This is a genomic window from Nostoc sp. UHCC 0252 (assembly GCF_034931145.1).
Lineage (GTDB): Bacteria > Cyanobacteriota > Cyanobacteriia > Cyanobacteriales > Nostocaceae > Nostoc.
This window is the reverse complement of sequence record NZ_JAYGHE010000066.1, coordinates 1-41073: the sequence shown is the minus strand read 5'-3', so window position 1 is coordinate 41073 and position 41073 is coordinate 1. Positions and strand designations below refer to the sequence as shown.

The window sequence follows — 41073 nt, the reverse complement described above, 5'->3', positions numbered from 1 at the left end:
ATGTTATTAAGGTTGTTACCAGTAGCAGTAATTGCCCTAGTTCCAATCAGGGTCAAATTCTCCAAATGATCTCCCAACACCCAACTCACTGAAGAATTGACTAAATCTGTGCCAGCATTTAAGCTTTCGACAATAATATCGCCGAGGTTGTCAACAGTGTAAATGTCATTGCCTGCTCCACCAACAAGACTGTCAATCCCTGCACCTCCATCCAAGATATCATTACCTGCACCGCTCAACAAAGTGTCATTGCCTGAGCCACCAAAGAGGCTATCATTGCCACCTTCTCCGCTCAAGATGTTAGCGCCACCATTTCCTGTAAGGATATTATCAAGGCTGTTACCAGTACCATTGATTACCTTGCTTCCAGTCAAGGTTAAATTCTCCAGGTTATCTCCCAAAACCCAACTCACAGCAGACTTGACTAAATCTGTGCCTGCATTTAAGCCTTCGGCAATAATAATATCGCCAAGATTATCTACAGTATAGATGTCATTGCCGGCTCCACCATTGAGAGTATCAATTCCTACACCTCCATCCAAAGTATCATCGCCTGCACCGCCTGACAAGCTGTCATTACCTGAACTACCAAAGAGGCTATCGTCACCATCTCCTCCAATCAACTTGTTAGCACCAGTATTTCCAATCAGGATGTTATTAAGGCTGTTACCAGTACCATCTATTGCCCCGGTTCCAGTCAGGGTCAACTTTTCCACGTTATCTGTCAACACAAAACTTACCGAAGACTTAACTAAATCTATGCCTGGATCTAAGCCTTCGACAATAATATCGTTCACGTTATCTACAGTGTAAATGTCATTGCCTGCTCCACCATTGAAACTATCAGCTCCTAAACCTCCATCCAAGGTGTCGTTGCCTGCACCACCTAACAAGGTGTCATTACCTCCACCACCAACGAGGCTATCATTGCCATCTTCCCCGCTCAACAAGTTAGCGGTAGTATTACCAATCAGGATATTCTTAAGGCTGTTACCAGTACCATTGATTGCGTCGGTTCCAGTCAGAGTCAAGTTCTCCAGGTTATCTGTCAAAACAAAACTCACTGAAGACCTAACTATATCTGTACCTGCATTTAAGCCTTCGACAACAATATCGCTGAGGTTGTCTACGATGTAAGTGTCATTACCGATTCCACCAACAAGACTATCAGATCCTAAACCTCCATCCAAGGTGTCATTACCTACACCGCCCAACAAGGTGTCATTACCCGCACCACCAACGAGGCTATCATTGCCAGCTTCTCCACTCAAGCTATTAGCACCATTATTACCAATCAAGATATTCTTAAGGCTGTTACCAGTACCATTGATTGCGTCGGTTCCAGTCAGAGTCAAGTTCTCCAGGTTATTTCCCAATACCCAACTCACTGAAGATTGGACTAAATCTGTGCCTGCACTAGCGGCTTCAATAATAGTGTCGCCGATGCTGTCCACAATATAAGTGTCATTGCCTTTACCACCAATGAGTAAATCATTTCCTGTACCACCATCTAAGAAATCATTTCCATCGCCGCCATCGAGTGTGTCGTTATCACCTAGTCCGTTAAGCGTGTCATTGCCCAGCAATCCTGAGATGATATCCATGATCTCCGTACCATTCAGGCTGTTTGCACCTGAAGTACCATTAACCAGATTGAATTGATTAATAGTCAAGTTTACGGTGGCAGTACTGCTGCCCTGCTCATCACTTATGGTATAAGTGAAGCTGTCGGAGCCATAATAGTCTGGGTCAGGGGTATAAGTGTAAGTACTATCACCATTGTTAATCAAGCTTCCTTCGCTAGGTTGGGTAAAGCTAGTAATGCTCAATATGTCATTGTCCGCATCTGTATCATTATTCAACAGAGTCGCAGCGTTAATGATAATAGGTGTGTTTTTGTTTGTGGTGATGCTGTCATTAACAGCGACAGGAACATCATTCACCGCCGTAATATTAATATTGCGGGTAACGGCCTCACTACTAACAGTCCCATCATTAACTATAAAGCTGACAGTACGAGGTGTGAGACTGGGATTATCACTGCTGTTGGTATAAGTAATAGAACGTAGTGCAGTTTGATAATTAGCAACACTAGAACTGCCAGTTAAAGTTAGGACACCCGTGCTGCTGTTATAGTTGCCCGTAATCCCATTTTGATTGATAAAGGCGAGGGTATCTTGAGCAGAGACAAAACCACTGGTAATTCTGATAGTGGCGCTAACCAGGTTGGGGGAGTCTACATCACTGACAATGATGCCTGAGTCGATGGCTGTAGTGGCGTTCTCTGTATATTCCAGGGCGGAGTTAGTGGCAGTGGCAATGGGCGCATCATTCACTGCCGTAAAATTAATAGTGCGGGTAATAGCTGTACTATTATCAATCCCATCATTGAGCGTAAAGCTGACAGTACGAGCTGTGAGACTGGGGTTACTACTACTGTTGTTATAAGTAATAGAACGCAGTGCAATTTGATAATTAGCAACACTAGAATCGCCAGTTAAAGTTAAGACACCTGTGCTGCTGTTATAACTGCCTGTAATGCCATTTTGGTCAGTGAAGGCAAGTATATCTTCGGCAGGAACAAAGCCACCGCTAATGCTGACAATGGCACTATCTAGGTTAGATGAGTCTACATCGCTGACGATGATGCCTGAGTCAATCACTGTAGTGGCGTTCTCGGTGTATGCCAGGGCAGAGTTGGTGGCAGTAGCAACAGGTGCATCATTTACTGCCGTAATATTAATATTGCGGCTAACGGCAGTACTATTAGCAGCCCCATCATTAACTATAAAGCTGATGGTACGAGGTGTAAGAGTGGGGTTGTCACTGTTGTTGGTATAAGTAATAGAACGTAGTGCGGCTTGATAATTAGCAACGGTGGAACTGCCAGTTAAGGTTAAAACACCTGTGGTGCTGTTGTAGCTGCCCGTAATCCCATTTTGGCTAGTGAAGGCGAGGATGTCTTCAGCAGAGACAAAACCACTGGTAATCCTGACGGTGGCACTAGCCAGGTTGGGGGAGTCTGTGTCGCTGACGGTGATGCCTGAGTCGATAGCTGTAGTGGCGTTTTCAGTGTATGTCAGGGCAGAGGCAGAACCAGAGGTGACTGTGGGAGGAACCCCACTGTTGTTGTTTAGTTGAGCATATATGCCCTCCCCAGATTCGTCCTGACCATCGCTTTGCCAAGAAATTACAAAATCTCCAGTGGCATCCATTGCTACTGCGGGGTTAGCTTGACTGTTGTTGGTGTAGGTATTGACCAGAAATTCGCCTCCAATAGCTACCCCAGAACTGTTATAGCGTTGGGCATATATGCCATCGCTAGACCCGTCCTGACCATTGCTAGTCCAGGAAATGATAAAGTCCCCATCTGCATCCATCGCTACTGTGGGGTTATATTGATTGCCGTCAGTGTGGGTATTGACTTTGAATTCAACCCCAATAGCTACCCCAGCGCTGGTGTAGCGTTGGGCATATATTCCATAGCCAGATCCGTCCTGACCATCGCTTTGCCAAGAAATTACAAAGTCCCCAGTACCATCCATTGCTACTGTAGGGTTACTTTGATAGCCTTGAGTATGGGTATTGACCAGAAATTCACTTCCTTGAGCCACTCCAGCACTGTTATAGCGTTGGGCATATATGCCCAAGTAAGACCCGTCCTGATAATAGCTTTGCCAGGAAATAACAAAGTCCCCATCGGCATCTATCGCTACTGTGGGGTTATATTGAGAGTTCCTTGTGTGGGTATTGACCAGAAATTCACCCCCAACAGCCGCTCCAGAACTGTTGTAGCGTTGAGCATATACCCCATAGCCAGACCCGTCCTGACCACTGCTTTGCCAGGAAATGACAAAATTACCATTGGTATCCATCGCTACTGTAGGGTTAACCTGATCGTTGTTAGTGGAGGTATTGACCAGAAATTCACCCCCAACAGCCGCTCCAGAACTGTTGTAGCGTTGGGCATATATGCCAGAGCCAGACACGTCTTGGCTTTGCCAGGAAATAACAAAGTCGCCATCGGCATCGATCGCTACTGTAGAGTTACGTTGATTGCCGTTGGTATTGGTATTGACTTGGAATTCGCCCCCAACAGCCACGCCAGTACTGTTGTAGCGTTGAGCATACACCCCATTGCCAGTCCAGGAAATGATGAAGTCCCCATCAGCATCCATTGCGACTGCGGGGTTAATTTGATTGCCGTCAGTGTAAGTATTGACTTTGAATTCATTCATGAAAAAACCTCTGAAAAAACTAAAAATTTGATTTCAACAATTACGGTCTGATTAAACAGATTTCTTAGTCATTAGGAATCACTGCACTCGGTCGCAGCCAGTAGTTGATCTCTGGTGCAGTAAATGCTTGGCGGATTTCTTTTCGTTCTTGATTCAAAACCATCGGACGCTGTACACCAGCAAGAAACTGTACATCATAAAGTTCTTGACAGCCTGCGGTGAACTTCAGCATTCCCACCTGTTGCCCATTTCGCAAATCCACGACTACCACACCACAAAGCAATTGCTCAAATCGTTGAGTTATAGGCAACCCTCCGAAAATATGCCGTTCTCGAATCTGGCATAGTCCGACTAGGGCGTAATATCCTACGCAGCACAACCCCCGCAGAAATCCAGGGAGTACACAGACTACTTGTTTGTCTCCTGATTCTGGATGAATGCGCCATATTTCCCCTGCACCAGAGTTGAGTAACCACAAAAACCCGTCATGCCAGATTGGGGAATGAGGCATTGATAATCCATCTACAATAATTTTATTGCTCTCGACTTCCACCACAACCCCACCGTTGGCTTTACCCGGTCGCCATCCTCCGACGGTATCTGTCGCACCGAGGGCAGTCACATACTTGGGTTTGCCATCCACCATTGCTAACCCATTCAGATGGCAGCGATCTTCTGGCACTACTTCGGAAATAAATTTGGGATGCCAGCGCGGTACAAAGCTGAAGTCTGGACTCAAGGTAGAAAGACAGGAAAAACGGGTGTTGACAATCCACAGCCCTTCTCTGCCAAATTCCAGATCGTGAATGTTCAGGTCGCCTGTAAAATATGTCATCCGTGGCAGATAAAGGGCATCGTACCGTCCGGGCTGGTCTTCTAAAAACTCATAAGCTAAGGCGGGGGCATTGGCTAATAAACAGACTTCATGATGGCTAGCTAGTGCCAATCGTGAACCATTCACTGCCAATCCCATAGGTTTGGAAAATTGGCGTAACAGCATGGTTATCTGTTCCCCATTCCAGCCTACTAGTGCTAGTTTTCCGGCTTGGTAGGTAGTGATGGCAACTGACCCTCCAGCCTGACTTAGCCAAGAAATAAATCCCTGATCGGCATCACATTGAATTAAGTTATTTTCTTCTGGGATAGTAGTGGGAAAGGTGGTTAACATAAATCAGTTGAATTAAATTTCAAATTTTGTTGGGGAATTTTGGACTTTGTTAAGTACAAAAATAGTCGGTGGCTCTAACCCTTAAAATTGAGCGATAAATCGCTAACTACAAATCCCAAAAATTACTGAAACAAACCACTAGTACAGCACAGCGTAAATCTAGCTACCACCTCAATTAACTAGACAAGTTGTTCTGAGCAACTGGCTAAAGGTGTGCAAATTTATGCCAAAGTGTACTAGTGGCTGATATCATTAGTTTTGATCAGTTGTGAAAGTTTGTAGTCATGACTAAAACCCTTAAAATTGAGTGATAAATCGCTCACTACTCTAATAGCCTACTGTTATAATAAAGACTATTCTCTTTAAAAATGAACTGTATATATACTGAATACAAAACTTAAGTAAAACTTCAATAATTTGAAACCTGAATCGGCAAGTTTTTCTACTATAGCTGCGAATTCCGTTGTTAGGCTTGAGAAAATGCGTAGTTGCAGCTTGTTGTAGATATCGCCAGTCAATGTATTAAATGTTGATATAAAATACGTATAATTATGCGATTCCTTCGCTCGAAATCAGTAGAGGTAATAATAGCAAGGCTAGTACGGACTGCCTTGCAACTCCTGAAATTTCTGCTAATATCATGTCCGGTTAAATAATTGTCATTGCGTACCGCCCTTGGCGTTCCCGCAGGGTACGAAGAGAAGCAATCCCAAAAGCCTTGCGATTGCTATCTCTACGAGACGCTACGCGAACGTTTCACTTCGTTGCACTCGCAATGAATGACATATCACAGGTAATTTGCCGGACATGATATAAAAAAGGATTAGAAAAATAAAATTACTATTTTAGTGGAAATTACTTAAAAAAGCTTTTTCTGGTGTGCCATTTTAAATATACTGCGGAGGTAGGATGAGACAACAACAGCGTGGCGTGACAGTGTGGTTCACCGGTTTAAGTGGTGCAGGAAAAACTACTATCTGTCAATTCGTGGAGAAGGAACTACGGATACAAGGATACAGAGTTGAAGTTCTGGATGGTGATGCAGTACGTCAAAATCTATGCAAAGGGTTGGGTTTCAGTAAAGAAGATAGAGAAGAAAATATTCGGCGCATTGGATTTGTAGCTCATCTTCTTGCGAGAAATAATGTAATTGTATTGGTTTCGGCTATTTCACCTTACCGCGAAATTCGGGAAGAAGTACGCAAAAATATTCCATGTTTTATTGAAGTTTACGTCAATGCATCATTAGAAGTTTGTGAACGGCGAGACGTAAAAGGGTTATATAAAAAAGTAAGAGCCGGGGAGATTAAGCACTTCACTGGTATTGATGATCCTTATGAAATACCACTCCTTCCTGAAGTCGAATGTAAGACTAACCAAGAAAGCATTGTCCAAAGTGCAAGCAAGGTTTTAAAGAAGTTGGAAGAGTTGGGTTATATACTTCCTAATGTGAATGAGTTATGAGTTAAAGAAAGTTTTTAACTCATAACTTTAACTAAGAAGCCAATAATTGCCTAATCAACCTAGCTACAGTTTTTTGCGTAAAGCGGCTAGCAATTTGTTGACCTAAACGTTGTACATCTGAATTTACCAGTAATTGAGCCATTTGAGGCGCAAATTGGATGGGATCAAAGCCTCGTGTTTCTTGGAGGATACCTAATATACGTTTGATATGCTCTAAAGTTTGTTGTTGCTCAATGGGTGCTGCTGGAGTTTCATTAACTGCTGTCAATCCTACCCGTTCGCGTAACAATGAGGTAAAGTTATGCAAAACATTTTTACCTAAAGCATCGAGTCCATTAACAGATTCATCTACTAGCTTGTCACGAATAAAAGCGCCGCGTTCAGATGACAGAAATTCTATTCCTTGATTCAGCACTAAGTTGAAGTCATAGTCTTGACTATTACGTGCATTTTTTAACAAGTTTTCTAACCGATTCCAGCGAAATCTGCCATCTTTAAATAGCAAATCTTGTAGTGATGCTCTTAATTGCGGCGCTGGATCGGTTAACAGGCGTTTGGAAACGTAAGGATAAGCTTCGCTGAGAACTTTAAAGTTGGGATCTATAAATATTGCAATCCCTTCGAGGGTAACGAGGGAACGAATAATTAAGGCGTAGTAAGGGGGTACGCGGAAAGGATACTCGTACATCAAAGCCGATAGTTCATCGGTGATGCTTTTAATATTAAGGTCGGCAACGCTGGCTCCTTGAGCATCCGCAAAGACTCTGGCAAAAGCTGGGATAATTGGTGTTAAATCGGTTTCTGGTGATAAAAAGTCTAATTTAACGTAGTCTTTTGCTAACCCTTCAAAGTCGCGGTTGACGACGTGGACGATCGCTTCAATTAAACCATAACGCTGTGGTGGCTTAATCTCGCTCATCATTCCGAAGTCAAGATAAGCTAATTTACCATCTGGTGTTGCTAATAAATTACCAGGGTGGGGATCGGCGTGGAAAAATCCATGTTCTAGTAGCTGGCGTAGAGAACACTGGACACCCACTTCAATTAGATAACGAGCATCTATGCCTTGGGCGCTAATTTCTGCTGTCTGGGTTAATTTAATACCGTTAATCCATTCCATCGTCAAGACGCGACGATTGGTATATTCCCAGTAAATTTTCGGTACATATATGTCTTTTATGTGGCCATATAACTCGAAAAATCGCTCCGCATTTTCACCCTCATGGATGTAGTCCATTTCTTCAAAGATGCGATCGCCTAATTCATCGAGAATCCCAACTAAGTCACTTCTTACCCGTTTGACTTTTTTCTGCACCCAAGCAGCGAGGTTACGCAAGATATACAAATCAATAGCGATCCGCTCTCTTAAGTCAGGGCGTTGAACTTTTACGGCAACTTCTTCACCTGTTTTTAGCTTACCTTTATATACTTGTCCCAGGGAAGCCGCAGCAATTGGTTGGGCGGAGAGTTCGGCATAAACTTCTTCTGGAGGTGCGCCTAGTTCTTCTTGGATAAACTGGTAAGCAAGTTCGTTGGGAAAAGGTGGTAATTGGTCTTGTAGCTTAGTTAATTCTTCTAGGTATACGGTAGGAACTAAATCCGGTCTGGTGGACAAGGCTTGGCCAATTTTGATGTAAGCAGGCCCCAGTTGGGTCAGCAATACTCGTAGCTGAGTGGCTCGGCGGCGGTCATTTTTGACGACAATTCCCCGTTTACTATCCGACCATAATCCAAAAACAAAGGATAAAGTCGGCCCCAACACGGCGAAAATCCGCCGTAAAACTTGCAGGGGTCTATTTTGGTAGTGTGCCGCTATGTTTACAGGATCGTAAAGCGTCTCAGGTTCGGCTGTTGTCCTTACCTTTTGGGCTGCTAAAAGTCTTGGCGATCGCACAACTAAGTTTGATGTACCATTTTCTTCTGGCACTATATCTATAACGTCCAGTTCGCCTCGGCTATCTGTGCCGTTGCGACTGTCCTCCTGAATCGGTCGGGAACTAGGGGGAAGTGTCTTAACAATCATGAAAAAGGCCACCAGTCAGAACGATCACATTAAGTATTGTAACAATATCTTTACGAATTGGGAATTGGGTATTGAAAAGTGGCATACGGGAAAACTAATCTCCCTGCCCCCTTGCTTGTTCCCCACTCCCTACCCCCCATTAGTCTGCTACACTTAAACGGGCATACTAGTTCAATAGTATTAGGTATTGCTAATTGCTAAAAAACCATATTTATTGTCCTGTAAATTAGAAGTATTCGGCATCTGCCCTTATGGAGAATTTGGCTTGATGTTGCTTTGCCTGCGAATTGAAAACTTTGCCTTAATTGACCAACTGGAATTGGAATTTGGCGCGGGACTAAATGTACTGACAGGTGAAACCGGCGCTGGAAAATCGATTATCTTGGATGCCATTGATGCGGCTTTAGGCGGTAAAGTCTCTAGTCGAGTCATTCGCACGGGGACAAGTCGAGCAATGGTAGAAGCTACTTTCACCTCGAACGCCCCCCTAGCCGCTTGGTTGACTGAACAAGAAATAGATTTGCTTGATGAAAATTCTGTAGTTATTAGCCGAGAAATCACAGCCACTGGTAGTAATATCCGCAGTCGATCGCGGGTGAATGGCGTGTTGGTAAATCGGCAGATTATGGGAGGAATGCGCGATCGCTTAGTGGAAATCACAGCCCAAGGCCAAACGGTACAAGTGGGACAATCTGCCCAAGTCCGGGACTGGTTGGATTTATACGGCGGCGACTCTCTAATGCAGCAGCGTCATAAAGTTGCCACTAGCTTCAGTGCTTACCAACAGGCGCATTTAGCGCTAGAAAAACGCCGGACATCGGAACGGGAAAGATTACAACAACTCGATTTGCTTGCTTATCAAGTGCAGGAATTGGGAGCAGCTAATCTGGGCGAACCTAATGAATTGGAACAGTTGGGACAAGAACGGGAACGCCTAAATCATGTCGTCGATTTACAACAGATGAGTTATAAGGTTTATCAGGCTTTGTATCAAAACGATCATGAAACCCCAGCCGCAGGAGATTTGCTGGGAGATAGTGAGGCAATATTAAATGACATGGTGGAGTACGATACCCAACTGCAACACCTGTTGGAATTGGTTAGGGACGCGCAAGCTGCGGTAATGGAAGTGGGAAGACAGATTAATGCTTATGGGGATGCTTTGGAAGCCGATCCGCAGCGATTGGAAGAGGTGGAAGAACGGATTCAGGAATTAAAGCAAATTTGCCGGAAGTATGGGCCGACACTTACAGAAGCGATCGCTTATTACCAACGTATCCAAGGGGAATTAGCCCAGCTTAACGACAGCGAACAATCTATTGAAAAGTTAGAACAGCAAGAAAAGGTGTGTTTTGAAAAACTCACCCAAGCAAGTAATCAGTTAACTCAACTGCGGAGTAAGGCGGCTGCTAATTTAGAATCACGTTTGATAGCTGAACTCAAGCCCCTAGCAATGGAAAAGGTGAAATTTCTGGTTGAAATATTACCAGCTTTCCCAACTGCTATGGGAGCAGATAAAATTACCTTTACATTTAGTTCTAACCCTGGAGAACCACTGCAACCTTTAACGGAAGTTGCTTCTGGTGGGGAAATGAGCCGCTTTTTACTGGCGCTGAAAGCTTGTTTTTCTCAGGTTGATGCGGCTGGGACAATGGTTTTTGATGAAATTGATGTCGGGGTTTCGGGAAGAGTCGCCCAAGCGATCGCAGAAAAATTACATCAGCTAAGTCAACGCAACCAAGTATTATGTGTTACCCACCAGCCTTTAGTTGCAGCAATGGCCGATCGCCATTTCCGCGTAGATAAGCAAACTATCAATCAAGGCAAAGGTAAAAAATCTAACAATGGCAACGCTGAACAACGTACCGTAGTCAGAGTTACTAGCTTGGATAATTTAACTACTCGCCGGGAAGAATTAGCGCAGTTAGCTGGTGGTAAATCTGCAAGTGATGCGATCGCATTTGCCGAATCTTTGTTATTACAAGCTGCTAACCACCGTCAAACCAATTAAAAATTAAAAATGCAAAATTAAAAATTGCAATTCTTTTGGGGCTTGAACTCGCTACTGATTGTAGACCACTAAATATGCAGATTTAGTGGTAGCTCAGTACCCAAAATTAATTAAAAATTATTATTTCTTTCAATTTTTAATTAAAACTGGTCATAGGGAGCAAAATTGACAATCTATTACTATAGTTTATGATTTTAGTCTTTAACATCTTGATTTATTTATCTCAATTGCAAGCCCTTACATTTATGTATGGTATGGGGTTTTTTCCCCAGCAAGAACTGCAAGAACTGCCCCTTGTCCTCTTCTTTGACACCATAACGCACAGATAGAAGCGGCAAAGAAAGTATTTAGAAAGTATTCAATAATTTATTTGCGTCCACGCAGTTTATCTTAGTTTGTCCCATACTCAACGCCCAAACTCTTTTTATCTACATACCAGCATTTGGTAAGTTAGTACATAATCTGAAACAATAACATTAAAAGCAGAGAGGGGATTACATTGAGTCAAAATCCAGATGCCATAGCCCCCCACGGTGGACAATTGGTTAACCGTATCGCCACACCAGAACAAAGAGCAGAGTTTCTCTCAAAAGCTGACTTTTTGCCGCGAGTGCAACTTGACGATCGCGCCGTTTCCGATGTAGAAATGATTGCGATCGGTGCTTTTAGTCCACTCACGGGTTTTATGAACCAAGAAGACTACGATCGCACCGTAACAGAAATGCGATTAGCTAACGGTCTTGTATGGTCAATCCCGATTACACTATCGGTAAGCGAAGAAGTAGCTTCCCCATTGCAAGAAGGCGGTTTAATTCGTCTTGATAACTCCAGAGGTGAATTTATTGGGGTTTTGCAACTCACGCAAAAATATCACTACGACAAAACCCGCGAAGCCATTAATGTCTACCGCACTGATGATGTCAAACATCCAGGCGTACAAGTACTCTATAACCAAGGTACTGTACATCTGGCGGGTGATATTTGGCTATTGCAGCGCGAACCTCATCCCCAGTTTCCCACTTATCAAATTGATCCAGCTGCCTCACGGCAAATGTTTAAAGATAAGGGTTGGAAAACCATCGTTGGCTTCCAAACTCGCAATCCCATTCACCGCGCCCATGAATATATTCAAAAGTGCGCTTTAGAAACTGTTGATGGTCTATTTTTGCACCCATTAGTCGGGGCGACAAAAGAAGATGATATTGCCGCCGATGTGCGGATGCGCTGCTATGAAATTTTGCTAGAACACTACTACCCCTTAGACCGGGTAACTTTGGCAATAAATCCAGCAGCAATGCGCTATGCTGGGCCTCGTGAGGCAATATTCCACGCTTTAGTCCGCAAAAACTACGGCTGTACTCACTTTATCGTCGGACGGGATCACGCTGGCGTTGGTGACTATTATGGTACTTACGATGCTCAATACATCTTTGATGAATTTGCCCCAGGTGAATTAGGCATTGTGCCGATGAAATTTGAACACGCTTTCTACTGCACCCGCACTAAGCAGATGGCAACATCTAAAACCAGTCCCAGCAGGCCAGAAGAACGCATTCATTTATCGGGGACAAAAGTCCGAGAAATGCTGCGACGTGGTGAACTACCTCCACCAGAATTTTCTCGTCCTGAAGTAGCGGCAGAGTTGGCGCGGGCAATGCGGATAGAAGTACCTGTTTAGGGAATTGGGAATTGGGGATTGGGAATTGGGAATTGGGAAAAGACTTGTTTCAAGTTCTCACCCCTTGTCCCCTTGTCCCCTTGTCCCCTTATCCCCTTGTCCCCTGCTCCCTCCCCACTGCCCACCTTTGCAAACAGTATTCACTGTAACTTTACAATACAGAGTTCAGCCCTGTAAGCTGCTAGCTAATGGGCTTATGGCTGATAGCTAATTATGAAACGCCGCACGTTTTTACATAAAATTGGCTCAATACTCGCGGTATTGGGGCTAACTGAAGCTGAGTGGTTGACTTTAGGAAGTCGCTATTATCAGGCTTTAGCACAACCCAACCCGCGCAAGTTGGCATTGTTGATAGGTATTAATCAATACTCAAGAATTCCAAATCTCAGTGGTTGTCTCACAGATGTGGAACTGCAAAGAGAACTTTTGATTAACCGCTTTGGTTTTCAAGGGTCAGATATTTTAACCTTAACTGAGGAACAAGCTAGTAGGGAATTCGTTGAGGCGGCTTTTTTAGATCACCTGGGCAAACAAGCTAAACCGGGTGATGTGGTTGTTTTCCACTTTAGCGGTTATGGCAGTCGTGTCAAATTGGGAACATCGCCCGATAGAATCCAAAATGCTCTTGTACCAGCAAACATGACTTCTGTTTCACAAGATGATAAAATAGTCGACTACATATTAGAAGAAACTCTACTGCTATTATTGCGATCGCTCTCCACAGACAGAGTAACAGCAGTATTGGATACTAGCTATGATGCTCCTAGCACAGTCATAGGATTAAAAATTCGCGCCCTTCAGGAGTCGGTAGCAAAGCTAGCAACAGAAGAACTTAACTTTCTCAAACAACTTAAAACTCAAAAATCCAACACTCCGATTGTTTTAGCAGCTACCTCAGAACCAAAGCAGCCAGCCAGGGAAGGACTATTTTCTGGTTTTAGTGCGGGGTTATTTACCTACGCCTTAACACAGTATTTGTGGGAATTCACCCCAGCCACCAAAATTCAAATCGCCCTCTCTCAGGTAGAAAATTCTCTATCCAAATTGGGTAGTAAACAGCAACCAGCGTTATTGAAGAGTGAGAAAAATTCAGATGTAGCGTCTCTACAGCCAGATACTATCATTGGTGCAGAAGGTGTGGTGAGTGCTATTGAAGAAGACGGTAAAACAGTCCATTTATGGTTAGCAGGATTACCGCCACAAGTGCTGCTATACTACGGAGTTAATTCTAGATTTACTTTAGCAACAACAGAAGAATTAGTATTGCGATCGCGCACTGGGTTAACAGCAAAAGCGCAAATTTCCAAAATTGAAGGTGCAAACCCCCTACAAGTTGGCCAACTCATCCAAGAAGCAGTCCGAGTTTTACCCAGGAATATTAATTTAATAATAGCTTTGGATACTGGATTAGAAAGAATTGAGCGGGTAGACGCTACAAGTGCCTTTGCTGGATTTTCCCATGTATCCACCATAGTCGCAGGAGAAAAACCTGCCGATTATATATTTGCCAAGCTACAGGAAACTCCTAGTCGTTATGGTCTATTTTCTCTTGGTGGCGAATTAATTTCCAATACCACAGGGGAAGTCGGAGAAGCAGTAAAATCAGCAGTCCAAAGGTTAGCGCCAAAATTATCAACTTTGCTAGCAGCCAAGTTATGGCGACTCACAGAAAATCAAGGTTCTTCCCGCTTACCTCTCAAGGCAACCTTAGAAATAATTAGCGGCATATCACCACGGGTGGTGATGCAGCGTGAAACAATACGAACTTTCAAACCCGAAGCTTCGATAAAAAAATCACTCTCCACTGCGATTGTACCTATTGGTAGTCGAATGCAATATCGAGTGGAAAATCAGAGCGATCGCCCAGTATATTTAATCTTGTTGGGATTAAACAATAATCATACAGCAGTTGCCTTCTACTCTTGGGAGACTCCCCAAGAACCAAACACTACCGATACCAAACCCATCCTCCAAGAAGTTGTCATTGCCCCAGGTGAAACCCTCACCCTACCCCAAACTTCAGGGACAGCTTCTGAGTGCGAACAACAACTTATTTTTAGTCCTGTCCCCTTTAGTGGAACTCTCGCCGCCTTGAGTACTGCTAAGTATTCTACAGCCGAACAACAGCCGACTAGCCCATTATTGAATCCCTTAGACGTTGCACAAGCCTTGTTACAAGACTTGCATAACGCCAGCGCCCTCAAAACCGAGATGAACAACACAGCCTCTGACTCATATATTTGGGATGTGAATAATTGGGCAAGTCTTAGCTTTAGTTTTCAAGTAATGTAACTGGGAAAAAATTTTATCAAAATAGAATTCTTCAAAGCAACATAAACTAAAGTTTTTTATGACTTTAGTTATACTCCTATTGACTACCTGAACGTTAAAACTGACTATTCCACTCAAAAAGTATGAATTATAAACCATAAAATATCTCAACCATCTCAACTGAATTCAGTCGCCAGCAGGATGAGATTCAGCACAATATTTTTTATACTAATAGAACTTAATAAACAACCCGGAAACAGCGTATGCCTCTTCACAAACTTGAAAATTTTGATCCAAACTATCGAGAAACTTTTGGTGGAGACGACGTTAGAGCATTGGAACTTTATACTGGGGGAGGAGACAGAGTTGGCTCAGTAGCTGATGTTATAGTTGATGATGATGGTCATTTTCGATATCTAGTTATTGACACAAACGTAGATTTTTTTGGTAAGAAAATCTTACTGCCAATTGGTCTATCTCGGATTGATTATGCCGCAAGACGTGTCTATGTTGATGGGTTAAGCAAACAACAAGTCGAAGGTTTAGTTGAGTATAAAGAAGATACAATCTTTGACCACCATTATGAAGAAAAGGTACGTAGTGGATTTCGTACTCCAACTAGCAATGTAACTTACGATAGCGATACATATAATTATCAGACAGAACCAGCTTTATACGGATTGAATGAGCAATCTCATCAAACTTTCAAACTCTATGAAGAACGATTGATTGCCAACAAACAGCGCGTCAAAACCGGAGAAGTCACAGTTGGTAAACACATTGAAACAGATACTGCAAGTGTTACAGTACCTATCCAAAAAGAACGAGTTCTAATTGAGCGAGTTGCGCCAACAGAAGCAGGAAACGTCATAGACCCCAGTGAACTTAAGTTTGAAGAAGGCGAGGTTGCACGCATAGAACTGTACGAAGAAACGCCTGATATACGTAAAGAAGCCTTTGTACGTGAAGAAGTCAGGGTTAAAAAAGTAGTAGAACGGGACACTGTGGAAACACAAGAAACCATTCGTCGAGAAGAGTTAGATGTTGATACTGAGGGTAATTTACAAGTGCAAGAACATGGTACTAATACACATGGAGCTATTTAAGTAGATAGCTGATTGGTAAATTTCTTTGGTAGATTTCTCTGAAATAATCATGCAGGCAAAGTTAATTTTTATCTCTGCCTGTGTTTTTTTATAAAACAAAATTCACAAGTTAGGAGCAAAGCTGCTCCGCCTCCGGTCAGGATTCATGCTAAATTTTGACCGAAAAAGTGGATAAATTATGGTTTTAAATTAAGCCAAGTATTTTCAAGAATCCGGTTTGATTCCTAATATATACTAATACGGTTCAGTTAGTGCCAAAAACCTTGAAATGTGTAGGTTGGGTTGAGGAACGAAACCCAACATTTTCGTGGCTTTGTTGGGTTGTGCTTTGCTTAACCCAACCTACAATTTTCCTTAACTGAACCGTATTTTGTAATATATACACTTAATTATTAACTCTGAAATTAGAAAACTTAAATTATGTAAAACTATATGCTGCAAGGGCAATTCATGAATTGCCCCTACTTTGCTCATTGGTTATTATTTATGTAGGATTTGTATCTATAACTTTTGATTATTTAACTTTTGAAATAGTTCATTCGTCGGAAAGAGGTAAACAAGTCATTAAACGGTTAGCTTAGTTATTAAGAGATGGAATTTTTTGGAGGATAATATAATGGTTCTTTACAAATTAGAAGATTTTGAGCCTAATTATCGGGATACCTTTGAAGGACAGGACATCAAGGGCGTTGGGGTTTATACACAAGGAACTGATGAAAAGATTGGTACTGTAAGTGATGCTTTAGTTGATGAAGAAGGTCATTTCCGCTATCTAATTGTTGACTTGGGCTTCTGGATTTTTGGTAAAAAAGTATTATTACCAATTGCTCGTGCCCGTGTTGATCATAATGTTGATCGTGTCTATACAATTGGCTTAACTAGAGAGCAAGCAGAAGATTTACCTGAATTTAATGAGCGTCTAGCGCTTGATTACGACTATGAAGAACGGGTGCGTGGCGTATATCGTCAACCCATAACCTCTACCCTTCCTTTAGAAGCATCAGCACCTGTAGAAGGAACAATACCTGTAGATACAACCTATCAACAACCGACGACTACGCCAGCTTATAATCGTGATAGCTACACTTACGAGCATGAGCCTTCTTTATACGGGTTAAATGAGCAAGATCATCAAACTCTGAGACTGTATGAAGAACGGTTGGTTGCCAGTAAACGCCGCCAAAAAACTGGAGAAGTATCGATTGGTAAGCACGTTGAGACTGAGACTGCACGGGTTGCAGTGCCAGTAGAAAGAGAGCGAGTTGTAATTGAACGTGTAACTCCAGCAGATGCAGGTGCCGCGATTTCTGGGCGCGAAGCGGATTTCCGTGAAGGCGAAGTTGCTCGCGTAGAAATCCATGAAGAAACTCCTGATGTTCGCAAAGAAGCCTTTTTGCGTGAAGAAGTCAGAGTGAGAAAAGTGGTTGATCAAGACACAGTTGAAACGCAAGAAACTGTGCGTCGTGAAGAGTTAGATGTGAATTCTGGTAATCTTCCGATTGAAGAACGCTAATTAACAGAGTCATTAGTTAGCAACTAACGACTAATAATTAATTCGATACAGTACAGGTGAGGCTGTAGAATTAGCTTTGCCTGTGCTTGGAATATCTGATGCCATTTAAAATTGCGAATATTACTCTGATATATCTAATAATAATGAGTTGGATAAATATATCAATAAAATCTGTCGCAAAGATTTTTAAATGGTATTAAGATGATTAATACATTTAATTTAGCTAAGTAGAAAACATTTCATAACTTTAAGTTTGCACTATGAATAGCCAACCGATGACAAAAAACATTGGACAGGCAAGCTCTGACTCTCGCATTAGCACCTCACTGGCAGATTTAAGAAAAAAGGTAAACAATTTTACGGTGTTCGATCTGCAAGGTCAGCTAGTAGGAGTAGTTCATGATTTGGTTGTGGATACCAATCGCCGATTAAACCTAGTTATATCTAATCCGGCGAGTCAAGAAACTCTAGGAAATAGTCAGCAGCTAGCCGATAGACATCCCTCTTTATTTAGATTGCAGAGCCAGAGGGTAAAAAAAATCGACAAGCCAACTAAATCAGTTTTCATAGACTTAAATAAATCACAAATAGAATATATGCCTGAATATTTAGAAACAGAAAGACCAGGCGATTCCTATCAACAACCTGCTCCGTTACGCACAATATCAGAAAGCCCAACTGAGCAACTGGCCGATTATCAAACGACAAATAGCTCAGTTGAGGCAATAAATTTAGAAGAGGTCAGCGAAGAACAGATTATCCGTCTACTAGAAGAACGCTTATTTGTTGAAAGCAGTAAGCGAAAAGTTGGTGAGGTGATTGTTCGTAAAGTAATCGAAACTCAGATGATCCAAGTTCCTGTCCGGCGTGAAAAGCTGATTGTGGAACAAATTAGTCCAGAACACCAACAACTTGCAGAAATTGATTTAGGACAAGGGGAAATTTCTGGCGTTGACTTGACCGGAGTCGAAGGGTTTGAAGTTACACATTTTGACAGTGGTTTAACGGTAAGTGGGGAATTTAGCTCACCTAAAACTGCTAGTCTATTGTTGAATGCGATCGCACTAGAGCAAAATCACGGCTGCAATCAGGTGCGTGTTACCATAGCTGTTCAAAATGAGTCATACCAGCAAAAATACCAGGAGTGGTTTGATCGCTGTTCTAAGGATCAATCACCAAAGCCTGAAAAATAAATAAGAAGGAGTCAGAAGACAGAATTCAGAATACCCCAGCAGTCAAGTCAGGGGTAACAGCTACGGAAAGAGTTTTTTCTTCTCCCAAGGGGAGACGCTAAGAGCGAACACACGCGTTTATCCAGTCGCACAAAATCCATTCTGGATTCTGGCTCCTGAATTCTGAATTCTTCTTCGATAAGTTTCTAGCAGATAAATTAGTAGGGTGGGCATTGCCTACCCTATTTTTTTGTTGATTTAATAACTTCAGCCCGGAGAATGTCAAAATACTAAGCAGTTGCCGTTCTTTTGGCTACTTGCAATGAAATTTCGACTGAAGAGACTTTCGCAAAAGAAACAACAGCGTCAGAATCTGATCCCACCTATTCAGATTCAAATTCAAAATGGAAAATTGGAAATTATTGGTATGGGTGCATGGCATTCCTACTGGCGCGATCCCTACCATTTGCTGCTAACGATTCCCTGGGCAGGCTTTCTGATTCTAATTTGTATTTTCTATGTAACTATTAATGCTCTATTTGCCCTAGCTTACTTGATAGGAGGAGATTGTATTGCTAACGCTCGACCAGGCTCTTTTTTAGATGTCTTTTTCTTTAGCGTGCAAACTCTAGCATCCATCGGCTATGGGGCAATGTATCCTAAAACAACTTATGCCAATATTATTGTCACCATTGAAGCAATGATCGGTTTGGTGGGAATTGCTGTGATGACGGGACTAGCATTTGCCCGATTTTCCCGACCTACAGCCCGTGTGCTTTTTAGCCGTGTTGCTGTAATTACACCTCATAATGCAATGCCGACTCTCATATTTCGCACCGCTAATCAACGTCGCAACATGATTCTAGAGGCGCAGATGCGAGTCTACTTAATGCGCGACGACGTAACTCTAGAAGGACAATTCATACGTCGGTTGTACGATCTCAAGCTGCTGAGGAACCAAACACCTAGCTTTACCTTAAGCTGGTCAGTAATGCATGTTATTGATGAGTTTAGTCCTTTATATGGGATGACACCAGAATCGCTAACTCAGACAAATACTATGGTGATTATCTCTTTAAGTGGCATTGATGAAACGGTTGCACAGGTCGTTCATGCTCGTCATAGCTATAGTGCTAATGAGATTTTGTGGAACAATCAATTTGTTGATATCTTCCACCACACACCCGACGGGCATCGCTACATTGATTACAACCGTTTCCACGATGTTTTACCCTTAGATGAAATGCTTTAAATAGCCGATGGGGAATTGGGAATGCTTTAAATACCTGAAAATTAGTTGGAAGTCTGATTATATGAGGGTTGTAGGGTTTTAACGATAACTCGACCATTTTCAACTACAGTGCAATTTTTAACCACACTCTTGCTGTGGTTAACTGGTACATCCTGGCACTGGTTTTGGTGTGAGATATTTTGCTCCTGTTGTTGGTTGAGGACAACAACACAACAGGCGCAGGAGGAAAGGGACATATAAAATATTTTGATCTCTATATCTATCTATTATCGCGCTACTGATGCTGTTTTGCTGAAAAATTTGCTACTGGTATGTTTTGATAATTCAGGACAGTCAGCAAAGTAGAGGATCGCATTTGTGCGCCCCTAACATTCCGAAATTTAGTTCAGGTGTATGTGCCAAACTATGGATGGATGTTAGTATTTGCTTTCTTCTGCTTGTAGCTTGTTTGATATAAAACCAATTAAATAGGAAAGCGGTTATAAATACCGCCCCGTCCTCTCTATTCAAAATTGTTTGCAGGGCTAGACAGTAGGCTTTTCTAATGAAAAAATTTTTGAGATACCTGGGCTTAGGTTTGCTATCTACCTTTTTGACTTCCACTCCCGGATTGGCGGCTGAACGCATTAGCTTTTTTTATCCTCCCTTTGGCGAATTCTCGTTGTCGGTAGACTCGCTGGAAACTTTTGCGAAAGAAGGGAAAATAGATCAAGATTTTTCATTTTATGCTAGCCGCGCTACTCCTGAACAACTCGCTCAACTGCGGGATTTGCTCCAGCAACGGTTCAATCTCACTCCTACTTTGGTGTCTCAGGTAACTTACTCACCGATAGGCGAGCAGCTGGTACAACAACTGGGAAAATTACTCCTCACTGAGTCTCGACAGAATGGCTTCTATGCCATACGCGCCTCTTTGATTTTGGCTGCTGCCGACAATCAAGAGGGTTTAACGGTTGTGAATTTGCTGCGGAAATTTCCTAGCAATACTGTGCGGGTGAATTTCACAGAGGGGTTAAGGATAGTCGATGACTTGTCACAATTGCTTAAGAAAAAGGATGAAGTTGTAGCTTCCCTTCAAAAAAAAGCGATCGCTCAAGCAGCCAATTCAACCGTTGACTTCTCAAAACAACCAGATTTGCGATCGCCAGGAAAATTCCTCTGGCAGAAAAAAAGCCTGGAGCTAAATGACTTTTCTCGCGCTCGCCGTCTGCCAATAGATATCTATTTACCTACAACTCAAAACTCAGAACTTACAGATCAAAATTCTCCCTCTCCTCCCTTTCCCCTGATTGTCATTTCTCATGGTCTCGCCTCAGACCGCTCTACCTTTGTCTATCTGGCTGAACATCTAGCATCTTACGGTTTTGCTGTTGCTGTACTAGAACACCCCGGTAGTAATGCCAAACGCTTTCAGCAATACTTTGCAGGTTTGGCAAGACCACCAGAACCAGCAGAATTTATCAACCGTTCTTTGGATATCAAGTATCTACTCAATGAACTCCAGCGTCTAGACAAATCTGATCCCAGCCTCCAGGGAAAACTCAATCTTCAGCAAGTTGGGGCGATTGGTCAGTCTTTTGGTGGTTATACTGTTTTGACTCTAGCAGGAGCAAATATTAACTTTGAGCAACTGCGCGAAGATTGTAATCCCAATTATTCATCCTTTAATTTGTCGCTCTTGTTGCAGTGTGAGGCAACTAAGTTACCCCAAAAAAATTATGAACTCAAAGACGATCGCATCAAGGCAGTTATGGCGATTAATCCGATTAATAGTTCGGTTTTGGGTCAGAGCAGTTTGAGTCAAATTAAAATGCCTGTAATGCTGGTAGCAGGTAGTCAAGATATTTTTGCCCCGCCCGTATTTGAGCAAATTCGCCCCTTTACCTGGCTTTCTGAACCCAATAAGTACCTGGCTTTGATTGAAAACGCCACCCACTTTTCAGCGATCGCCGAACCTACTCCTGAAAACGATGTCTTACCTGTGCCACCTGCTTTACTAGGCCCCGATCGTGATGCTGTTTATTCCTATCTCAACGCCCTCAGCGTCGCTTTTATGGAAACCCATCTCCTCAATCGCCTTGAATATCGTTCCTACTTGCAGCCATCTTATGCCACTTTTATTAGTAAAGAGCCACTTAATCTCAGTCTTTTACAGTCGTTATCAGTAGAGCAATTTAATCAAATCTGGAATAAGTCAATTCCTCAGTCAGCTAAACTATCAAATCCTCAACCTATCCCTACACGGCGTTAGTTATAAGCGCAGAATTAAAAGACCTCTCACCGGATATAGGGACTGACAAAAAATAAATTATCCAAAATTCTTTGTAGGGTAGCTACCCTACTCAGGTTAACCGTGGAGTCATAATTGAGGCTTACGTAAATATACGGGGTGCGGCGAAAGGCAGAATATTATAACTTACAAACAGATTCCAAACTTCTTAGAGAGGTTGGGGATCTTGCTATTCAGGAATGATTTAAATTTGCAATGCTATAAGTCTCAAAGATTTCTCTGATAGACTCAAAGCTAAACCCAAACAAATTACTATTTACACTAAAGCTTCAGCAGATAAAACATTATTGTAATTTGCATTGATCATGATGCCCTAGTCCTCTACTATTTTAAAAAATCAAAACTCAGAACTCTTTGTTAACGTGAGTTCGACGGGTTATATCGTGTCCGTGCAAAAGACCTCTCCCTGGTTTTACTACGCAAAACCTGTCCCTCTCCGACTCGGAGAGGGACAGACTTGAACTTTAACTTTAGTTCAAGGCAGGGAGAGGTCTGTCGAACTCAGGTTTTATTATCAAAAAATCAGTAAATATGCTGATAGAAATCTGCCGTAAAATCAGTAAGTTTAACTATTGCAACCATCAACCAAAATGCTTAATCTCTTTTTGTTCCTAAAGGATGAATTAGATATAACAATTGTCCGAAACAGAGCTATTTGTCAGGAAAATGAGATATTCGTACTTAGGGATTTATAAAAACTTATTTAATAAAATCTTTTATATATATATGCTTGTCGTTAAGAAGTATTAAGAAATCCTTATTAAAGAATATTGCAATACCTTGATTTAATTGCTACCGTGTGTATGACGACAACGATGCTGATGAACGCTCTGATCTAGGAGAAAGAAAATCTATGAGCTATACCCATTCAGCCAAGTGCGTTGGGCTTTGACGGGTTAAAAACGAGGATCTCTGCCTTATATAGACAATTATGAGGGATTGCAGATTAACCAAGAAATATCTCGTTGCTATTAGTTTCAGTTTGATTTTAATTACGATTAATTATTTGTCTTACCTTGTGCCGACAAGCGAGTAGCTCAAGATTTATGTGTATCGGCAATAACGAAGAGGTTGGTAAGACTTAGATTTTGGAGGATAAAACCAATGGAGATTCAAGGTAAAGTTGCCCTAATTACAGGGGCTTCGCGTGGGATTGGGCGAGCGATCGCTCTTGAATTAGCGCAACAAGGCATCAAGCGACTGATACTGGTAGCACGCGATCGCCAAAAGTTAGTCGAGGTAGCTAACGAAATCGAGGCAATGGGAACAGAAACTGCGATCGTCGCTTTAGATTTGACTCAAACAATTGAAGTAAATATCGCTATTGCCCAACTGTGGCGGAACTTTGGACAGATTCACCTGCTGGTTAATTGTGCAGGTGTCGCATACCAAACTTCATTTTTGCAATCTAAAATGCCCCAAGTTCAAGAAGAAATTTCTGTGAACTTGTTAGGGATGTACAACCTCACTAGTCTGGTAGCTAGACGCATGGTCAGCCAAAGGCAAGGAACAATCGTCAATGTATCAAGTCTGATGGGAAAGGTGGCTGCACCAACAATGGCAACTTATTCAGCTACTAAGTTTGCCATCTTAGGATTTACCCAAGCCTTGCGCCAGGAACTCGCTGAACACAATATCCGAGTGATTGCATTACTACCTTCTCTCACAGACACAGATATGGTACGCGACTTAAAATTATTTCGTTGGGTGATCCCTATGACTCCCCAGGAAGTGGCTAAAGCACTCGTTACCGGAATGCAAAATGATTCACCAGAAATTTTAGTCGGATGGCAAAGTCATTTGGCTGTGTTGTGCCAACGCCTTGCCCCTTGGTTGTTAGAGCTAATTTTACGAATCGCAACTCCATCAGCACGGCAAAGACAACAGCCTACTGAAAGGCTGAACAAGTTGATCCCGAAACTGAGCTTTTTGACGAGAATCCATCGTTTCAGTGATTTGTTCTTGTCAAGAACATGATTTTTTGTATCATGTCCGGCAAATTACTTGTGATATGTCATTGCGAGTGCAACGAAGTGGAATGAAGCAATCGCAGGGCTTTTGGGATTGCTTCTCTTCGTACCCTCCGGGTTCCGCCAAGGGCGGAACGCAATGACAACTATTTAACCGGACATGATATTACATCTACATTCTTAGAGGCGATCGCCTCCTTATACCATTTCTTTGTGAGGCTGCGCTAAATTCTCTTTCTTCTTTGTGCCCTTTGCGACGGCAGTCGCTCATGGGGGATACCCCCAAGACCGCGCTGCCTCCCCTTTGCGGTTCGTTCCTCATATAGTTGGCGCATCTTCATACAGAATTGGTATTAATCTGCGGTCAATTGCTTTTATCTCTACGCGAACGCTCAGTACAAGTGACAAAGGACAGCCTTAGCCAGTTAGCTTTTATTGCGCCGACCTACTTGTATCAACAGATGCTAAACAAACTTCCTTAATAAATATGTTATTAGATACTCATGTAGAAGATATAACTTATTTCGGAGCAACCAGAAATGCTTTCCTTCCCCACAACTCTTACTCCTTTGCCCGAAATCATTGATGGCTTACCGAATATTTCTGGTTGGGAAACAGAGGTTCTCTCTGTAGTCAACCACGATCGACCAGTATTTTTACCAACAACAAATATCCGCTTAGAAGATGTAAATGCTGTATTTGCGATCGCCTTACACATGCACCAGCCAACTATACCTGCTGGAAATGGCGGTACACTCATCAGCAATCTGCAATATATGTTTGAACATCCCAACGAGGGGGATAATCACAATGCAAATCCTTTTGCCTATTGTTATAGCCGCATGGGAGACATGATCCCCGAACTCGTTAGTCAAGGTTGCAATCCCCGCGTGATGTTGGATTACTCAGGTAATCTTCTGTGGGGATTGCGGCAAATGGGACGTGGTGATGTTATCGATAATCTTAAACGGATTACTTGCGACTCAACCTATCAACCTTATGTAGAATGGCTGGGTACAATGTGGGGTCATGCAGTTATTCCTTCTACACCCATAGCAGATATTAAATTGCATATCGTTGCATGGCAACATCACTTTGCAGCAATTTTTGGTTGGGAAGCACTAGCGCGAGTCAAAGGATTTTCACCTCCAGAAATGCACCTTCCAAATCACCCCGACGCTCTCTTTGAATTTGTAAAAGCTCTGAAAGAATGTGGATATCGCTGGTTACTCGTTCAAGAACATTCCGTAGAAACTCTTACTGGTCAATCTCTGACTCATAAACATTTACCGCATCGTCTAATTGCCCGTAATTCTCAAGGCGAAACAATTAGTATTACAGCCTTAATTAAAACCCAAGGTTCGGATACTAAATTAGTTGCACAAATGCAGCCTTATTATGAAGCTAAAACATTATCTAAACAACAAATCGGCAGTGTATTTGTGCCTCCAATAGTTAGCCAAATTGGAGATGGTGAAAATGGCGGTGTGATGATGAATGAATTCCCAAGCGCGTTTAAACAAGCTTGGGGGGATATGGTAAATAATGGCGGAGGAAAATCAGGTGTAGTTGGAATGTGTGGTACAGAATATTTAGAATTTATCGAAGCTGCTGGATGCAAGCCTGAAGATTATCCAACTTGTCAACCAGTGGGACAACATCAAATTTGGGAGCGTGTTTCACCAGAAAATACTCAACCGGAAGCTGTAGAAAATGCGATTCAAGAATTGAAGCAAACAAACTCTAATTTTCATCTGGATGGAGCCTCCTGGACAAATCATATCAGTTGGGTAAAAGGATATGAAAATGTCTTGTCTCCCATGTATCAATTAAGCAGTTTATTCCATCAAAAGTTTGATCCATTACAGCAAACTAATTCAGCAGAACCTATTACCAGACAATCTCACTACCGCAACGTCCTTCTACATAACCTTTTGCTGCAAACTAGTTGTTTTCGTTATTGGGGACAGGGTGCTTGGACTGATCACGCACGGGAAATTCACCAACGTGGCGAAAATTTATTGCAGATGAATTGAACTCAAGATTAGGGGCTGGGGAGTTAATTTTTTAGAATTCGTCTCTAATCATGGAGTAACATCCACAAGATGTCTGTTGCAATTTCTGATGATTAAGGATATTTATCACTCCTCGCTTGTAGCTAATAATTCCTGCTTGGCTGAGTCTGGCTGCCGCCTCTGTAATACCAGAGCGGCGACAGCCCAGCATTTTAGCAATATATTCTTGAGTTAGCGAGAATGTATCTAATTGTATACCAGCAGCGATGAACAGCAAGCAACGGGCAAGCCGTTGTTCTATAGTGTGGAAGCTGTTACAAGCAAGTGTTTGTGTAACCTGAGCAAATAGCCGATGAGTGTAACGCAACAGTAAATTTTGAAGCTCTGGACTGCATTTGAACTCAGCTTGAAGCAGTTCTGTTTTCATCATTAGGGAAGTGCCTGCAATCTGCACTAATGCAGTTGTATTTGTAGTGTTGCTACCCCAAATTACAGAAAGACCTACCATGCCATCATTGCCTACCATACCAGCTTCGACCATCGAACCATTTTTTTGGGTACAGACTAAAGAAACTATGGCTTGATGGGGAAAATAAACGTGTGTTATTGGTTTGTTCGCCTGATAAAGAACTTGCTTCACTTCAAGATTTACTTGTTCTAGATTAGGAACTAGGCGTTGATATTCAGTTTCTGACAGAGCGGTGAGTAAGCGGTTTTCTGTTGGAAGATAAAAATCTCTAGACGCTGACATTGATAATCTTAGCTAAGGCTAATTGTGTTGTGATAAATCAACTGTTGGTAGTTTGATCAAAGCTAATAACTAATTTTACTTTCTCAATCTAAAGCTGGAAAAATTTGATGTTTTTCATTTGCCAAATTTTGGAAATACAAGCAGATAAAATTTGCCATTTATTAAACTTTTTGCAGATAAGCTGCTTCCTAATTACATCATCTTTATTTTAAATAACTAAGTTTATACCTAGTTCTATTGCAAGCTAATTTCGACTACTTGTGTCAAATTGCCAGTATTTTTCAACAAATTTTTCATATAATACAAGAAGCTGTATAAAAGAGTTAGAAGCATTTACGTGTGTCTTTAAAGCTTGTGTGTATAAGTCAAAGGCTTGAGGATTTTTAGACTCTATTAAAGTTTTAGTTGCTATAAGCAACTCTGAAGTTTGAATTCTGTATTTTTGAAATTTATGGTACTCTTGAAGCAAATCACCACACTCTCTAGAAACGGAAGATATGTCTTGACAGTCACAACACATAAGTAATTTAAAAAAAATTTAAAATCGGCGCTAGCTACATAGTAGCTAGCGCCGATTTTTAAATAATCTTTCTAAGGAAAGATTAAAACTTTACTATTTTTTGTATACGAGAATACATTTAGGCTAGAAGCTGAACGATATTTATTATAACGCCTTTACGAAAACGTAGGTGTAAAAGCTATCTGTATTATTTCTGAAATAAGCCAATCTTGCATTTCTAAAATACATTAATTTTATAGCAAATTTAAATAATTCCCATTTCCATTAATTCAACGTCTAGATGAAAGTGAGTTTAAATCGGTGGATATTCATGAAAGCATCGATAATACTTTGATGATTTTACAGCATCGTCTCAAAGCTACTGACAAAATCCCAGCAATTCTGTTCATCAGAAACTACGGCAATTTATTTCATATTCAAATTCCTATCCAGCACCAATTTCAGAAAATAATCTAACGTAATATTATCAAAGTAAAGGTAATAAAATTTCAAATTTTGTACCTATCCCAATCTGAGAATGGAAATTTAATTTACCACCATGTTTTACGGTAATAATTCTATAACTTACTGCTAAACTAGTATTTTTACTATTCTTTGTTTCCAGAGAAAAAGAATCCATAATTTGCTGTTGCAATTCTTGAGACATGCCAGGGCCATTGTCAGCAATGCGAATTAATACCCAACGATAATCTGGTGCATTTGGGTTGTTTGCTTCTTGGGAAATTACTTGTGTAGTAATCTCAATTCGAGGTTTTTGAATAGTCTTCGTCTCTTCTAAATGCAACTGTTGTCGCACTGCTTCATTGAGCAAAGTATCTACCACTTCGCTAAAAATATTCATCAAAACCTGATTTACTTGCCCCATAAAGCAATAAACTGGGGGTAATTGACCATAGTATTTGACTATCTCAATTTCTCCTTGAAGACGACTATTTATTAATAAAATAATACTATCTATGCAAGCGTGTAAATCTACTGGTTTGGGATAAAGTTCATCAATATGACAGAAGTTTTGTAGACTAGTGACAAGTTTTTTTAGTCTTTCTGCTCCCGTGCGAATACTAGCAAGCGATCGCGACAAATCTTGTTCCAAAAAATCAAATTCGATCTCTTCTTTAATCTGATTAATCGCCTGAGAATCTGATGTTAACTCTTGGTCGTAGACCGCTATCAGCTTGAGCAAATCTTGACTGTAGTTTGAAACATAAGTTATATTCCCCCAAATAAAACCCACTGGGTCTAAAATTTCGTGCGCTACGCCGTCTACTAAACGTCCCAGATTTGCCATTTTATCATTTTGGATCATTTGAGCTTGACTGCGTTCATACCGCACCAGATTGTCAATTCCTCGAATTTGCCAGGAAATAACATTCAACTCTTGGACATCTAACAATTTATAAGCACCAGATTCTGTCTCGACTACAATTGGTTCTGCTAATAATTCTGGCGATCGCTTTAAGCTAAGTTGCATCGCAGTTAAAATCGATGTTGTATCAGCGAGTAGCAATATCGGTATTCGCGCATAGCTGTAGAGAACAGCTAATGGTTGCTGAACAAATAACTCTTGTCCAAATGGGCGAATCAAAAATTCTAGCAGTCGCCGCCGCGAAATCATCCCAATGAATTTTCCCTGTTCTACCAAAATTACTCCTGGTAGCAGGGGGTATCTTTCTAAAAAACTAGCCACTTCCATACCAGTGTGGTTAATTTCCACTGGAAAGTCGTACATCGGTAGTTCTTGGAGGGTTGAATCTAAACTGAGTTCGAGATCGCTACCAAAAGACAAAAATGGCGGTGAGATTTGGCTACTGAATTCTTCTGACACTAGACACCCTGATTTTTACAAATATTGGCTAAACAATAAGTTAATATTTTACATTCTGCCACCTGAGAAACTCGGTTTCGGTTTAGGTATCTAATAAAACTATTGGGATCTCAGCGTGAAAATCGTTCTCAGGTAACTGGAAGTAATTGGCGTGCGATTTATCAATGAAGGCAATTTAGAGAAAAACGACCTTCTGCCCCCTCCAAAATCTGTGTAGAGAATATTTAGAGAGCGATGTCTACGACGGGCTACGCCTACGCAAGCTAAACTTAAAAATAACCTTTACAAAGAGTGCAAAGGTAGTGTTATGACCTCTGTAACCAATCCACCCAGCGCCCTCACTCCTTTCCCTGACCATACGCAGCTTCCTGAGTCTGATGGAACGTTCGTGAAAAATTGGCAAGAACATCCCCAAAGTCTCCTACTAACTGACTCGATTACACCTCTTCTCAAGGAATTAAATCCTGACAGTCAATATTGCATTGGCCAGGACTTAGGCATTTACTGGCGGTTGACCGATCCCCTTGAAAAAGGTGCAGAAGCACCGGATTGGTTTTATGTACCAAATGTACCGCCTACACTGAATGGACAAACACGACGTTCTTATGTATTGTGGCAAGAGTCTATTGCCCCGTTGATTGTCTTAGAATTTGTCTCTGGGGATGGTAGTGAAGAACGAGATAAAACTCCTTGGAAGGGTAAATTTTGGGTTTATGAGCAGGTAATTCGTCCTCCCTTCTACGGCATTTATGAAGTAAATAAAGCCAGTATAGAAGTTTATCATCTGATTGAAGGACAGTATCAGATGTTACCAGCAAATGAACGAGGACATTATCCTATCGTTCCTTTGGGTGTTGAATTAGGTTTATGGCAGGGAGTTTATCAGAATGTGGAATTACCCTGGTTACGTTGGTGGGATTTACAAGGTAATTTGTTGTTGAGTGGCGATGAAAGAGCCGAACAGGAATCCCAAAATGCTGAACAGGAACGCCAAAGGGCCGAACAGGAACGCCAAAGAGCTGAACAGGAACGCCAAAGAGCCGATCGCCTAACTGCCCAATTGCGATCGCTCGGCATTGAACCAGAAGCCTAGTATTTTCCTGTGAATTACGAATTATGAATTAAATTTATGGCTTAATTTGTTTAGACACAAATGTTACTGCTACCAGGGTAATCACGATGACAAATAGACCTCCTTCCGAACCAGATTCATCCCAAAGAACTGCTCTTGGCTTTGATGAATTTATAGCTATTCTGGTTGCCTTTAGCGCTATCGGAGCGATTCTTTTTTGGTCATTGTCCCGCAGGGATTCTAGCTGGAACTTAAACGGGCTACTGTCGGCTTCTTCCAGTCCGTCGCCTAGTGTTCAACCAAATCAAGTATCGCCCTCCCTTAATCCCAAGGCAGAACCGAATGTAGTCCCTAACAATATTTTGCCCTATTCTCCACCGGAGGCTGTTGTTGAACCCAAAACACCTTCATTCCCTAATAGCACCGCCCCTTCCCGCGCAGTGTTACCACCTACTCAGATAATCCCAATCCCGGCTCCACTCTTACAACCACAGACACCTGTATCCCCTTCAGCAGGACTTGAGCCATCAATTAAATCATCAGCACTGCCTTTAGTAACTCCGGCAAAACAAAAATCTATTATTCCACCACCAATTGCTTTTAACGATGTGCCTGCTAACTTCTGGGGCCGCCGTTTTATAGATGTTCTTTCTTCCCGTAGTATTCTCAAAGGGTTTCCTGATTATTCTTTTAGACCGAATCAGCCCGTGAACCGCGCCGAATTTGCTGCTATAGTACAAAGAGCTTTTGACCAAGAACCATCTAAGACTGCGATCGCATTTCAAGATGTCCCGGCAAAATTCTGGGCAACTCCAGCAATTGACCGAGCTATCAGTGCCGGATTTCTCACAGGCTACCCGAAAAAAACCTTCAAGCCACAAGAAAATATTTCACGAGTGCAAGTTTTAGTCGCCCTTGTTAGTGGGTTAAATTTGAAAGCACCTACTTCTCCTAATAATATTTTAAGCGTCTATAAAGATGCTAAAGATATCCCAACCTATGCCATCGGCAAAGTAGCTGCTGCTACAACCAACGGTCTGGTAGTTAACTATCCAAACCCACAAATCCTTGCTCCCAACAAAGTAGCTAGTCGGGCTGAAGTAGCAGCGATGATTCATCAAGCTTTAGTAAAACGGGGCAAGTTGGAGGCAATTTCATCTCCAAATATAGTACGAGCAGTGCGTAGGCGTAGCCCGCCGCAGGCATCGCCCAGCGCATCTCCAGAAATTTCGCGCACTCCCAAGGCTAAATCGTCCCCAGGAGGATCGCCTTAACTTATATCTTGCACCAGGCGACTAGAAGTCGCGGCTACACGATCCGCATTTCCCACAAGCTGCTTTGCGTATAAGTAATAAGTAATAAGTAATAAGTAATGAGTAATAAGTTAAGAATTTTACTCATCACTCCTTACTCACTACTCATTACTCCTCCATTCGAGGTGTGGTGAGAAATCCGGGACGAGACAAAACCTGCCTCCGCAGGTTGAAAAGCCTTGGTTTTGTGTTAGTCCGCGCAGGCGGACTTCGTTTGTATAGCCGCGATTTCTAATCGCTAGGGCTAGGTGCAAGATGTAAGTTAACGATAATTCGCAATTACAGCAATTTGCAATTTTGAGAGAAGTCTGAACGCTAACTTCCAGCGTCCAGACTTCGGCAATTTAGAATGAGAGCGTACTTTTATACAGGAGTACGTCTTGTAGAGAAGCGATAATTAGATATTAAGCTTCTGGAATTTGTTTACCAACTACTTGTGATTTCAAAGTGGTGATTTCACTAGTTAGCTCTTTCCTGGTTGAGGCTTTGAGTAAATAGCGGTAAACAAACCACGCAGAGTAACCAATACCAATCAACTCAAAAGTAGGCGCTACCAAGGGGATATCATTCAAAGCATCTAATATTGCCAAGAGTACTTTAACCCCAACAATTGATCCCACTATTAAACCAACTGTTACCAGGGGCTGCTTATATTGATTAAAGAAGCTTCCCAGATATTCTGGCAATGTTGCTAAAAAGGTAGAAATTTGCTCCCCGTATTTTAGCCATTCATCTTGAGACTGTGCGGGAGGCTGAAGTTTAGTGATGGTTCCCGTTTGGGCGTTGATTTCTGCCACTGTAGTCTCTTTGGACGCGGTTTCAGTAAATTCTTGTTCTGGCATTTTCACTCCCATTAATTTGACAGTTGAGTTTTTCTAATCTGGATAATTACAACCAAAAGAGTTGTTGATTAGGTAATGCACGAGTGCATCAGTACAATTTGGTTAAAGGACACAAAAGGGTTTTAGCGTCCTATAACTATAGTTGCCCGTAATATCTACTGCATCAACTACAAGGTAGACAGTCAGTAGGAGGATAGAGTTCAGAAGGCGGCAGGGATGTATTATAATCGGCCTTCGAAGTTCTTTTCTGAATCAACTGGAATCCTCTGGTTGTGATTATCCCATTCCGTGCCATTTGTTCATAATCGTACTAAATCTAAGTACAAATCAGGCAAAAATCGGCCCACCTCTCATTTATATAAGCCTAAAAGCCGATTTTAGCCGATATTAAAGCTATCTTAAGCCGCGTTCGTCAATTAACGCATTCGTCTTGATATTAATACGTAACAAAAGTTTTTGTCTATTCATAAAAACTTGACTTTTAGTCCGTCTTACGATAGAAGTGCTTCGGGATTGGCGATGAGGCAAAATAACCAATGCCCCACGACCAAACCTTTTGTTTTTTTCCTGATTGTATTAATTTTAGAAGGAAGCAGTAAGGTAGACTAGTGGCGTACCTGAAGGCAAAAACTCATTGCTATCAACTATATATCGAGGAAAGTGTTGTGGTAAATAGAAGACAGTCTCAGGCAGGTCTTTAGTGCAGGAAATTGTTCATTGCTGCTGAAAAAGTGAATTCTATTCGCTATCAGTAAGTGTACTTAGCAACATTGCTATCAAAATAACTCATAATAAAGTTGTGCTAATTATCTAGGAAGCAATGATTTGCTATTGCTATAAAAGAAGATAATGTAAATGTTAATCACCAATTAAACTGTTTATACAAGCTAAACTGATTTGGTAATTTTTGCGGGAAGGCAAGGAGGTTTGAGAAATGCCAACTCAAAAGCCAACCCCTATCGACAGCAGTTCAGAAAGCAAAAAAGTGTCAGCCGAAGAGCCATCGACAGACGAACTACCGACTATAGAATTTCCCTCAAGAGGGAAGCTCAAAGCCAGTTCTTGGCGCATTCATCAAAAAATAGGTTATGGCTACTTTGTAGCTATAGGAATTGGCTTTTTTGGCTCATTAACTGGGTTAGTGATTGCCAACTACTACCGGGGAAGGGAAGTCAGACAATTCAATCAAGCTTATGAGCAAGGACAACTACTGAGTAATTATAAAGATGCAGTAGTAGGGGCACAATTACATAGCTCTAATCTAGTTGCTGTATTAGATAATTCACAACAGCTGCAAAGAAAAAAAGCTGATTTTCTAAAGAATGTTGAAAAAGCCAAGCAATTAGAGTCACAAATTTCTGGATTTATCGACAGTAAACCTAAAAGACTAGCAGCAACAAGCTCGACTTTACAAACCTTATTGCTGGATTACAAGAATAATTTAAAAGCTTACGTTGACCAAATTGAGGCCGTCTTAGAAAAAATTGACTCCCAAAAAGTGCAGCCTCAGCAGATTTCTTCTGCCCGATCGCAGTTATTAACAATAATGGGTGGTGAAACAGCCATACGGCTCGATCAGCTTTCGCAAAACTTGGCTAACATCCTGCAAACTGCTGAAATTCAAGAGCAAGAAAGGCAAAAAGCCGTTGAGCAGGCAAAAATAGTTGAGCGCTTCATCGTGATCTTGAGTATGTTGGTTTCGGTAGCGATCGCAGCTATTGTCGCATGGCGAACCAGTCGAGCGATCGCTGAACCAGTGATCACCGTCACCCAAGTAGCTGAACAGGTGGCGCGGAAACATAATTTTGATTTGCGAGCGCCTGTTACTACTGAAGATGAAATTGGCCTACTCGCCAAATCTTTAAATCGTCTGATTGAGCGAGTATCCGAGCGAACCAAACAACTACAACAAGCTAAAGAATTAGCTGAAGCTGCTAGCAAGGCAAAAAGCGTATTTTTAGCCAATGTCAGCCACGAATTACGCACACCACTAAATGCTGTCATTGGCTTGAGCCAACTTCTAGAAGACGATGCCACCGATCTTGGTTTATCGGCAGACTTTATCACAGACTTAGAAACAATTAACTCTGCTGGTAAGCATTTACTGCACTTGATTAACGAAATTCTCGACTTGTCAAAAATTGAAGCCGGGAAAATGACTCTCTATCCAGAGACATTCGAGATTGCAAATCTGATTCATAACATCGTCCTCACCGTCAAACCAGCTATAGAAAAAAATGCCAATATTTTAGAAGTGCATTTTGATGAACAACTCGGAACCATGTACGCCGATCAAACCAGGATGCGGCAGGTGTTATTAAACTTATTGAGCAACGCCAGTAAATTCACTACAAACGGCAAGGTGACGCTGACAGTCAAAAGAGAAAAGGATGAATTACGGCTAGATGCTCCTTTGGGAATGATTACTTTTACCGTTACCGACACAGGTATCGGTATGTCTAACCGCCAACAGCAGCAGTTATTTCAACCTTTTACCCAAGGAGATACTTCGACTACGAAAAAGTATGGAGGTACGGGACTGGGGTTAGCAATTAGCCGCCACTTTTGCCAGATGATGGGTGGTGAGATTATTGTCAATAGTCAGCCGGGACTTGGTTCTACTTTTACTATTCGTCTGCCAATGACTGTGCAGGATTGAAGGGATTGGAAATTGGGAATTGGGGTAAAACAGTTCTGAGTTCTGAGTAAAAAAGTGAGATTTATCACTCAGGACTCAAATAATTAACTAAGTGATTATGCTTACTTTACCTGTATCTAAGTCATAACGACCCCCGACAATTTTTAATTTGCCCGATCGCACCTGCTCAGTTAAAAGCTTTGATTTGTGCAAACGTTCAATCTGATATTGCACATTTGCCACCACACCATTTTCAACCGCGTCACCGGGCTGATCCTTGACCTTTTTTAGGGCTGGCTTAATTGCCTGAACAAAAGTACTAATATCACCAGGTAACGATTCCTTTTTTACAGCTGCGGTTACAGCGCCACAACGTTCATGACCCATCACCATCAGTAGTGGAGAACCTAACAAGACAACGGCATATTCAATACTACCGATCGCTTCATGTGTGGCAATATTTCCAGCAATCCGAATATCAAAAATATCCCCAATACCCTGATCGAAAAGAATTTCTGCGGGTACTCGTGAATCAGCACAACTAAGAATAGTTGCAAATGGGTGTTGAGCTTGAGCAACTTCCTGCAACCGTAGCGCTGATTGATCGGGGTGTTCGAGGTGATGATCGACAAATCGCTGATTTCCCTCCATCAGCTTTTGTAAGGCGGCATCGGGATTCAGGGATTCAGGAAGGTTTGGAGCCATTTCGTCAGCTTTAGCCTGTTCCACCCGCCAGAGTAAATCGCTGGCAGTTAATGCCATTCCAAATGCCCCAGTGATCCCTAACTTCAAAAAGTCACGACGTTCCATGAAATGCTTCATTGAATTTACAACTCTCTTACATCGAAGCGACACATCTGACAGAGCGAATTTCCATCACATCCGAAACGTAGCAAGTACCACCAAACTTGTTGAGAAGTGGTTTGATATTTTCTACAACACGCTTGAGTTCTTCTGGCATACAAAACGCGAGGATGTAAACATTATCAAGCATGGTCATGTCTAAATCTTCTGTCGTTCCTCGTAATCCTTTGCCAGCAACATTTCGGATTACGGCATGGCTATGTACACCTGACTTGTCTAAATTATCTAAAATTTTGGCAAGCTCAAAGGAATTGGCAATAATTTCTATCTTTTTAACTACGTGCATATTATTATCTCCAAAATAGGTTAATTCCGTAGAGATACAACGGAATTCCCACAATAATATTGAACGGAAATGTCACCGCTAGAGCGGTAGAAACATATAGACTGGGATTTGCTTCTGGAACAGTCATCCGCATAGCCGCCGGGACAGCAATGTAAGAAGCACTGGCACACAATACAGCAAACAACAGCGAATCTCCGCGAGGCATACCGATAAGTTTGGCGATCGCTAACCCAATGCCTGCATTGACTATAGGAATTAGTATGGCAAATAAAATCAGGAAAACTCCGGTTTTTTGTAAGTCTTTAATTCTTCTAGCAGCCACCAATCCCATGTCCAGTAAAAAGAAGGTGAGAACACCATAAAACAACCCTTGAGTAAAGGGTTCTAATACTTTCCAACCATGTTCACCTGTCAACACACCTATTAATAGACTACCTACTAATAGAAAAACTGAACTATTAAGAAATGCTTCTTGCAAAACTTCCGGCCACGATAAGTCCCGCTTTCCATCGGCGGCGAATATATTCACCAAAATTAGACCAACTATAATCGCTGGGGATTCCATCAGGGCAAGGGCTGCCACCATGTAACCATCAAAAGGAATGCCAAGCTCAGTTAAAAAAGCGCTAGCTGTAATGAAGGTGACGGCGCTGATAGAACCGTAGGTTGCTGCGATCGCAGCCGCATCGTAAGTATCCAATTTCCACTTCAGGATAAAAAAGGTGTAAATTGGCACAACACAAGCCATCATCATTGCTGCTGCCAGTGTTAGAATTACTTCCTGAGTTACACCGCTTTTGATTAGTTCTACCCCTCCCTTAAAACCAATGGCAAACAGCAGATACAACGAAAATAGTTTGGGTATTGGTGCGGGAATTTCTAGATCGGACTTGACAAAAACAGCAATCATGCCTAAAAAGAAAAACAGGATTGGCGGATTCAAAATATTGGATACAATTAAGCTCAGATCCATATCCACCTATCCTTGTATTGGTTAAACCTGAAATTAAAGAAATTTTTCATCTTTAAAAACTTAACGGTTGAATCATGATGTATCGTGTATCGTTACCCGATGTTACTTGGGTACTCAAGGAGTGAATTTTCCTATTCGTGACAATACTTATTGATTAGGTATTAAACAGGGCTGATAACAGAAAAAGTTAGAGCTTGCCCAACATTTTTTGATGTTGGATTCCCCGTCGCTGATCTTACGACAGAAAGTGTAGGGAGAACTCACGATCAACGTATTTAGCGTATAAAAAATTAACGTATTTTAGGGTCAATTTATGAATTGCTCCTGCACAAACCTTGGTTAAATCTCAGTATTTTTTTATTTACAACAGTTTTGTAAATCCTGCTTGCTCAAAATGACGGTCAGAGGTTGTTTGAAAAGTAGTTAGCTGTAATTTTCGTCACATTATCACCCCCCTTGTAAAGGGGGGAAACAAGAAAAATCTGGTTCCCTCCCCTTTCTAAGGGGAGGGTTAGGGTGGGGTAAAAAATATTTGATACATCAATTATGACTTTTCAAACATCCTCTCAGATGTAAAGGCTTGAGTAATCCAGGCAGATGTGAAGACAAAAACTTTTGTCAAGGTTATGATTCTCGCTTTGGCATTTTATAGAGATAATGGTCATGCTGCTGTGCCAAATCGCCAATATCTGTATCAACTGCACAGTTTTTAATCAACTGCCTCAGTTTATCCCAATCTGAGTCTTCTGGTATTGCTGGCTCAGGTGTGCGGTTTTCTTCGACAAACACAATTATCACTGACTGCCCCTCATGCCCTTCAATTGGTTCATTAGGATGAACCACACCGTTTTGGAATGTGCCTTTGACTGAGAGCATCGCTTTTTCTGGCTTCTACATAAATCATGATAAAGTACCATTCTGGTTAAGAAGATTGCCACACAATCTTTATTGACCAAGTTTCGTTAAGATGTTGTAACCTGGGCAATAGCAACTCTCTATTGATGTGATGCCAGGCGTAGGCGTAGCCCGCCCTTAGACATCGCTTTTTCACATCCATGACAACAACCATCGACTTTCTCAGTCACCTTAACCCTAGTCAACGTCAAGCTGTCGAACACTACTGCGGCCCGTTGCTAGTTGTTGCTGGCGCAGGTTCCGGTAAAACACGAGCGCTGACTTATCGCATTGCAAATCTGATTCTGAAACACAAAGTTGATCCAGAAAATATCCTGGCGGTTACTTTTACCAATAAAGCCGCGCGGGAGATGAAAGAACGGATTCAACGCCTGTTTGCAGAACAACTGGCGATGAAGCAACACGGCCAGCGATTGGATTTGTTGACAGAATATCAACAAACGCAACTGCGATCGCAAGTTTACAAAAACACGATCAAAGACTTATGGTGTGGCACTTTCCACAGTCTATTTTCTCGCATACTTCGCTTTGATATTGAAAAATACGTAGACGAAAAAGGACGCAAGTGGAATCGTAATTTCTCTATTTTTGATGAATCAGATGTTATCAGTCTGATCAAAGAAATCGTTAATAAAGAGCTAAATTTAGACGATAAGAAGTTTGATGCCCGCTCTGTTCGCTACGCTATTAGTAACGCTAAAAACCAAGGTTTATCACCCCAAGAATTTGAGCAGGATCAACCAAATTATCGCGGACGGGTAATTGGTCAAGTTTACAATTTATATCAAGATAAGTTAGCACAAAACAACGCTCTCGACTTTGATGATCTTATTCTTGTACCTACGAGATTATTTCAACAAAACGAGCAGGTATTGGGTTACTGGCATCGCAAGTTTCGTCATATCCTTGTAGATGAATATCAGGATACTAACCGCACTCAGTATCAACTGATTAATTTATTAGTTACTAATGGCGAAACCAAAAAGAGCGAATGGCAATGGGAAAATCGCTCAGTTTTTGTTGTCGGCGATGCGGATCAATCAATTTACAGCTTTCGGATGGCAGATTTCACCATCTTGCTAGGATTTCAGGAAGACTTTGGCGATGGTTTGGTAGATGATGATACCCGAACAATGGTTAAGCTAGAAGAAAACTATCGTTCTTGTGAAAACATTCTGCAAGCGGCTAATGAACTGATTGAAAATAACACCCAACGGATTGATAAAGTCCTGAAAGCGACGCGGGGACAGGGTGAGCAGATTACTTGTCATAAAGCCGATGAAGAACTTGCAGAAGCCACATTTGTAATTAATCAAATTCGTACTTTAGAACAGCAAAATCCAGAGTTGAACTGGGGTAGTTTTGCTATACTTTATCGGACAAATGCCCAATCCCGTCCTTTTGAACAATTGTTAGTAGAAAAACAAATTCCTTATACGGTTGTAGGAGGAATTAAGTTTTATGATCGCAAAGAAATTAAAGATGTCATCGCATATTTAAGAGCGATAAATAACCCTGCTGATAGAGTCAGTTTATTACGGGTTATTAACACTCCCCGGCGGGGAATTGGTAAAGCAACCATTGATGCTTTAGATAACGCTTCTCAGGAATTGGGTATAACCTTGTGGGAAATTCTTAGTGATGAAACATCAGTTAATACATTAGCTGGAAGGTCTGCAAAAGCGGTAAATAGCTTTGCGAAAATGATTCAACGTTGGCAAGAACAAATAGCAACAGTTTCCGTTCCTGAACTTGTAAATATAGTACTGGAAGACTCTGGTTATATCCAAGATTTGCAAAGCAAAGATACAGATGAAAATGAAGAACGGATAAGAAATGTTCAAGAACTTTACAATGCTGCAATCGAATTTCAAGAAGAAGAAGAAAACGAAGATGTTTCCTTACAAAACTTTCTTAGCGACAAAGCCGTAAATCCTGATGATAAATTAAAAGAAGGACAGACAGCCGTTTCTTTGATGACTTTGCACGCTTCCAAAGGTTTAGAATTTCCCGTAGTATTTTTGGTGGGATTAGAACAGGGGCTATTTCCCGGCTACCGTTCCCTAAGTGATCCCGCATCTTTGGAAGAAGAACGCCGCCTGTGTTATGTGGGAATTACTCGCGCCCAAGAAAGGTTATATTTATCACACGCGCGTGAACGCCGTTTATATGGTTCTCGTGAACCTGCGATGCGATCGCAATTTCTCGACGAATTACCAGAAGAATTATTATCTACCAAACGCGCAAGTCGTCAAAGTTATACCAAAAGTGCTTCTACTTCTAATGGTAAACAAGACTCAACACAGAATTGGCAAGTAGGAGATAGAGTATTACACAAAACTTTTGGTCTTGGTGAAATCACTCATGTTTTTGGAACAGGTAATAAAATGTCTGTAGCAATTAAATTTGCCAGTTTGGGACAAAAAATTGTTGATCCAAGAGTAGCACAATTGCAAAAAGTTTGAAAACAAAGCCACAAGGCACAGATCCCCGACTTCTCAAAGAAGTCGGGGATCTAGTTTTTCATATTTCAATTTCTTCAAAGTGTTCAACAGTGGGAAATGGCTCATAAAAATGATGCAGAAGTTTTTTCCACTCTTGATACTCAACAGAACTTCTAAATCCTACAGTATGAGATTCTAAAGTTTCCCATCTGACAAGTAATAAGTATTTACCTTGGACTTCTATACATTTATGCAATTCATGGGATAAATATCCCTCCATTGAGGAAATAATTTTAGAAGCTCTTTTGAAAGTAGCTTCAAAATCGGATTCTAAACCGGGTTTAACATGAAGAATAACTGCTTCAAGAATTATAAACTTTTGCAGTGAGAATTAAGTTAATGTTACTTAGTTTAATCTGAATGCATGTCTACCACGGGCTACCCCTATACAAACACTTT

General features: G+C 41.6%; 28 protein-coding genes. 16 read left to right on the top strand and 12 right to left on the bottom strand.

Features of this window, described 5'->3' with window-relative positions:
- A partial coding sequence (locus VB732_RS27470) for a beta strand repeat-containing protein (RefSeq protein WP_323234043.1) occupies positions 1–4238 on the bottom strand: 4238 nt, incomplete at its 3' end.
- A 64-nt stretch (positions 4239–4302) separates the two neighbouring features.
- Positions 4303–5406, bottom strand: a complete 1104-nt coding sequence (locus VB732_RS27465; protein ID WP_323234042.1) for a TIGR03032 family protein — start codon at positions 5404–5406, stop codon at positions 4303–4305.
- Positions 5407–6315: 909 nt separating this feature from the next.
- Here VB732_RS27465 and cysC point away from each other — a divergent pair.
- Entirely contained in the window at positions 6316–6870 is a 555-nt protein-coding gene (cysC, locus tag VB732_RS27460) for an adenylyl-sulfate kinase (protein WP_323234041.1), read from the top strand.
- A gap of 31 nt (positions 6871–6901) precedes the next feature.
- Here cysC and VB732_RS27455 read toward each other — a convergent pair whose 3' ends face one another.
- A complete protein-coding gene (locus VB732_RS27455; RefSeq protein ID WP_323234040.1) occupies positions 6902–8893 on the bottom strand; it encodes an AarF/ABC1/UbiB kinase family protein in 1992 nt (663 codons plus the stop codon).
- Positions 8894–9161: 268 nt separating this feature from the next.
- On the opposite strand from VB732_RS27455, the gene recN reads away from it, so the two are divergent.
- The 7 genes from recN (at position 9162) to VB732_RS27420 (ending at position 19896) form a co-directional block, all read left to right on the top strand.
- Positions 9162–10904, top strand: coding sequence for a DNA repair protein RecN (gene recN / locus VB732_RS27450; RefSeq protein WP_323234046.1), 1743 nt, complete (start codon positions 9162–9164; stop codon positions 10902–10904).
- 499 nt (positions 10905–11403) lie between these two features.
- On the top strand, positions 11404–12582 hold the full coding sequence (sat, locus tag VB732_RS27445) for a sulfate adenylyltransferase (RefSeq protein WP_323234039.1): 1179 nt from the start codon (positions 11404–11406) through the stop codon (positions 12580–12582).
- 213 nt (positions 12583–12795) lie between these two features.
- Positions 12796–14874: a caspase family protein gene (locus VB732_RS27440; RefSeq protein WP_323234038.1), complete on the top strand. Its 2079-nt coding sequence runs from the start codon at positions 12796–12798 to the stop codon at positions 14872–14874.
- A gap of 242 nt (positions 14875–15116) precedes the next feature.
- Positions 15117–15959, top strand: a complete 843-nt coding sequence (locus VB732_RS27435) for a DUF2382 domain-containing protein (protein ID WP_323234037.1) — start codon at positions 15117–15119, stop codon at positions 15957–15959.
- 616 nt (positions 15960–16575) lie between these two features.
- Positions 16576–17472, top strand: a complete 897-nt coding sequence (locus VB732_RS27430; RefSeq protein WP_323234036.1) for a DUF2382 domain-containing protein — start codon at positions 16576–16578, stop codon at positions 17470–17472.
- 275 nt (positions 17473–17747) lie between these two features.
- Positions 17748–18665, top strand: coding sequence for a DUF2382 domain-containing protein (locus tag VB732_RS27425; protein ID WP_323234035.1), 918 nt, complete (start codon positions 17748–17750; stop codon positions 18663–18665).
- A 301-nt stretch (positions 18666–18966) separates the two neighbouring features.
- Positions 18967–19896: an ion channel gene (locus tag VB732_RS27420; protein ID WP_323234034.1), complete on the top strand. Its 930-nt coding sequence runs from the start codon at positions 18967–18969 to the stop codon at positions 19894–19896.
- Between the two features lie 41 nt (positions 19897–19937).
- Here the strand turns inward: VB732_RS27420 and VB732_RS27415 are convergent, their stop codons facing one another.
- Complete coding sequence (locus VB732_RS27415) at positions 19938–20132, bottom strand: hypothetical protein (RefSeq protein ID WP_323234033.1); 195 nt, start codon at positions 20130–20132, stop codon at positions 19938–19940.
- Positions 20133–20440: 308 nt separating this feature from the next.
- Here VB732_RS27415 and VB732_RS27410 point away from each other — a divergent pair, with 308 nt between their 5' ends.
- The 3 genes from VB732_RS27410 to VB732_RS27400 all read left to right on the top strand — a co-directional run bounded on the left by VB732_RS27410 (position 20441) and on the right by VB732_RS27400 (position 26192).
- Positions 20441–22147, top strand: a complete 1707-nt coding sequence (locus VB732_RS27410) for an alpha/beta hydrolase (protein WP_323234032.1) — start codon at positions 20441–20443, stop codon at positions 22145–22147.
- Positions 22148–23290: 1143 nt separating this feature from the next.
- Positions 23291–24163 carry an SDR family NAD(P)-dependent oxidoreductase gene (locus tag VB732_RS27405; RefSeq protein WP_323234031.1) on the top strand — a complete coding sequence of 291 codons (873 nt, stop codon included), beginning with the start codon at positions 23291–23293 and terminating at the stop codon, positions 24161–24163.
- Positions 24164–24695: 532 nt separating this feature from the next.
- Positions 24696–26192 (top strand): glycosyl hydrolase family 57, encoded by a 1497-nt coding sequence (locus VB732_RS27400; RefSeq protein WP_323234030.1) that lies wholly within the window; start codon positions 24696–24698, stop codon positions 26190–26192.
- A 31-nt stretch (positions 26193–26223) separates the two neighbouring features.
- On the opposite strand, the gene VB732_RS27395 is transcribed toward VB732_RS27400, so the two are convergent.
- The gene (locus VB732_RS27395; protein ID WP_323234029.1) at positions 26224–26922 is read right to left on the bottom strand and encodes a Crp/Fnr family transcriptional regulator; all 699 of its coding nucleotides are present in this window, start codon (positions 26920–26922) and stop codon (positions 26224–26226) included.
- Positions 26923–27742: 820 nt separating this feature from the next.
- On the opposite strand from VB732_RS27395, the gene VB732_RS27390 reads away from it, so the two are divergent.
- Positions 27743–27898, top strand: coding sequence for a hypothetical protein (locus tag VB732_RS27390; RefSeq protein ID WP_323234028.1), 156 nt, complete (start codon positions 27743–27745; stop codon positions 27896–27898).
- A gap of 10 nt (positions 27899–27908) precedes the next feature.
- Here the strand turns inward: VB732_RS27390 and VB732_RS27385 are convergent, their stop codons facing one another.
- Positions 27909–29267, bottom strand: a complete 1359-nt coding sequence (locus VB732_RS27385) for a sensor histidine kinase (protein ID WP_323234027.1) — start codon at positions 29265–29267, stop codon at positions 27909–27911.
- Between the two features lie 307 nt (positions 29268–29574).
- Between VB732_RS27385 and VB732_RS27380 the strand changes: the two genes are divergently transcribed.
- Together VB732_RS27380 and VB732_RS27375 are read left to right on the top strand one after the other, a co-directional pair.
- The gene (locus VB732_RS27380) at positions 29575–30360 is read left to right on the top strand and encodes a Uma2 family endonuclease (RefSeq protein WP_323234026.1); all 786 of its coding nucleotides are present in this window, start codon (positions 29575–29577) and stop codon (positions 30358–30360) included.
- Positions 30361–30446: 86 nt separating this feature from the next.
- Complete coding sequence (locus VB732_RS27375) at positions 30447–31613, top strand: S-layer homology domain-containing protein (protein WP_323234025.1); 1167 nt, start codon at positions 30447–30449, stop codon at positions 31611–31613.
- Positions 31614–32056: 443 nt separating this feature from the next.
- On the opposite strand, the gene VB732_RS27370 is transcribed toward VB732_RS27375, so the two are convergent.
- Positions 32057–32494: a CAAD domain-containing protein gene (locus VB732_RS27370; RefSeq protein ID WP_322641071.1), complete on the bottom strand. Its 438-nt coding sequence runs from the start codon at positions 32492–32494 to the stop codon at positions 32057–32059.
- A 934-nt stretch (positions 32495–33428) separates the two neighbouring features.
- Here VB732_RS27370 and VB732_RS27365 point away from each other — a divergent pair.
- Positions 33429–35153 carry a sensor histidine kinase gene (locus VB732_RS27365; protein ID WP_323234024.1) on the top strand — a complete coding sequence of 575 codons (1725 nt, stop codon included), beginning with the start codon at positions 33429–33431 and terminating at the stop codon, positions 35151–35153.
- Between the two features lie 87 nt (positions 35154–35240).
- Here VB732_RS27365 and VB732_RS27360 read toward each other — a convergent pair whose 3' ends face one another.
- The 4 genes from VB732_RS27360 to VB732_RS27345 all read right to left on the bottom strand — a co-directional run bounded on the left by VB732_RS27360 (position 35241) and on the right by VB732_RS27345 (position 38131).
- The gene (locus tag VB732_RS27360; RefSeq protein WP_323234045.1) at positions 35241–35942 is read right to left on the bottom strand and encodes a carbonic anhydrase; all 702 of its coding nucleotides are present in this window, start codon (positions 35940–35942) and stop codon (positions 35241–35243) included.
- A 28-nt stretch (positions 35943–35970) separates the two neighbouring features.
- Complete coding sequence (locus VB732_RS27355; protein ID WP_323234023.1) at positions 35971–36282, bottom strand: P-II family nitrogen regulator; 312 nt, start codon at positions 36280–36282, stop codon at positions 35971–35973.
- A 4-nt stretch (positions 36283–36286) separates the two neighbouring features.
- Positions 36287–37255, bottom strand: coding sequence for a sodium-dependent bicarbonate transport family permease (locus VB732_RS27350; RefSeq protein ID WP_323234022.1), 969 nt, complete (start codon positions 37253–37255; stop codon positions 36287–36289).
- A 624-nt stretch (positions 37256–37879) separates the two neighbouring features.
- A complete protein-coding gene (locus VB732_RS27345; protein WP_323234021.1) occupies positions 37880–38131 on the bottom strand; it encodes a hypothetical protein in 252 nt (83 codons plus the stop codon).
- Positions 38132–38310: 179 nt separating this feature from the next.
- On the opposite strand from VB732_RS27345, the gene pcrA reads away from it, so the two are divergent.
- On the top strand, positions 38311–40635 hold the full coding sequence (gene pcrA / locus VB732_RS27340; RefSeq protein ID WP_323234020.1) for a DNA helicase PcrA: 2325 nt from the start codon (positions 38311–38313) through the stop codon (positions 40633–40635).
- A 58-nt stretch (positions 40636–40693) separates the two neighbouring features.
- On the opposite strand, the gene VB732_RS27335 is transcribed toward pcrA, so the two are convergent.
- Positions 40694–40987 (bottom strand): antibiotic biosynthesis monooxygenase, encoded by a 294-nt coding sequence (locus tag VB732_RS27335; protein ID WP_323234044.1) that lies wholly within the window; start codon positions 40985–40987, stop codon positions 40694–40696.
- Between the last annotated feature and the right edge of the window lie 86 nt (positions 40988–41073).

Coding starts and splice junctions, on each gene's coding strand:
- VB732_RS27465 (WP_323234042.1), bottom strand. CDS start 5,406: ATGTTAACCACCTTTCCCACTACTATCCCAGAAGAAAATAACTTAATT.
- cysC (WP_323234041.1), top strand. CDS start 6,316: ATGAGACAACAACAGCGTGGCGTGACAGTGTGGTTCACCGGTTTAAGT.
- VB732_RS27455 (WP_323234040.1), bottom strand. CDS start 8,893: ATGATTGTTAAGACACTTCCCCCTAGTTCCCGACCGATTCAGGAGGAC.
- recN (WP_323234046.1), top strand. CDS start 9,162: ATGTTGCTTTGCCTGCGAATTGAAAACTTTGCCTTAATTGACCAACTG.
- VB732_RS27440 (WP_323234038.1), top strand. CDS start 12,796: ATGAAACGCCGCACGTTTTTACATAAAATTGGCTCAATACTCGCGGTA.
- VB732_RS27435 (WP_323234037.1), top strand. CDS start 15,117: ATGCCTCTTCACAAACTTGAAAATTTTGATCCAAACTATCGAGAAACT.
- VB732_RS27430 (WP_323234036.1), top strand. CDS start 16,576: ATGGTTCTTTACAAATTAGAAGATTTTGAGCCTAATTATCGGGATACC.
- VB732_RS27425 (WP_323234035.1), top strand. CDS start 17,748: ATGACAAAAAACATTGGACAGGCAAGCTCTGACTCTCGCATTAGCACC.
- VB732_RS27420 (WP_323234034.1), top strand. CDS start 18,967: ATGAAATTTCGACTGAAGAGACTTTCGCAAAAGAAACAACAGCGTCAG.
- VB732_RS27415 (WP_323234033.1), bottom strand. CDS start 20,132: ATGTCCCTTTCCTCCTGCGCCTGTTGTGTTGTTGTCCTCAACCAACAA.
- VB732_RS27410 (WP_323234032.1), top strand. CDS start 20,441: ATGAAAAAATTTTTGAGATACCTGGGCTTAGGTTTGCTATCTACCTTT.
- VB732_RS27405 (WP_323234031.1), top strand. CDS start 23,291: ATGGAGATTCAAGGTAAAGTTGCCCTAATTACAGGGGCTTCGCGTGGG.
- VB732_RS27400 (WP_323234030.1), top strand. CDS start 24,696: ATGCTTTCCTTCCCCACAACTCTTACTCCTTTGCCCGAAATCATTGAT.
- VB732_RS27395 (WP_323234029.1), bottom strand. CDS start 26,922: ATGTCAGCGTCTAGAGATTTTTATCTTCCAACAGAAAACCGCTTACTC.
- VB732_RS27380 (WP_323234026.1), top strand. CDS start 29,575: ATGACCTCTGTAACCAATCCACCCAGCGCCCTCACTCCTTTCCCTGAC.
- VB732_RS27375 (WP_323234025.1), top strand. CDS start 30,447: ATGACAAATAGACCTCCTTCCGAACCAGATTCATCCCAAAGAACTGCT.
- VB732_RS27370 (WP_322641071.1), bottom strand. CDS start 32,494: ATGCCAGAACAAGAATTTACTGAAACCGCGTCCAAAGAGACTACAGTG.
- VB732_RS27365 (WP_323234024.1), top strand. CDS start 33,429: ATGCCAACTCAAAAGCCAACCCCTATCGACAGCAGTTCAGAAAGCAAA.
- VB732_RS27360 (WP_323234045.1), bottom strand. CDS start 35,942: ATGGAACGTCGTGACTTTTTGAAGTTAGGGATCACTGGGGCATTTGGA.
- VB732_RS27355 (WP_323234023.1), bottom strand. CDS start 36,282: ATGCACGTAGTTAAAAAGATAGAAATTATTGCCAATTCCTTTGAGCTT.
- VB732_RS27350 (WP_323234022.1), bottom strand. CDS start 37,255: ATGGATCTGAGCTTAATTGTATCCAATATTTTGAATCCGCCAATCCTG.
- VB732_RS27345 (WP_323234021.1), bottom strand. CDS start 38,131: ATGCTCTCAGTCAAAGGCACATTCCAAAACGGTGTGGTTCATCCTAAT.
- pcrA (WP_323234020.1), top strand. CDS start 38,311: ATGACAACAACCATCGACTTTCTCAGTCACCTTAACCCTAGTCAACGT.